The organism is Chloroflexota bacterium, from assembly GCA_013152435.1.
In the GTDB taxonomy this organism is placed as follows: Bacteria; Chloroflexota; Anaerolineae; order DUEN01; family DUEN01; genus DUEN01.
On sequence record JAADGJ010000013.1, the window covers coordinates 1 to 51,985 of the forward strand.

43 protein-coding genes, 2 tRNA genes, 1 other RNA gene and 3 pseudogenes are annotated in these 51,985 nt (G+C 64.5%); 38 read left to right on the forward strand and 11 right to left on the reverse strand.

All coding sequences use genetic code 11. From position 1 onward, the window contains the following. Positions 1-291: 291 nt before the first annotated feature. The 3 genes from GXP39_01760 to GXP39_01770 all read right to left on the reverse strand — a co-directional run bounded on the left by GXP39_01760 (position 292) and on the right by GXP39_01770 (position 2,962). Positions 292-1,287, reverse strand: coding sequence for an aminoglycoside phosphotransferase family protein (locus tag GXP39_01760; GenBank protein ID NOZ26766.1), 996 nt, complete (start codon positions 1,285-1,287; stop codon positions 292-294). Between the two features lie 62 nt (positions 1,288-1,349). After that, positions 1,350-1,964, reverse strand: a complete 615-nt coding sequence (locus GXP39_01765; GenBank protein ID NOZ26767.1) for a DNA-3-methyladenine glycosylase — start codon at positions 1,962-1,964, stop codon at positions 1,350-1,352. Positions 1,965-1,972: 8 nt separating this feature from the next. After that, the gene (locus tag GXP39_01770; protein ID NOZ26768.1) at positions 1,973-2,962 is read right to left on the reverse strand and encodes a cation transporter; all 990 of its coding nucleotides are present in this window, start codon (positions 2,960-2,962) and stop codon (positions 1,973-1,975) included. Between the two features lie 685 nt (positions 2,963-3,647). On the opposite strand from GXP39_01770, the gene GXP39_01775 reads away from it, so the two are divergent. From GXP39_01775 to GXP39_01860, 18 genes are all read left to right on the forward strand, one after another. After that, positions 3,648-5,138, forward strand: coding sequence for a M1 family metallopeptidase (locus GXP39_01775; protein ID NOZ26769.1), 1,491 nt, complete (start codon positions 3,648-3,650; stop codon positions 5,136-5,138). Between the two features lie 56 nt (positions 5,139-5,194). Next, the gene (locus tag GXP39_01780; protein ID NOZ26770.1) at positions 5,195-7,024 is read left to right on the forward strand and encodes a M1 family metallopeptidase; all 1,830 of its coding nucleotides are present in this window, start codon (positions 5,195-5,197) and stop codon (positions 7,022-7,024) included. Then, positions 6,900-8,651, forward strand: coding sequence for a DUF1565 domain-containing protein (locus GXP39_01785; GenBank protein NOZ26771.1), 1,752 nt, complete (start codon positions 6,900-6,902; stop codon positions 8,649-8,651). The genes GXP39_01780 and GXP39_01785 overlap by 125 nt, the downstream gene beginning before the upstream one ends. A gap of 118 nt (positions 8,652-8,769) precedes the next feature. Further along, positions 8,770-10,107 carry a Gfo/Idh/MocA family oxidoreductase gene (locus tag GXP39_01790; GenBank protein ID NOZ26772.1) on the forward strand — a complete coding sequence of 446 codons (1,338 nt, stop codon included), beginning with the start codon at positions 8,770-8,772 and terminating at the stop codon, positions 10,105-10,107. A gap of 9 nt (positions 10,108-10,116) precedes the next feature. After that, positions 10,117-10,905 (forward strand): hypothetical protein, encoded by a 789-nt coding sequence (locus GXP39_01795; GenBank protein NOZ26773.1) that lies wholly within the window; start codon positions 10,117-10,119, stop codon positions 10,903-10,905. Next, the gene (locus tag GXP39_01800) at positions 10,902-12,107 is read left to right on the forward strand and encodes a hypothetical protein (protein NOZ26774.1); all 1,206 of its coding nucleotides are present in this window, start codon (positions 10,902-10,904) and stop codon (positions 12,105-12,107) included. Before GXP39_01795 ends, GXP39_01800 begins: the two co-directional genes overlap by 4 nt. A gap of 1,309 nt (positions 12,108-13,416) precedes the next feature. Then, positions 13,417-14,613 (forward strand): homocitrate synthase, encoded by a 1,197-nt coding sequence (gene lysS / locus GXP39_01805; GenBank protein NOZ26775.1) that lies wholly within the window; start codon positions 13,417-13,419, stop codon positions 14,611-14,613. Next, entirely contained in the window at positions 14,613-15,905 is a 1,293-nt protein-coding gene (locus tag GXP39_01810) for a 3-isopropylmalate dehydratase large subunit (GenBank protein NOZ26776.1), read from the forward strand. The genes lysS and GXP39_01810 overlap by 1 nt, the downstream gene beginning before the upstream one ends. A 94-nt stretch (positions 15,906-15,999) precedes the next feature. Continuing rightward, positions 16,000-16,503 (forward strand): 3-isopropylmalate dehydratase small subunit, encoded by a 504-nt coding sequence (locus tag GXP39_01815; protein NOZ26777.1) that lies wholly within the window; start codon positions 16,000-16,002, stop codon positions 16,501-16,503. Between the two features lie 118 nt (positions 16,504-16,621). Then, a complete protein-coding gene (locus tag GXP39_01820; GenBank protein NOZ26778.1) occupies positions 16,622-16,918 on the forward strand; it encodes a nucleotide pyrophosphohydrolase in 297 nt (98 codons plus the stop codon). Between the two features lie 50 nt (positions 16,919-16,968). After that, the gene (locus tag GXP39_01825; GenBank protein NOZ26779.1) at positions 16,969-17,970 is read left to right on the forward strand and encodes an isocitrate/isopropylmalate dehydrogenase family protein; all 1,002 of its coding nucleotides are present in this window, start codon (positions 16,969-16,971) and stop codon (positions 17,968-17,970) included. Positions 17,971-18,062: 92 nt separating this feature from the next. Beyond that, complete coding sequence (gene lysW / locus GXP39_01830; GenBank protein ID NOZ26780.1) at positions 18,063-18,239, forward strand: lysine biosynthesis protein LysW; 177 nt, start codon at positions 18,063-18,065, stop codon at positions 18,237-18,239. 114 nt (positions 18,240-18,353) lie between these two features. Then, positions 18,354-19,247 carry a lysine biosynthesis protein LysX gene (lysX, locus tag GXP39_01835; GenBank protein NOZ26781.1) on the forward strand — a complete coding sequence of 298 codons (894 nt, stop codon included), beginning with the start codon at positions 18,354-18,356 and terminating at the stop codon, positions 19,245-19,247. Then, entirely contained in the window at positions 19,247-19,975 is a 729-nt protein-coding gene (locus GXP39_01840) for an HAD family hydrolase (GenBank protein NOZ26782.1), read from the forward strand. Before lysX ends, GXP39_01840 begins: the two co-directional genes overlap by 1 nt. Then, on the forward strand, positions 19,972-21,033 hold the full coding sequence (locus GXP39_01845) for an N-acetyl-gamma-glutamyl-phosphate reductase (protein NOZ26783.1): 1,062 nt from the start codon (positions 19,972-19,974) through the stop codon (positions 21,031-21,033). Before GXP39_01840 ends, GXP39_01845 begins: the two co-directional genes overlap by 4 nt. Before the next feature lie 153 nt (positions 21,034-21,186). Next, a complete protein-coding gene (locus tag GXP39_01850; protein ID NOZ26784.1) occupies positions 21,187-21,990 on the forward strand; it encodes a [LysW]-aminoadipate kinase in 804 nt (267 codons plus the stop codon). A gap of 51 nt (positions 21,991-22,041) precedes the next feature. Next, a complete protein-coding gene (locus GXP39_01855) occupies positions 22,042-22,920 on the forward strand; it encodes a rubrerythrin family protein (GenBank protein NOZ26785.1) in 879 nt (292 codons plus the stop codon). A 60-nt stretch (positions 22,921-22,980) separates the two neighbouring features. Beyond that, positions 22,981-24,288, forward strand: a complete 1,308-nt coding sequence (locus GXP39_01860) for an aspartate aminotransferase family protein (protein ID NOZ26786.1) — start codon at positions 22,981-22,983, stop codon at positions 24,286-24,288. Positions 24,289-24,572: 284 nt separating this feature from the next. On the opposite strand, the gene GXP39_01865 is transcribed toward GXP39_01860, so the two are convergent. Then, a complete protein-coding gene (locus GXP39_01865; protein NOZ26787.1) occupies positions 24,573-25,430 on the reverse strand; it encodes a 3'(2'),5'-bisphosphate nucleotidase CysQ in 858 nt (285 codons plus the stop codon). On the opposite strand from GXP39_01865, the gene GXP39_01870 reads away from it, so the two are divergent. Further along, a complete protein-coding gene (locus GXP39_01870; GenBank protein ID NOZ26788.1) occupies positions 25,424-25,900 on the forward strand; it encodes a GIY-YIG nuclease family protein in 477 nt (158 codons plus the stop codon). The genes GXP39_01865 and GXP39_01870 overlap by 7 nt on opposite strands. Before the next feature lie 426 nt (positions 25,901-26,326). Here the strand turns inward: GXP39_01870 and GXP39_01875 are convergent, their stop codons facing one another. After that, positions 26,327-28,273 (reverse strand): VCBS repeat-containing protein, encoded by a 1,947-nt coding sequence (locus tag GXP39_01875; protein ID NOZ26789.1) that lies wholly within the window; start codon positions 28,271-28,273, stop codon positions 26,327-26,329. Between the two features lie 227 nt (positions 28,274-28,500). On the opposite strand from GXP39_01875, the gene GXP39_01880 reads away from it, so the two are divergent. The 7 genes from GXP39_01880 to GXP39_01910 all read left to right on the forward strand — a co-directional run bounded on the left by GXP39_01880 (position 28,501) and on the right by GXP39_01910 (position 36,462). Next, entirely contained in the window at positions 28,501-29,628 is a 1,128-nt protein-coding gene (locus GXP39_01880; protein NOZ26790.1) for an aminotransferase class V-fold PLP-dependent enzyme, read from the forward strand. Beyond that, complete coding sequence (gene tgt, locus GXP39_01885) at positions 29,625-30,827, forward strand: tRNA guanosine(34) transglycosylase Tgt (GenBank protein NOZ26791.1); 1,203 nt, start codon at positions 29,625-29,627, stop codon at positions 30,825-30,827. Before GXP39_01880 ends, tgt begins: the two co-directional genes overlap by 4 nt. A 48-nt stretch (positions 30,828-30,875) precedes the next feature. Next, the gene (uppP, locus tag GXP39_01890) at positions 30,876-31,688 is read left to right on the forward strand and encodes an undecaprenyl-diphosphatase UppP (GenBank protein ID NOZ26792.1); all 813 of its coding nucleotides are present in this window, start codon (positions 30,876-30,878) and stop codon (positions 31,686-31,688) included. 6 nt (positions 31,689-31,694) lie between these two features. Then, entirely contained in the window at positions 31,695-32,561 is an 867-nt protein-coding gene (locus GXP39_01895) for a phosphate ABC transporter substrate-binding protein (GenBank protein ID NOZ26793.1), read from the forward strand. A gap of 70 nt (positions 32,562-32,631) precedes the next feature. Continuing rightward, positions 32,632-33,552 carry a sugar phosphate isomerase/epimerase gene (locus GXP39_01900; GenBank protein NOZ26794.1) on the forward strand — a complete coding sequence of 307 codons (921 nt, stop codon included), beginning with the start codon at positions 32,632-32,634 and terminating at the stop codon, positions 33,550-33,552. Beyond that, positions 33,549-34,580, forward strand: coding sequence for a hypothetical protein (locus tag GXP39_01905; protein ID NOZ26795.1), 1,032 nt, complete (start codon positions 33,549-33,551; stop codon positions 34,578-34,580). Before GXP39_01900 ends, GXP39_01905 begins: the two co-directional genes overlap by 4 nt. A gap of 325 nt (positions 34,581-34,905) precedes the next feature. After that, positions 34,906-36,462 carry a hypothetical protein gene (locus tag GXP39_01910; GenBank protein NOZ26796.1) on the forward strand — a complete coding sequence of 519 codons (1,557 nt, stop codon included), beginning with the start codon at positions 34,906-34,908 and terminating at the stop codon, positions 36,460-36,462. 43 nt (positions 36,463-36,505) lie between these two features. On the opposite strand, the gene ffs is transcribed toward GXP39_01910, so the two are convergent. The 4 genes from ffs to GXP39_01930 form a co-directional block, all read right to left on the reverse strand. Further along, an RNA gene (gene ffs / locus GXP39_01915) (signal recognition particle sRNA large type) lies at positions 36,506-36,768 on the reverse strand. A gap of 233 nt (positions 36,769-37,001) precedes the next feature. Further along, positions 37,002-37,274 (reverse strand): hypothetical protein, encoded by a 273-nt coding sequence (locus GXP39_01920; protein NOZ26797.1) that lies wholly within the window; start codon positions 37,272-37,274, stop codon positions 37,002-37,004. Positions 37,275-37,521: 247 nt separating this feature from the next. After that, positions 37,522-37,608 (reverse strand) — tRNA-Ser (locus GXP39_01925). 157 nt (positions 37,609-37,765) lie between these two features. Beyond that, positions 37,766-37,852 (reverse strand) — tRNA-Ser (locus GXP39_01930). A gap of 1,161 nt (positions 37,853-39,013) precedes the next feature. Between GXP39_01930 and GXP39_01935 the strand changes: the two genes are divergently transcribed. The 12 genes and pseudogenes from GXP39_01935 to GXP39_01990 all read left to right on the forward strand — a co-directional run bounded on the left by GXP39_01935 (position 39,014) and on the right by GXP39_01990 (position 50,823). Continuing rightward, complete coding sequence (locus tag GXP39_01935) at positions 39,014-40,003, forward strand: hypothetical protein (protein ID NOZ26798.1); 990 nt, start codon at positions 39,014-39,016, stop codon at positions 40,001-40,003. A 104-nt stretch (positions 40,004-40,107) separates the two neighbouring features. After that, on the forward strand, positions 40,108-40,401 hold the full coding sequence (locus tag GXP39_01940) for a hypothetical protein (protein NOZ26799.1): 294 nt from the start codon (positions 40,108-40,110) through the stop codon (positions 40,399-40,401). Positions 40,402-40,677: 276 nt separating this feature from the next. Further along, positions 40,678-40,827, forward strand: a pseudogene (locus tag GXP39_01945) (amidohydrolase family protein). Between the two features lie 993 nt (positions 40,828-41,820). Continuing rightward, positions 41,821-42,780, forward strand: a complete 960-nt coding sequence (gene pyrB / locus GXP39_01950; GenBank protein ID NOZ26800.1) for an aspartate carbamoyltransferase — start codon at positions 41,821-41,823, stop codon at positions 42,778-42,780. Positions 42,781-42,822: 42 nt separating this feature from the next. After that, complete coding sequence (locus tag GXP39_01955; protein ID NOZ26801.1) at positions 42,823-43,995, forward strand: ATP-dependent 6-phosphofructokinase; 1,173 nt, start codon at positions 42,823-42,825, stop codon at positions 43,993-43,995. A 213-nt stretch (positions 43,996-44,208) separates the two neighbouring features. Further along, positions 44,209-45,630 (forward strand): orotidine-5'-phosphate decarboxylase, encoded by a 1,422-nt coding sequence (gene pyrF / locus GXP39_01960; protein NOZ26802.1) that lies wholly within the window; start codon positions 44,209-44,211, stop codon positions 45,628-45,630. Continuing rightward, complete coding sequence (locus GXP39_01965) at positions 45,627-46,580, forward strand: dihydroorotate dehydrogenase (protein ID NOZ26803.1); 954 nt, start codon at positions 45,627-45,629, stop codon at positions 46,578-46,580. Before pyrF ends, GXP39_01965 begins: the two co-directional genes overlap by 4 nt. Before the next feature lie 17 nt (positions 46,581-46,597). After that, positions 46,598-47,105, forward strand: a pseudogene (locus GXP39_01970) (transposase). Positions 47,106-47,236: 131 nt separating this feature from the next. Next, positions 47,237-47,992 (forward strand): dihydroorotate dehydrogenase electron transfer subunit, encoded by a 756-nt coding sequence (locus GXP39_01975; protein NOZ26804.1) that lies wholly within the window; start codon positions 47,237-47,239, stop codon positions 47,990-47,992. 152 nt (positions 47,993-48,144) lie between these two features. After that, entirely contained in the window at positions 48,145-49,020 is an 876-nt protein-coding gene (locus GXP39_01980; GenBank protein ID NOZ26805.1) for a hypothetical protein, read from the forward strand. Continuing rightward, on the forward strand, positions 49,017-49,607 hold the full coding sequence (locus GXP39_01985; GenBank protein NOZ26806.1) for a nucleotidyltransferase family protein: 591 nt from the start codon (positions 49,017-49,019) through the stop codon (positions 49,605-49,607). The genes GXP39_01980 and GXP39_01985 overlap by 4 nt, the downstream gene beginning before the upstream one ends. Before the next feature lie 88 nt (positions 49,608-49,695). After that, positions 49,696-50,823, forward strand: coding sequence for an XdhC family protein (locus GXP39_01990; protein ID NOZ26807.1), 1,128 nt, complete (start codon positions 49,696-49,698; stop codon positions 50,821-50,823). A 93-nt stretch (positions 50,824-50,916) separates the two neighbouring features. On the opposite strand, the gene GXP39_01995 is transcribed toward GXP39_01990, so the two are convergent. After that, a complete protein-coding gene (locus tag GXP39_01995) occupies positions 50,917-51,306 on the reverse strand; it encodes a type II toxin-antitoxin system VapC family toxin (GenBank protein NOZ26808.1) in 390 nt (129 codons plus the stop codon). Continuing rightward, positions 51,303-51,647 (reverse strand): annotated as a pseudogene (locus tag GXP39_02000) (type II toxin-antitoxin system Phd/YefM family antitoxin). Before GXP39_02000 ends, GXP39_01995 begins: the two are co-directional and overlap by 4 nt. Positions 51,648-51,985 lie beyond the last annotated feature (338 nt).

The window sequence follows — 51,985 nt, forward strand, 5'->3', positions numbered from 1 at the left end:
GGCCTCCTGGAAGCCTCTTCAGAGCCCTCTCTGGACGTCAGAAAGCTCCCTGCATACGCAAGGAGCCGGTTCAAAACGCCAAAGTCCAGGGCAGGGGCGATTCATGAATCGCCCCTGCCTACAGGTAGGCGGCAGATAAATCCCCCGTTTGGGAAAAGGCCCTCAGCGCCATTCATGCAACGCTGCTCACGGAATGGCCTCCTGTGGGCTCACCAACACGAGACAGGGAAACCACCCACAGATGGCGGATAAGAAACCCGTCCTACATGCTCTATTCCTTGAGAGACCGCTTTATGAGATACCCGCGCGGCCGTCTGCGAGGAGAGGGGCAGCCAGGGCGAGGCACTGTTGCTTATATCGCTCCGCCCCCATCCGATCGTTTCGTCGCCAGACGCTGATCGGCATGTACTTCTGCACCTCATACAGGAGATAAAAGCGATGGCGGATCATCGCTGCAGAGGACTCATCCCGCCGGGCGCCATACCCGGACCAGAAAGGCGGCTCGCTGATCCCACAGTAATCGAGAACGGCGAACTCGATCTCCACGTCCCCCCACAACGCACGATCGAAATCCACCAGCCCGGTCACATTCCCAGCCTCGTCGATCAGGATGTTCTGACTCCACACGTCCATGTGCAACAGGCGAGAAGCCACCGGGCGATCGAAATAGTCGATGTACGCGTCGAGCAGGTCGCGCATCATCTTCGCTTCCGCCGGCGTGTAACTGCCACACGCTTCCACATCGTCTAGCAGCTTCCGCCACATGACGCGAAAGGCATCCACCCACGTGGGCTGAGGCTCCATAGGGCGATGAGCGCCCAGGTATCCATACGCCTGAACGCCCAGGCACTCCGGCGCCGTGAGCTCGTGGAGCTGACGCAGGTACACCCCCACCTGATGCAGGGCCCGCCGCCACTGCGCCCGCGTGAGATGAGGGATGTCGCTCATGGGGGTTCCCGGCAGAGCCCGCATCAGGATGTAATCCCGATCGATGCGCGTCCGGCTGAAGTCGTATCCCACGATCTCCGCCACCGGGATCGTCGTGCGCTCCCGGATCAGAGCGTGAAGCTCCGGCTCCTGGCGCATCATCAGCCGCTCGTAGAAGAGGAAACCGGCATCGTCCGGCGGGGCGATGCGCAATACGAACCGCTCGCCATCGCCCTCCACCCAATACGAGCGGTTATGCTTGCCCGTGCGAATGGGCCTGAAACGCAAAGAGCCCACGTCCGCCCCGACATGGGCCCTCACCAGCTCCTCCAGGATCTCAACAGGAAAAGATTCCGACAAGATGCGCTCCAGCTATGCGGGCATCGATGAATATCTGCCCCCCTCACGACCCGGGCGGCGCGTCACCGGGACACGTAGCGACTGGACCGAACCCAGAACCGCCAGGGAGCCTGCCGATCTCGCTCGTCGGCGTAATGGATCCCGATCCGGGGGCCACGCGCCACCTCCTCATCCGGAACCTCCCGCCCCCGCTCCAGCCACAGCTCATCCCCATGGACCAGGTCGGCGCCATTGAAACGCTTGTCGATGGCCATCGCCTGGGTCAGCCGGGCGGGGCCGCTGGTCAGGTCCCGGTCCCTCAGACGTCTCCGGTCGGCCCGGCGCAGCCTGCGCATCACCTCCAGGCCCTCAACCGGCTCCAAGGCCCGGATCAGGATCGCCGCCGGGAAACCCTCCTCCTCCGTGACCACGTTCAGCATCCAGTGCATGCCGTAGGTGAAGTAGACATAGGCACGGCCGGGCGGGCCAAACATCACCTCGTTCCTGGGGGTGCGCCCCCGGCTGGCGTGGCTGGCGGTATCCCCATGCCCCACGTAGGCCTCGCATTCGACGATGACGCCACTGAGGCGCTGGCCATCTAACAGACGGACCAGCCGCGCCCCCAACAGCTCCCGGGCGACGATCAGCGTATCGCGAGCGAAAAAGTCGTAAGAGAGGCGATCTGTCCCCGCTGTCATCTCGTCCCCTATGTGATGGGAGCGCTCTCCTCCCGATGATACGAGACCGTCATCGCCGGCCGTCCGGCGCCCGTCTCCCGGGCGCTCGGTTCAACCCCGGGCGACGATGGCTCCTGAACGGGATGATAATGCACATGGACCCGCCGCAAGAACTCGATGTTCTCGTACAGGACACGTTCCACATGGGATGCGATCTGATCCCCGGCAGCCACGCTCAGGGTGCCATCCACCCCGATGGTGAGATTGACCACCAGGTATGGCCCGAACCGATGGGCGTGGATCTCCTCGACCTCCCTCACCCCCGGCACCGTCGCCAACAGCTGGGTGATCTGCTCCGCCAGCGACCGCCCCGGCACCGTGTCCATCAGATCCTCGGAGGACTCCCGCAGGATCTCGACGCCCGTCCTCAGGATGACCAGCGCCACCAACGCGCCGGCCATGGGGTCCACCCACAGGTAACCATGGCGTCCCAGGAAGATGCCGACGGCCGCCGCGGAGGCCGAGAGCACGTCGTTGCGATGATCATAGGCCATGGCCAGCACGGCCGCGTTCTTCGTCTGATTGCCCACCCGATAGGTGAAGACGGTCAACCCCATCTTCATCCCGACGGTGAGCAACGCCACCCACAGCGCTGCCGCCGATGCGCCGCTAAAGTCGCCCTGCCCGGAGAGCAGGTTATACACCTCATTGACCGCGTTCCAGAAGACGGCGATGCCCGTGGTGATCACGAACGCCCCGACCACCAACGCCCCCACGCTCTCCAGCTGGCTATGCCCATACGGGTGCTCCTCGTCCGCCGGCTTGCCGGCCAGCCGCATGAACACGCTCACGATGATGTAATACGCCACATCGCTGGTGGAATTGATGCCATCAGCGAGCAACGCCGGGCTGTTCCCCAGAATACCGATGGCCGTCTTCAATGCGGCCAGGAAGATATTCGCCACCAAACCGATATTGGCGGCCTGGATGCTCTTTCGTTCCCTCTGCTCAGGACTCATCGCTCCCCCAGCTCATATCCCCAACCCCGATCGGCCATCGGTCACAGACCCGATGACGTCGCTCTCCCCTCGGGCGATCGGGCGTCCCCTATCATACATGATTTGTCCGCCGACGCCTATGTTCTCGGACAGTGTCCCGACTCGGAGGTCAAAGTAAACCGTGCCTCATCGTCGCTTTCGCATCCTCCCTATCATACTCAACAGGCCATCTCGGGCAAATCCCCCGGTCGTAAGGGTAATAGGCGGACCAGGCTGGGAAAGGGCTGGAGCAAGAGGGATTTTGGCGAAAGGAGTCCCTTAGGCACCCTATCGGTAAATTTCAGACACGCTGTGAAATGGGAACCACGAAGGCACTAAGACCCCAAGGTAGAGAAGGCGGAAGTGCGCTACCTCAGGGCTTCTTCGGCGTACACAGACACAACATCTTGCCGTGCCTCATGGGGCCAACTTCGCCTATACGGCTTCGTGTCTTGGCGCGGGTGGCGGAAGGCAGTGCCTTTCACCACTCAAAAGGCCAACCTTGAGGAGCGGGCCAGCCCTCGTCCCTGCAGATGTCACGTATGCCGATATGAACGCTGGGCTAATGAAAAGGCCCGGCTCCCCACCCTCAACGCGGCGTGACAAGGGGAACCAAATACGCTATAATGGTGACACTACGGGAACCACCGGCGTAGGAAGAAAACCCATGCACCTGGTCCGCTGCCTCATCCGACTGCTCGTCATCGCCCTCATGGTGAGCGCCTGCACCGGCGCCGAGACGCCCCCTCCGCCAGATCCGTACGCGCCATACCGCCCGGCCATGCTGGAGGACTTCCAGGGGGATCTGGACCAATTGCCGCCGGTCCCCCGCTACAAACTCATCCTGGACGTCGACATACCCACACGGCACCTCGACGGCAAGGGCATTGTGATCGTCCCCAACCGCCTCCCCGTCCCCCTCTCCGACCTGTACTTTCGCCTGTATCCCAACCTGCCCCAGTACCGAGGCAGGCTAAGCCTGGAGATGGTGACGGTGGGCGGAGCGCTCACCGCCTTTGACTACGCGCCGGACGGTAGCTCCCTGCACGTCATCCTGCCCGAGCCCCTTCCCCCCGGCCAGACGGTCGAAATCGGATACACCTGGAGCCTGGACGCCCCCACCAGCCCTACCGGGTACATGGTGTTTGGGGAGAGCCAGGGCATTCTCAGCCTCCCGCTGAGCTATCCCATCCTGGCCGTCTCGGAGATGGACGTCACGGGGCAGCGTCCCAACTGGCACCTGGAGGTCGCCCCGCCCCACGCCGACGTCGCATTCACGGAGAGCGCCTTGTATCAGGTGGAGCTGATCACGGCGCCCGAGGTCACGGTGGTCAGCTCGGGCATCGTGGTGAGCCAGACCACCACAGCCGAGGGGAAGCTCGTCCGCCAGTTCGTCACCGGGCCGGTGCGGGAGTTCACGCTCATCATGTCCCCCCAATTCCAGGAGGCCTCCGAAAAGATCGGCGATACGACCGTGCACTCCTATTTCCTGCCCGAAGATCGTCAGGCCGGGCAACAGGCGCTGGCATACGCCGCCGCGGCCACGCAGGTGTACAGCGATCGCTTTGGAACCTACCCCTTCACCGACCTTAGCGTGGTGGAGGCGCCGCTTCAGTACCGGGGCATGGAATACCCCGAAGTCAACCTCATCGGCATTGACACCTATCGGGAGCGGAGAGAGGACCAGGAGTTCCTGATCGCCCACGAGATCGCCCATCAATGGTGGTACAATCTGGTGGGCAACGATCCGGTCAATCGTCCCTGGCTGGACGAGGGCCTGGCCGAATATTCGACTTACATCTACTACGAGACGATCTACGGCAAGGAGCGGGCCGACCGGCTGCTTCGCAACCGCTGGGAGGTCCCGCTGGCGTACGCCAGGGAAAACGGGCTGGACACCATCGTCGGGCAGCCGGCCTCCGGATTCGGGCCCGTCAACTACGAGACGATGGTCTACGCCAAGTCCGCCCTCTTCTTCCACGCCCTGCGACAGGAGATGGGCGACATCGCCTTTTTCAAGCTCCTGCGCACGCTGGTGTCCAAGTACCGTTACCAGGTCTTGACGCCGGATGATCTGCTGGCGGAGGCACGGAGAGCCTCCGGGCGGGATGTGACGCCGGTCTATCGCCAGTGGATCCTGACGGCAGCGGAACCCTGAGAGCGCTGGGAGCGGATATCCGGCCTCGACGCGACGTCGCATCACGAGGAGCACCTGTGAAAACGAGATCCCTTTGGAGTCGGGCGAGGGTTTGCCTGACGATTCTGGCCTTCGTGCTGTGGGGAACCGCCTGCCAGCTACCCACACCTCCCATCGTCTACACCCCGATCCCCCCAGCCCCGACGCCGACTTCACCGCCCCCACCTCCGCAATCGCTCAGCCTGGACGACCTCACGCTCTTCGAGCAGGCGATGATCCCCATCGCTCGGGGCGACGTCGCCCAGGTCGCCACCGTGCTGCGCCCCACTCGTTACCGCATCGATGCCCGATTCGATCCCACGTCCCGCACCATCAGCGGCCAGGAGATCGTCCGATACACCAACAACGAGGCCGGGCCCCTGGATGCCGTCTATTTTCGCCTGTTCCCCAACCTGCCCAGGAGCGGCCGAGCGACGGTCTCCTCGCTGACGGTGGATGGCGCCTCCGTAACGCCTCAACGGGAGCTTGCGGGAAGCGCCCTGCGAGTACCGATGGATCCGCCGCTTCCTCCGGGCGCCTCCGTCACGTTCCAGCTGGACTTCACCGTCCAGGCCCCCGCCACGCCGGGAGGCAACTACGGGGCGTTTGCCTACACCAATGAGGTGGTGGCGCTGGCGGGATTCTACCCGCTGATCCCGGTGTTCGATGACGAGGGGTGGAACGTAGAGATCGCCCCGGCGTACGGCGACCCCGTATACTCCGATACCAGCTTCTATCTGGTGCGATTCACATTGCCAACCGGATGGGAAGTCGCCGCGTCCGGCTCCACTTTAGGCGTGGAGGACAACGGCGACGGCACGACCACCTGGACGATCGTCTCCGGCCCCATGCGAGACTTCAACCTCGCCGCCTCCCCCGCCTACCGTACGATGGAGATGCAGGTGGACGACACGGTGGTCCGATCCCATTTCAAGCCCGGGGATGAGGCAGGGGGACGGCGAGCGCTGGAGTACACGGCCCACGCCCTGCGCTACTTCAACGAGATCTTCGGCATCTACCCCTTCGCCGAGCTGGACGTGGCTGCCACCCCTACGACGGCCGGCGGGATCGAATATCCCGGGCTGATCGTGATCGCGGAGCGGCTGTACGGGGAGAAGGGGGGCTTCTTCGAGTGGGCCACGGTCCACGAGACCGCCCACCAGTGGTGGTACAGCCTGGTAGGGAACGATCAGGTGGACGATCCGTGGCTGGATGAGGCGCTGACGCAATATGTCACGTGGATGTACGTAGAGGCGACCTACGGGAAGGTGGCCGCAGCGATCGCCCGCCGGGCCTTCTTCGACGAGCCCTATCGGCGGTTGGTGGAGGAGGGAAAGGATCCGCCCATCGGGTTGCCGGTGCGGGCTTACAGCGAGGAGGACTACGGCCCCGTCGTCTACGCCAAAGGGCCGCTCTTCTTCCACGAGTTACGGCAGACGATGGGCGACGCGACGTTTCGGGCATTCCTGCGAACCTACTTCGAACGCTACCGATACCGCATCGCCACGCCCGAGGATCTGCTCACGGTCGCGCAGGAGACCTGCCGCTGCGATCTCACCCCGATCTACGCCAGGTGGGTTCTGGGCATCACCCTGGGCGAACCGCCCACCCGGGGACGGATATCCAGCCAGACGGTGAACGCCAGCCCCTCCCTGAGAACTCCGAGCCTTCCACCCCACGACCGGAGGGCTCGGACATCCCCATCGCCTCCAGGGCACGGTGAAGGCGATCAGGACGGGAACGATGAGGAGACTAGCAACAGCGTGCGCCATCACCATGGCTTTGCTGTGGCTGTTAGGCATCGCCTCCGGGAGGGCGTCCGCCCAGTCGGGCACGGGCGTCATCCGCGTGGCGACCACCGGCCGTGATACGATCGGCTGCGGCAGCCCGACCTACCCCTGCCGCACGATCCAGTACGCGGTCGATCAGGCTGAGACAGGCGATACCATCCTCATCGCAGCGGGGGTGTATACCGACATCCACGCCCGCTCCGGCGTCACCCAGGTGGTGTATATCGACAAATCGGTGACGCTCCGCGGCGGCTATCCTCCAACGGGATGGGAGGCCCCCTCGCCCGCTGACCACCCCACCATCCTGGACGCGCGGGGGCAGGGGCGAGTGCTCTTCCTCACGGGAAACATCACCCCCACGATCGAAGGGCTCCACATCACCGGTGGGGATGCCACGGGATTGGGCGGGGGCCCGGGAGGGTTCGACGCCGGAGGCGGGATCTACATCTACCGGGCGACGGCCACCGTCCGCAACAACGTGATCCAGAACAACGTGGCCAGCACGACCGGCCAGGGATACGGCGGCGGGATATGTATCTACCGCGGCAACGCCCTCGTCAGCGGCAACACGATACAGGGCAACACGGCCAGCACGACCGATCTGGGCGAGGGCGGCGGGCTGAGCCTCGCCTTCGGCCAGGCCACCATCGAGGGGAACACGGTACGAGAGAACACGGCCAGCTTTCTCAAACGAGGCTCCGGCGGCGGGGTCCATGTCTACTACGCCAGCGCCGCTTTGCAGAGGAATCGAATAGAAGGGAACACGGCCAGCCGGGTCTCCTTTGGCTACGGCGGCGGGATACGCGCCCTCTGGAGCGACGTCACCCTGGTCGGCAACACGATCCGGGGCAATGTAGCCAGCGTGTCCTCGGCCGGATTCGGAGGCGGGCTGGAACTGTGGTACGCCCACGCCACGATCGAGGGGAACGCCATCATCAGCAACACAGCCACCTCGAGATCTGGCCACCCCGGCCTGGGAGGCGGGATCGACATCTACCGCAGCGCCCCGATCACCGTGACCAACACGCTGATCGTCCAAAACCACGCCAACACCCGGGGAGGCGGGGTTCATATCGAAGGTGGGCCGGGCGAGCCCGCCTCCGCCCGCCTGCTCCACACCACCATCGCCGACAACAGGGGGGAGGGCCCCGGGATCCTCGTAGGTGAGGGGGCTACCCTGGCCCTCACCAACACGATCATCGCCGGCCACTACAAGGTGGGCCTCTCCGTGGCCCAGGGCAGCACGGCCACCCTGGAGGCCACGCTGTGGTGGGGCAATGGGTCGAACATGGACGGCGAAGGGACCATCTCCACGGGGGCGATCCACGTCACGGGCGATCCGGCCTTCTGGAACCCGATGCAACAGGACTATCACCTGACCCTCCGATCGGCGGCCATCGACCGGGGCGTGGACGCGGGCGTGCCCCAGGACGTGGACGGGGATCCTCGCCCAGCCAGGGCGGGCTATGACATCGGAGCGGATGAGTACATCGACGGCACGTATACTTACCAGTACTTGCCTCTGATGCTCAGAGCGCGTCTGGGAAATGCCGTTGCTTCTGCTATGGGGAGGCCCGGAAGGGTAGAGCCTCTCCGGGAAAAGCTATTCTCCCGCCTTCGACCTGCCCGGCCTCGGCCCGGGTCCTTCGGCAAGGGCCGAGAAAGGCAGGTGCAGGCCGGAAAAGCGGGGTTTCCGTGGAGGTGAGGTCCCCTCCACACCTCCCCCCGTGGAGCTGGTCGTTGAGGGAGACCCCTCAGACACCTTGTCGGTAAATTTCAGACACGCTCTCAGAATAATAGATTAGGGAATCAAGGAGAGCACGATGCCGAGACCGCTTACCGCCGTCCTCATCGGCGCCGGCAACCGGGGTTCCGAGGCGTACGGCTCCTACGCCCTGGCGCACCCCGAGCAAATCCGCTTCGTGGCCGTCGCCGAACCACACGAGGGGCGCCGCGCCCGCTTCGCCCAAGCGCACGGCATCCCCCCAGAGCACCAATTCACCACATGGGAGGATCTCCTGGCCCGGGGGAAGATCGCTGACGCCGCCCTCGTCTGCACGATGGATCGGATGCATGTAGAGCCGGCCGTGGCCGCGCTGGAAGCCGGGTACGATGTCCTGTTGGAAAAACCCATGGCGCCCACCCTGGCAGGGTGCGTGCAGCTCGTCCAGACGGCCGAGCGCACCGGGCACCTCCTGCAGATCGCCCACGTCCTGCGTTATGTCCCCTTCTTCTCCATGCTACACGATGTCGTCGCCTCCGGGCGCCTGGGCGATATCATCACCGTCGAGCACAGGGAGAACGTCTCCTACTGGCACATGGCTCATTCCTTCGTGCGCGGCCTCTGGCGCAACAGCGACATCGCCAGCCCGATGATCCTGACCAAATGCTGCCACGACCTGGACATCCTGTTCTGGCTGTTCGGACCGTGCCGCCGACTGAGCTCGTTCGGCTCGCTGATCCACTACCGGGCGGAGAACGCCCCGTCGGGAGCCCCGGAGCGATGCACGGATGGCTGCCCGGCCGCCGATGAGTGCCCCTGGTACGCGCCCCGCATTTATCTGGAACAGACGCCCCTCAAGCTCTCCATGCCGGGACTGGAGGCCATCGCCGACTACCAAGGATGGCCCGTATCCGTCCTCTCCGAGGATCCCAGCCCGGAGGCCAGACGACGCGCGCTGGAGGCCGGGCCCTATGGGCGCTGCGTATACCACTGCGACAACAACGTCGTCGACCACCAGGTGGTGAACATGGAGCTGGAGGGCGGCACCTCGGTCAGCATGATCATGCACGGTCACTCCCACAAGGAGGGCCGCACGATGCGCTACGATGGCACCCGCGCCACGCTTCTGGGCCGCTATTACCTCGACGAGCAGTGGATCGAGATCCACGACCACCTCACAGGCCGGGTGGAAAGGGTCGAGTTCCCGATGGCCTCGGCGGGAGCGGGAGCAACCGGGCATGCCAGCGGCGATCAGGGGCTGATGGCCGCCTTCGTCCGGGCGGTCAACGGCACGGAGCCGGCGCTCACCACCGCCAGAGATTCGCTCGAAAGCCACCTGATGGCCTTCGCCGCCGAGGAGGCCCGGCTGAACGGGAGCGTGATCGACATGAAGGAATTCCGTCAGCGGGCGGAAGCGAGCACGCCGCCTAAGGGTTAGGGGGCACACATGTACCCCTACATCGATCTGGGTCCCTGGCACATCAGCACATACACAGTGACCGCCACCCTGGCCCTGACGCTTGTAACCGGGCTGTATATCTATCCCCGGCTGCTCAAGCTCGGACGTCCACCCGGCCTGATCACCTGGTGCATCCTGATAGCCGCCATGGGCGGATTCGCCAGCGCCTACGCCGCCAGGATCGCGATCACCCTCTGGCATCGGCTACAAAGCGGCCCCCTCGCGCCAGCAGCGGGATTCAGCGTCATCTGGGCAGCCGTGGGGGTGTACGCCGCGGCGCTCTACTGCGCGTGGAGATATCGGCTGCCGCTAGGCCGCACCCTGGATCTGGCCGTCGTCCCCGTCCCCCTGGGACAGGCGATCGGGCGCCTGGGATGCTTTGCCAGGGGCTGCTGCGGGGGCAGGCCGACCGATTCATGGCTCAGCATCTACATGCCGAACACACAAGGCGTATGGGCGCATCGCTACCCCACCCAGCTCATGAGCCTGGCGGCGAACCTGCTGATCTTCCTCATCCTTCTGCTCGTGGAGCGCTACGGCCAGAAACGCCCGGATAAGCCGCCCGGGGCGCGCATCTGGCCGTTCGACGGATTCCTGGTCCTCCTCTACATGGAGCTGTTCGGCATCAAGCGGTTCTTCATCGCCTTCCTGCGAGAAGGCGCTACGCCCGTGCTCGGCCCGCTCAGCTGGATACAGTTGCACGCCATCCTCCTGATGGCCTTCGCGACGACGCTCATCCTCTGGAACCGAAACCGACGAAAGGAGGAAGCCTCATGAGCAACCGGTTCACATCCCGATGGCATCAGATCCTGCTGATCTTCGCCCTCCTCATGCTCTCTCTCGCTCTGATGGTTTCAGGGTGCTACGACGATGACGATGATGTCGAAAGGAGCAGGAGTGCCACCGAGATAAAAAAGAAGACCAACTCGACACAGCACATCGACGGGGTCTCCGCCGCCCCACAAGCGGATTACTACCTGTGGCAAACCACACAGTGGTTCTATCTGGAAAAGCAGGAGGTCACTCCGGATCTGTGCCAGGACTGGACGGACTTCTGGCAGAGCGGGAACGCCTTCATCGCCATACGCGCTCCGATCTCCGCCACCATCACGTACCAGACCTCCTACAGCCCCACGCTGAAGCTTGTGAACCGAAGCTGGCCCCCGAAGACCTTCACGACCATCCCCATGGAAAGCCAGCCCGAGCGTGTGGCCTACATGGAGCAGGCGATGCCGACAGGTCAGGACGAACACTGGCTGGCCATCAGCGGGGCCACCTCACCCCCCATCCACTGCTCGCTCACATCGAATCTCAGCGGAGGTGAATGGGATTTCCAACTGGACATCTTCTACGACTTCGGCGGCGCACAGGGAGCGGGCGAGGGGGCTAACCTGGTCCACTACTACTGCTATGAGGGCCAGGATCCGCCCTTCTTCTTCCCACAATCAAGTCAGGCCTCAGGCGAAGGGCGCGTGATCCGGTCATCGCTTGAAGGGGATGCGATCACCTGCATAGGACCGGATCCCTTCTCCCTTTCCAGCGATTTCCCGTCCTGGGGGCTAGAAGGGAGGCTCACCGACACCGTCGACGCATCCCAACCCATCACGCTCAGCTACCTTCTGTACAACTACGAGTTCACAACGCTCTCCGTGGACGTCACATATACGTCCACGCTGGGCACCATCTGGGGGATCTATGAGGGAACCGAACAAGGGCCAAAGATTCCCCTCACCAAGATCACATCCCCCATTCGCGTGGCCAGCATGCAGGAGTACTACCTGTGGCTGATCGCCGATATTCCATCCGATACGCCAGCCGGCCCCTACTACCTATCCGTCACCGCAAGCCTCACAAGCCCCCCCGAAATGACATCCCAGTCTGCCACAGCGACCACGGCCATCTGGGTCGGCCAATGGACCGCTCCACAGCCGTCCAAACGATACATCTACATGCCGCTGGTGCGGCGCACCTCCCCTTGAGGGCGAGCATCGGGGTAGTCGAGGGCGATACCCTCGGCTACCCCGTCCCCGCCTTTAGATAAAGCAACATATGAACCCTGGGTAGTCTCCCTCATGGGTGTTGCCAGGGCAGGGGCGATTCGTGAATCGCCCCTGCCTACAGGTAGGTGGCGGTAGATATCCCCGTCTGGGAAAAGCCCACAGGAGGCGCCATTCATGCAGCGCTGCTCACAAAATGGTCTCCCGTGGTCTCACCAACACGAGACAGGGGGACCACCGAACCCTGGTTTTCAGGAAATAGCGGGGTTCTGAAAGGGGAGGTGCGGAGGGGCTTCCCCTTTGCAGAAAAACTCTTCCTCTCGCCTTCTACCTGCCTGGTTGGGGCTCTGGCCGATTATCCGAAACGAATGACGCGGCCCACATGTTTCTTTCACCACGCGAAGATCAATAGTGCGGGTGGCGGAGGCAGCGCCTTTCGCCACTCGAAAGGCCAGTCTTGGGAAGCGGGCCAATCCTCATCCCTGCAGGTGTCATGTATGCCGACATGAACGCTGGACTAAGGCCCTGTGTACCGAACCAGGGCTTTTCAAAGTTAAACACCTGCCCCTGAAATCCTGCCGTAGGGGCGCCCCTTATGGGCGCCTGAGGCAGCCCTTGTGGCTGCCTCTACAAGATCTAAAGTAACGCCCGAGCCCTTAGAGACGTATTTGGTAGGAGCGCAACACCGTTGCGTCCCTGCAACGCCCTTTCCCAAGTGAAGCGAGGCAGGTCTGAGGTGAGGCGCCCGGGGAGAGCCTCCGTTAGATTTTTGAAAAGCCCCGTACCGAACCGATCGGGTTTGACATGCCCGGCGGGATGTGCTAATATCGCCCCTGTGAAGGTGTACTCTCATCTCGGGGATGTGTGACGTGCTTTCCTGTATCACCCTCCGCAGCAAGAAGCAGAGCAAGGCCAAGAAGCCGGACCATTAGGTCTGGTTGACGGCGTTTGCTCCGCACGCGGAGGAGTTGCGACCAGCTCAGCCAGACCGGCCATATGAGCTGGTCTTTTTGTTACCAGGCACCCCTTCCGTTACGAGGATCCGTTCATGCAGGCTACCCGTGATGCCAACACCAAGCGCAGCAAGTGCAAGCGGCCAGACCGCGGGTCTGGTTAGCTGCGCTGCGCGCCAGAACATCCGCAGTCCAGCTTCCCAGGCTCGCCGGCCTCGGGGAGCTGGATCGCGTCAGCACGATCGTCAGCCGAGGACGGCTCCCCACAATGCCGGTGGGCTAGCAAGGAAGCTCCAAGGATCGACCATCTGAAGCCGACCCATTGGGAGGAGCCGACCATGTCTCTGCAAAACTTTGCGATCATCGAGTCGACCCTGCGCGAAGGCGAGCAATTCGCCGGCGCCTTCTTCACCCCTGATCAGAAGGTCCAGATCGCCGAGATGCTGGACGCCTTCGGCGTTGAGTACATCGAGCTGACGTCCCCCGCCGCATCCCCGCAATCCTTTGAAGACTGCCGCCGCATCACCCGGCTGGGCCTCAAGGCCAAGATCCTGACCCACATCCGATGCCACATGAACGACGCCAAACTGGCCCTGGAAACCGGCGTGGACGGCATCGACGTCCTCTTCGGCACATCCTCCATTCTGCGACAGTTCAGCCACGGCAAGTCCATCGCGGAGATCATCGACGCCGCCATCGAGGTCATCACGTACATCAAGTCCCAGGGAGTCGAGGTCCGCTTCTCCAGCGAGGACTCCTTCCGCAGCGATCTGGTGGACCTGCTGATGGTCTACCGTACTGTGGATGAGATCGGCGTCAACCGGGTGGGTATCGCGGACACGGTGGGCGTCGCCACGCCGCGTCAGGTGTACGACCTGGTGAGCACGTTACGCGGCGTCGTTCACTGCGACATCGAGTTCCACGGGCACAACGACACGGGGTGCGCCATCGCTAACTCCTTTGCCGCGCTGGAGGCGGGGGCCACCCACATCGATACCAGCGTGCTCGGCATCGGCGAGCGCGTCGGCATCACCCCGCTGGGAGGATTCATCGCCCGCATGTATGCCGTCGACCCGGAGCGGGTCAAGAGCAAGTACAACCTGCCGCTCCTGCGAGACATCGAGAACCTGGTGGCCGACATCGTAGGCATCCAGGTGCCCTTCAACAATTATATCACCGGCTACACGGCCTTCACCCACAAGGCAGGCATCCACGCTAAGGCCATCCTGAACAACCCGGACACGTATGAGATCCTCCGTCCGGAGGACTTCGGCCTGACCCGCTACGTCCACATCGCCCACAGGCTGACGGGATGGAACGCGGTGAAGAACCGGGCCGAGCAGCTTGGATTGAACCTCACCGACGAGGAGATCAAGGAGGCCACGGCGCACATCAAGGCGCTGGCCGACATCAAGCCGCTGGCCATGGAGGACGTGGACGCCATCCTGCGCCACTGGCGATCGATCCCTAAGGAGACGCTGGAGGAGCAACTGCGGACCGGGCTGATCGACCTGGCCAGGAGCGGGGCGTCCTGATGGGCAAGACGTTCGCCGAGAAGGCGCTGGCGCGCGCCGCTGGGGTTTCCGAGGTCACCGCTGGGCAGGTGATCGACGCCCGACCGGATGTGATCCTATCCCACGACAACACGGCTGCCATCGCCCGGACGTTTTCCTCCCTGGGCGTCGACCGGGTTCGACACCCGGAGCGGGTGGCCATCGTGCTGGATCACGCCGTCCCGGCTCCCACCACGCGCCACGCGCAGAACCACGCCGAGATCCGGCGGTTCGTGGCGGAACAGGGGATCACGCATTTCTTCGACGTGGGACGCGGCATCTGCCATCAGGTGCTGAGCGAGGAGGCCATCGTCCTGCCCGGCCAGCTCATCCTGGGGGCAGACTCCCACACGACCCATTACGGCTGGATGGGCGCGTTCGGCGCTGGCGTGGGCCGCAGCGAGGTGGCCGCGCTGTGGGCCACCGGCGAGCTATGGCTGCGGGTGCCCGAGTCCATACGCATCGTGCTGGAGGGATCACTCCCCCTCGGCGTGACGGCCAAGGATTTCGCGCTGCGCGTCATCGGCGACCTGGGCGCCGACGGCGGGATCTATCTGTCCATCGAGTTCAGCGGCTCTGGCATCGAGGCCATGTCCGTGGAGTCCCGCATGGTGTTGCCCAACATGATGGCCGAGATGGGGGCCAAAAACGCGTACGTGCCCCCCGATGCGGTCGTGTTCGACTGGCTGGCACCCCGGCTGGCGCGCCGCACCGGGCGTCCCGTCGAGGAGTGCCGGGCACAGATCGAGGCCGGCGCGCTATATCCGGACCCGGATGCCGAATATGTCGCCGAATACCGGTACAACGCCGCGGAACTGGAGCCGTACGTCGCTTGCCCACACACAGTGGATAATGTGGTGCCGCTGTCGGAGGTGGCGGGCACGCGGGTGCAACAAGCGTTCCTGGGCACCTGCACCAACGGCCGGCTGGAGGACATCGCCCTTGCAGCCGAGGTGATCCGGGGGCGACGCGTGGCCCCGGACACCCGCCTTCTGGTGATCCCCGCTTCCAACCAGGTGCTGCAGGAGGCCATGGAGCGCGGCCATATCCAGACGCTGATCGAGGCGGGTGCGATCATCGGCGTGCCAGGGTGCGGGCCGTGCATGGGCAACCATATGGGCATCCCCGCCCCCGGCGAGGTCACCATCTCCACGGCCAATCGCAATTTCCGCGGGCGTATGGGCACGCGAGAGGCGGAGATCTATCTGGCAAATCCAGCAGTGGTGGCGGCGTCCGCCATCAAGGGAGTGATTGCCGACCCGAGGGAGTTGTAGGCGTGGAGCGGGGAGCGCAATACGCAACACGCAATACGTATTGCGTATTACGTGTTGCGTAATGAGGTAATGCATAAAGGATATGGGGTCCGCCATGACGATCCGAGGCCGAGTCTGGAAATACGGCGACAACGTGAACACCGACGTCATCTTCCCCGGCAAGTACACCTACACCATCACCGATCGCCGGGAGATGGCCCGGCACGCGCTGGAGGATCTGGACCCGAGCTTCGCGGGGAACGTGCAGCCCGGCGATGTGATCGTGGCCGGGCGCAACTGGGGATGCGGCTCCAGCCGGGAGCAGGCGACCATCTGCCTGAAAGAGGCGGGGGTGGGCGCCATCGTGGCCGAATCGTTCGCCCGCATCTTTTATCGCAACGCGCTCAACAACGGGCTCCCGGCCATCATCTGCCCGGAGGCGGCCGCCGCGTTGGAATCCGGCGATGCGGTGGAGATCGATTTAGAGGCTGGAACGATCCGGCGTGGAGACGATACATGGCACTTCCCGCCGCTGCCGGAGACGGCTTTACGTCTGATCCAGGCGGGAGGGTTGATCCCATATCTCAGACGGGAGCTAGGGACAACACGCAATACCTAACACGCAACACGTAACACGCAACACGTAATTGCGTACTGCGTATTGCGTGTGGGTGCGAGGGAACGAGATCGTGGACATACGGGAGCTTACAACGCAGGTGGAGGCGTTCATCGCCGACATGGGATGGGCGGGGCCGGAATCGCCCTGGCCGCGCACGCCGCGCAACCTGGCCACGTCCGTGATGATCGAGGCGGCCGAGCTACTTCAGCACTTCCAGTGGGGTGACGAGGTGACCGACCCGGACGCGCTGGGCGCGGAGATGGCCGACGTGCTCATTTACCTGCTGCAGCTGGCTGCGATCACCGACATCGATCTGGAAGCGGCCACCGTGGCCAAGCTGGCCCGCAACCGCCAGCGATTTTCGCCTTCGAAAATAGGAACCGCGAAGGGCGCAAAGAGCGCTAAGGATTTTTGAAAGCCTTTGCGTCCTTCGCGCCCTTTGCGGTTAGATTAAAGGGACCAGGCATGAGTCATCGCATCTGCGTCATCGAGGGAGACGGCATCGGACGGGAGGTGATCCCGGCGGCCGTGGCCGTGTTGCAAGCCACCGGCGTTGATCTGACGTTCGAGCACGCCGAAGGCGGCTTCGGCTGCTTCCAACGACGCGGCACGGCGCTGCCGCCGGAGACGCTGGCACTGGCCCGGGAGTGCGACGCCGTCTTCTTCGGCGCCACCCAATCGCCCTCGGGCAAAGTAGATGGGTATCGCAGCCCTATCCTGGAGCTACGCCGGGAGCTGGACCTCTACGCCAACCTGCGCCCCGTGCGCTCGCTGCCGATCCCCGACAGCCGCCCGGGGATCGACCTGCTCATCGTGCGGGAGAACACGGAGGGTCTGTACATGCGCCGTGAGCGCAGCGACGGCGAGACGGCCATCGCCGAGCGCGTCATCACCCGCCGGGCGTCGGCACGCATCATGCGCGTGGCCTGCGAGCAAGCCCAGGGCCGTCGCGGCCACGTGACGCTGGTGCACAAAGCCAACGTGCTAACCGAGACCGATGGCCTGTTCCGCCGGACGGCGCTGGAGGTGGCCGAGGCGTACCCGGGCGTTCGGGTGGATGAGCTGCTGGTGGACACGGCGGCCATGCGCCTGGTGCAGGCGCCCGAATCGTTCGATGTGCTGGTGACCACGAACCTGTTCGGCGACATCCTGAGCGACGAGGCGGCCGGGCTGGTGGGGGGCCTGGGGCTGGCCGCCTCGGCCAACATCGGCGATCGACACGGGCTGTTCGAGCCCGTCCACGGATCGGCCCCGGACATCGCCGGGCGAGGCATCGCCAACCCCATCGCCGCCATCCTGGCCGGCGCGCTGATGCTGGACTTCCTGGGCGAATCGGAGGCAGCCGACCGCGTCCGGTCGGCTGCACTGGACGTCTTGAAACACGGCCCCCGCACGCCCGACCTGGGTGGGGACGCCCGCACCGCCGACGTGACGCAGGCGGTCGTGAGGAGGATGAGTGATAGGTAGCTTTCCGTATTACGCAATACGCAATACGTTTCATGGGTTTCGTATTTCGTATTGCGTATTGCGTAATAACGTAAGGTTAAGGAGGAACTACCATGGCCGAAGTCCGAACCGCCGAATGCCCTGAGTGCGCTGCCGAGATCGAGCTGAGCGATGTGATCGTCGGCGAGATCATCGAATGTCCCGATTGCGGCGTGGAACTGGAGGTGCGAAACCTGGACCCGTTGGAACTTGACCTGGCCCCACAGGAAGAGGAGGACTGGGGAGAGTAAAGGGATGAGGCAATGAGGCACAAAGGTATGAGGGAAGACGCGGGGTTCAGGATGTAGGCGCCCTCGTTACCTCGTCGCCTCGTTGCCTCACCACTCGCATACCGGAGATGAACCATGAAAGTTGGTGTCCTTTGCTCGCGCATTCGCGTCGAGGAGAAGCTGCTTTTCCAGAAGATGGAAGAGCGCGGGATCCCCTTCGAGCGCATCGACGATCGACAGGTGATCTTCGACTTCCACAGCGACGGTTGGACGCAATACGACGTCGTCCTGGAGCGTTGCATCAACCACTCCCGGGCGTTATACTCCCTGCGCATCCTGGACGATCGCGGCATCCCTACCGTCAACACGTTCGAGGTAGCCGACACGTGCGGCAATAAGCTGCTGACCACCTCGGCGTTGGTGCGGGCGGGCGTGCCCACGCCCAAGACCTTCATCGCCTACACGCCGGAGTCGGCGCTGGAGGCCATCGAGCGCATGGGCTATCCCGTGGTGCTCAAGCCGGCCGTGGGCTCGTGGGGTCGCCTGCTCTCCAAGATCAACGATCGCGATGCCGCTGAGGCCGTGCTGGAACACAAACAGATCCTGGGGACCTATCATCACTCCATCTTCTACATCCAGGAGTATATCCACAAGCCCGAACGGGACATCCGGGCGTTCGTGGTGGGCGACGAGACCATCTGCGCCATCTATCGCATCTCGCCTCACTGGATCACCAACACGGCGCGTGGTGGCACCGCAACCAACTGCCCGATCACGCCCGAGCTGAACGATCTCTGCGTCCGGGCTGCCCGGGCCGTCGGCGGGGGCGTCGTCGCCGTCGACGTGCTGGAAGATCCCGAGCGCGGCCTCCTGGTCAACGAGGTGAACTACACCATGGAGTTCCGGAACTCCATCGAGCCCACCGGCGTGGACATCCCGGGCCGCATCATCGATTTCGTCGTGCGCGTGGCAAAGGAGGGATGGGCCGCCGCCAATGGCTGGGAGCAACCCGCGGAGGTGACGGCCTGATGCCTCTGCGTGCGATCACGTTCGACTTTTGGGGAACGCTGTACTGGGTCCCCACGGACGGCACCAGCCGAGAGCGACGCACTGAGCTGCTATATCGCTACCTGACCAAACACGGATACGCCATCTCACGAGAACGGCTGCGCGCGGCGTTGGACGACAGCTTTCGACGCGCTTACGAGGTGTGGATACGGGAGATGCGCACGGCGAATGCGGCCGAGCGGCTGCGATGGATCCTGAGCGACGTGGGAGCCACGCTCCCCTCCCAGGTTCGCGATGCCCTGAGACGAGAGATGGAGGAGACGCTGCTGTCCGAGCCGGTGACGCCAATTCCGGGGGCCATCGAGACGGTGCGCGCACTGGCCGGGCGCTATCGCCTGGGGCTGATCTCCGACACGGGCATGAGTCCCGGCCGTGTCCTCCGCCACTTCATGGCCCGCGATGGGATCCTCGGGCTGTTCCAGTACTGCGCGTTCTCCGACGAAACCGGACGGGCCAAGCCCCATGAACGGCAGTTCCTGGATACGCTGAAGCGGCTGGAGGCGCGGCCGGAGGAGGCCGCTCATATCGGCGACCTGGCAGCCACCGACATCGCGGGCGCCCGCCGTGTGGGCATGAAGGCCGTGCTCTTCACCGGCATCACCGAAGGGCAGGATCCCTCGCAGGCCCATGCCATCATCTCCTCCTACGAGGAACTGCTTCCCATCCTGCACGCGTGGAGCGACTCATGAGCACAGATCGGCTGAGCGTGAGCATCGTAGGGGCCTCCGGATACACCGGCGGCGAACTGTTACGCCTGCTGTTAAGCCATCCCGACGTCGAGATCGGACAGGTCACCTCGGAGCGCCACGCGGGACGTTATGTCCACTTCGTGCATCCCAATCTCCGCGGCCACACCCGGCTGAAGTTCACCAGCGCCAGCGAGCTCCAGCCATGCGATCTACTCTTCCTTTGCCTGCCCCATGGCCAGGCGCAAGCACGTATCGATGACTTCGCCGCGCTGGCGCCTCGCATCATCGACCTGAGCGCCGATTTCCGGCTGCGCGACCCGGTGCTATACGAACGGTGGTACGGTCAGCCTCATGCCGCGCCCGAATGGCTGGGCCGATTCGTCTACGGGCTGCCGGAGCTCCATCGCGAGGAGATCCGGGGCGCCTCGTACGTCTCCGGCGTGGGCTGTAACGCTACGGCGACCACGCTGGCGCTGTGGCCGCTCTTCCAGGCCGATCTGGCCGACCGGAGCCGCGACGTCGTCGTCGAGGTGAAGGTGGGATCATCGGAGGGAGGCAACAGCCCATCGGAGGCCTCGCATCACCCGGAGCGGAGCGGGGTCGTACGATCGTTCGCCCCCACCGGCCATCGCCATACCGCCGAGGTCGTCCAGGCGCTTTCCTCGACCGGCCAGACGCCGCCCATCCACCTCTCGGCGACGGCCATCGAGCTGGTGCGCGGCGTGCTGGCCACCGGACACGTGTTCCTGAAGGACCGGAGCCTGACCGAGCGAGACCTGTGGAAGGCTTATCGGGCGGCCTATCGGGATGAGCCGTTCGTCCGCATCGTCAAGGAGCGCCAGGGAATCTACCGCTATCCGGAGCCGAAGATCGTGGCCGGGTCGAACCATGCGGATGTGGGCTTCGAGCTGGACCCGGAGACCGGTCGGGTGGTCGCGCTGTGCGCCATCGACAACCTGATGAAGGGCGCCGCGGGCACAGCCGTGCAGTGTATGAACCTGATGTGCGGCTTCCCGGAGACGAGGGGGCTGGAGTTTACGGGATTACATCCGGTGTGAGCACCGGATACGGATACAGGATTCATGATGCACGATGCGGGGTTCGGGACATAGGATGCAGAGCACCCTATCCGGATCCCGGGCCCTGCCTCCCTGCATCCTGCATCTTGCACCCTGTATCCTGCACCTTGCATCCTGACCGAAGAGGTGACCATGATCGTCGTCAAAATCGGTGGCAGTGAGGGGATCAACCTGGACCTGATCGCGGATGATATCGCCGCGTTGGTGAAAGAGGGCCAACGGATGATCGTCGTCCACGGCGGCTCGGCGGAAACCAACCGGGTGGCCGAGGCGCTGGGGCACCCTCCCCGTTTCGTCACGTCCGTGTCGGGCTACACCAGCCGCTACACCGACCGCAAGACGCTGGAGATCTTCGAGATGGTGTACTGCGGCAAGGTCAACAAGGGGCTGGTGGAACGGCTCCAGCGGCGCGGCGTGAACGCGGTGGGGCTCTCCGGGCTGGACGGCCGCATCTTTGAGGGGCCGCGCAAGGCGGTCATCAAGGTGATCCAAAACGGGCGGCGCATGGTGCTGCGGGATGACTACACGGGCAAAGTGGAGCGGGTAAACGCGGATCTGCTGCGCCTGCTGCTGGACAACGGCTATCTGCCGGTGCTCACCCCGCCGGCCGCCTCCTACGATGGCGAGGCCATCAACGTGGACGGGGATCGGGCGGCCGCGGCGGTGGCCAAGGCGATGGGGGCCGAGCAGCTCATCATCCTGTCCAACGTGCCGGGCCTGCTACGCAACTACCCGGACGAATCCAGCCTGATCCCGCATATCCCGCGCGGCCGGGTAGAATCGGCCATGGACTTCGCCCAGGACCGGATGAAGAAGAAGGTGCTGGGGGCCACCGAAGCGCTGGAATCGGGCGTGCGCCGGGTGGTCTTCGCCGACGGCCGGATGGAACAGCCGATCCGCCGGGCGTTGGCCGGCCAGGGAACCGTCATCGAGTGAACAGGATGCCCCACACGGACGAGGTGCATTGTGAATGAGACGAAGGCCACCATTGACATCTCTCCGGAGATCAAGGAGAAGCTCCTGTCCTTCCAGCGAAACGAGATCACCGAGCATCTGATCTATCAGCGGCTGGCTCAGAGTGTGAAAGAGCCGGAGAATCGGAAGATCCTGGAGCAGATCGCAGCCGATGAGTTGAGGCATTACAACACCTGGCGCGGCTACAGTCAAGAGGATGTGCCACCGGACAGGCGTCAGGTATGGTTCTACACCACGCTGAGCCGGATATTCGGGCTGACCTTTGGGCTGAAGCTGATGGAAAGCGGCGAAGAGGCGGCTCACGAGGACTACGCATCGCTGATCGGCGTGCTGCCAGATGCAGAACAGCTGGCAGAGGAGGAGAAGGTCCACGAATCCCGGCTCATCGACCTCCTCGACGAAGATCTACTGCGGTATGTGGGGTCCATCGTCTTGGGATTGAACGACGCGCTGGTCGAGTTGACCGGCGCACTGGCGGGCCTGACCCTTGCGCTGCAAAATACACAGCTCATCGCCATGACGGGCGCCATTACGGGCATCGCGGCGGCGCTGTCCATGGCCACGTCCGAGTACCTGTCCGTGCGGGAGGAGCAGGACATCACCGATCGAACGCCCGGCAAGGCCGCGGTGTACACCGGCCTGGCGTACATCGCGACCGTGCTCGTCCTGATCGCGCCCTATCTCTGGTTCGAAAACTACTTCGTGTGCCTGATCGCCACGCTGATCATCGCCGTGGCGATCATCGCCCTGTTCAACTATTACGTGGCCGTCGCCAGAGAGCTCTCCTTCCGCAAACGTTTCCTGGAGATGGCCGCGCTGAGCTTAGGCGTCGCTGCCTTCAGCTTTTTGGTGGGCTACGCGCTCCGCACCCTCTTCGGGGTCGAGGTCTAGCCTCCGCGCCACGGCCGCCCGGCCTGAGACGAGGGTCCCCTTCTTCCGGGAGGAAGCACTATGTCGTCCAACATGTCCATCATCGAGCTTGAATCTCGCTACACCTCCGGCGCGTACCCCAAGCGGGAGGTCGCCATCGTGCGCGGCCGGGGAGCCCGGCTATGGGACGCCGACGGTCGCGAGTACATCGATTGCGCCTCCGGCCATGGCGTGGCGCTCATCGGCCACGGCCGCCCCGAGGTGGCCGACGCCATCGCCGAGCAGGCCCAGCGACTCATCACCTGTCCGGAGGTCTTCTACAACGACCAGCGCGCCCGCCTGCTGGAGCGGCTGATCGGCCTGGCACCCGAGGGGCTGACCCGGGCCTTCCTCTGCAACTCCGGCGCAGAGGCCATCGAGGGCGCCATCAAGTTCGCCCGTCTGGCCACCGGCCGCCCCGGCATCGTGGCGACCATGCGCGGCTTCCACGGCCGCACCCTGGGCGCGCTCTCCGCCACCTGGGAGAAGAAGTACCGACGGCCGTTCGAGCCGCTGGTCCCCGGGTTCACCCATGTGCCCTACAATAACCTGGACCGGCTGGCCCAGGCCGTCACCGAGGACACCGCGGCCGTCCTCCTGGAGGTCGTCCAGGGCGAGGGGGGCGTCCGGCCCGGCTCCCGGGAGTTCTTGCAGGGCGCCCGGGAGGTCTGCGACAAGGCTGGGGCCCTGTTGATCGTGGACGAGGTGCAGACGGGATTTGGCCGCACAGGGCGATGGTTCGCGGTAGAGCACCATGACCTCCGGCCTGACCTGATGGCGCTGGCTAAGGGGATGGCAGGCGGCGTCCCCATGGGCGCCGTCCTCATGACCGACGCCGTAGCCAGCCAGATCAAGCCGGGCGCACATGGCTCCACCTTCGGCGGCAATCCGCTGGCCTGCGCGGCCGCCCTGGCGACCATCGATGTGCTGGAGCGGGAGGATCTGCCCCGCCAGGCGGCGGAGAAGGGGAGCTATCTCATCGAGCGCCTGCGCCGCATCGAGTCGCCGAAGATACGTGAGGTCCGAGGGGTGGGGCTGATGGTGGGCGTGGAGCTGAGGGAGCGCAGCACGCCATATCTGCGCAGGCTGATGGACCGGGGCGTGTTGGCTCTGCCGGCAGGGCCTACGGTCGTCCGCTTCCTGCCACCGCTGGTCATCAGCCGGGAGGAACTGGATCGAGTCGTGGACGAGCTCGCCATCGTGCTGGCTAAACACGTTAACGGTAGGGGCAGGGCTGAGACCTGCCCCATGCGCATCAACTTAACGACGCAGGCAAGGACCTTCGATTGCTGCTCTGCACTATCTGGACAATGTCACATTCGAGGCGACAGGGAAATCAGCCGCCTGTGACGATCTGTCACCCTGAGCGGAGCAGGGCGGAGCGAAGGGTCTCCCACCATGCGGGAGGGAGATTCTTCGCTTCGCTCAGAATGACGCATCAAATATGACATTGTTAAGCTATTCAGGGGCCAGCATGCCTCAAGAGTGTAAGGGCGAGGCATCCTTGGAAGTACCATCGACATGAGCGTCCGCGCATCTGATGTAGAGAGCGTGCATTATAGCATCGCCGCTGCAGGATGCCTCGCCCCTACGGGCTTAAATTGATGCCTATGGGGCAGGTCTGAGACCTGCCCCTACACAAATCCCACGCGGGGGTTCACGCCCGCCGACTCGCAAGCGGCCGCCACATGGCCGACGATCTTCGAATGGGCACGGCCGTTGCTGGCCACCACCCCCCAGCGAGCGTGCACGTCCGGCTGATTGTAACGGAAGGGACGGCCCCAACAATCGGTCATCCGGCCCCCGGCAGCCCGCAGGATGGCATCCGGCGCACACACATCCCACTCCTTGCACCCCAGGCTGGGATGGATATACAGGTCGGCTTCCCGGGTCGCCAGCAGGCTCACCTTCAACCCGACGCTCCCACAAGGCCGATCCTGTCGGATGCCCAAAGCCTGCCGAACGGCCTCGGTCAGCGGGCTGCGATGGGTACGGCTGACCACCAGACGCATCTGGGCGGGCTCAGAGACATCGGACACACGCAGGGGCTCACGCGAGCCATCCTGCTCCACCCAAGCCCCCACGCCCGACTGGCCGATGAACAGCCGCTCGGCGATGGGCTGATAGACCAATCCCAACACGGGCTCGCCGTCGATGACCAGCCCGATCATCACCACGAACTCGCCGGTGCGGTTCACAAAGTCCTGCGTGCCATCCAGCGGATCCACGATCCACACCCGCCGGTGACGCAACCGGGAGCCATCGTCCGCCGTCTCCTCGGACAGAAGCCCGTCGTGAGGAAAGGCCGACCGCAAGGCCTCCACGATAATATCGTTACTGGTCCGGTCGGCCGCCGTGATCGGCTCGTCCGGCGTCTTCCATTCCACGGTGGCGCCGCGAGCGTAGATGGCGGCCACCTGAGCACCAGCCCGGCGGATCACCTCCCGGGCGATCTCCAACTCCCGTGCTAGAGGCGGTAAAGTCGATGTCATATCACCTGATCCATAACGAAGATTGGACGGGAAGCCAGATCCCGAATGAGCCCGGCACATACGTGCTGTTCTTCCACCTCGCCGAGCCGCTCACGATCTCCCCGGGCCGTCTGGGAACGCACCACCTGGATAGCGGATGGTACGCCTACGTGGGCAGCGCCCGTGGGCCTGGCGGCCTGGCCGCCCGCGTGGCCCGCCATTTGCGGCCGGCGGCGGAAAAGCGCTGCCACTGGCACGTCGACCACCTGACCGCCCGGGCCCACGTAGAACGCATCGCATGGGCGGTGGGGGATGACCGCCAGGAGTGCCAGTGGGCCCGCCGGCTCCTGGCCCTGCCTGGCTCCTCCGTCCCGATCCCCCGCTTTGGGGCATCGGATTGCACCTGTCCTGCCCACCTGATCCGGGTGCCCAGCGCGGCGGCGGCATACCAGGCGCTGACGGCGGCCCCTCCCGGGTCCGCCCCCGGCTAGGGGGACACCGCCCTATTGGCATCAAGTTAAGCGACGCGGAAGCGTGGCCCCGCATCTCTGGGGTGGCTCGGAGGGGCGGTAGCCCCTCACCTGCCCCATGGGGCCGGAGGCCACCGGCCAAAGCCCCAACCAGGCAGGGAAAAGGCGAGAAAAAGAGTTTTCCTGCGGAGGGGCTTCCCCTCCGCACCTACCGCCCATGGAGGGAAAAAGCGACAGGCGGGAGCCTCGCCCATGCTGTTACGCTGGTGCGAATACGGCTAGGGGGACACCGCCCCCCATCTGGGCTCCCAATCCCGGAATAAGACACGCCCACGTGCGGCCTCTACTCTCGCCCACACGTGGGCGTATTCCTGCAACCGATCAGAAAGATGTTCGCATCCCTCGCGCGACGAGCCGTTCCTCGCTCACGCGAATCCCACCTTCGCGTTAGTGAGAGCCGTCCACGGCGGGGAGAAACACCTGACGCTGGGCGAACACGACGACCAGGTCCACGCCGTGAAGCCGCGGGGACACGGTCGGCCCGCCATCGATGACGATCGTCGCCCGGTTGAGGCCAGGCGTCATCTTGGTCTCGTCAACGGTCACGTAAATGGCGGAGGGCGCCGTGCCTTCGGACGGTTCCAGATTCACCCACGGAACTGTGGGGACCGTCACTACGCCGGATTCCCCTTCAACCCGCACGCCATCCTCCGTGATCTCCAGCTTCCCGGACCGATCCAGCGCGTCCGACAGCGTCACCCAACTGCCGGCGGGGATCACGCCCGCCACCCAGTCGATGCCGGACCCCGTAATCAGGATTCGCGGCAGCGGGTACGTGCGGCCGGTCATCACCGTGAGCACGATCTTATCGGGCTGGACGTCAAAGGGCGGCGCCGTCAGCGTCAGATTCACCACCACTTCCTTGGGGCTTCCCGAGATGCCCGCGGCGGTCACCTGCACACGACCCTCGTACGTTCCCGGCGGCATGCCGGTGGTATCGATCAGCAACGTGATCGTCGCCGGGGTGGTACCGCTGGAGGGGCTGATGGTGAGCCACTTGGAGCCCGCCGTCACCGTCGCCGACCAAGCGAAGGATCCGCCCGCCCCCACATTCGTCACATCCACGAAGCGATTGGTCTTGTCGCCGCTCTGCAATTGCAGGCTCAGGCTGGTGGGGGTCACACCTAATTGCGGCTCCGCTACGATCCCCTCCCCGTCCAGGTTGCCCAGAGCGATGGGGTTGCGCCCAAAGGTTCGATACGAACCGGCGATGTTGGTGTATGAGGTGTCCACATCCGGGCTCTGATAGATGCGGATCTGGGTGGACGAGAGGATGACCGCCTCAGCACGGCTATCGCCATCCACATCTCCGGCCACCACGGCTTTCCAGTTCCGCCCGATCCTCACCTCAAATGAGGGGACCGCATCGGTGCCATAATTGCGCATGATGAAGGAGACCCCGTCATCCGTCCGGGGATCTCGCAGCAGGAAGACCTCGTCATCCCCGCTGTTGTTCACGTCGCCCAAAGCGATATCGGTGAAATAGGGATAGAACTTCTCCCCATGAACCGTATCCAAAGAGCTGCTCCCGCTCTTCCAACGCATGACCAGATACGAGTTCAGCGCCGCGATCACGTCCTGCCGTGTGAGGACGATCTCATCCTTGAGGTTGGACACGGCGTCGGTGTCGCCGATCGCGATGTCCAGCCACGGGAAGTCGTAGGATTTGTCGTGCAGCGCCGACCACGTGACGGGATTGAGGATGGTCAGCCGGCGGTCATGGAGGCTCTCCCAGTAGCGGATCATCCCGATGTCATCCCGACCATCCGCGTTGACATCCCCCAGGGCGATGGCATCCCACGGCCAGCCGTAGCCGTTGTCTCGGACCTTCGTCCAGCTCGTGCCATCAGCGCCCCCATCCCACACGGTCAGATGCTCGCGGATCCCACCCGCGTTATCCGAGTGGGTCAGGACGATCTCGTCCCGGCCATCGGCGTCGATATCGCCCGTGGCCACCAGCTCCCACACATTGGGCGAAGCGCTACGGTTGAAGACGACCTTGGCCTGCCCCTTTTGGACGACCGGATCGAAGACCTTGGCCGTGGCCCCGCGCAACGCGATGATCTCATCATCGCCGTCGCCGTTGAAGTCCCCTGTCGCCACCGCGGACCACCCGCTATCTGGGGACTGCCAGACCACCGCCTCCTTCCCGGGCGGCACGTACGGATCATGCACCTTGATCCGCCCCGTGGAGTCCAGATAGACGATCTCCTGATCTACAGTTGGGGCTGCAGCGACGGTGGGTATCCCTGACGGGCCCCATAGGCCAGCCCACGGTACGGCCAATACGGCCAACACGATCAGGGCCACACCCCACGCTCTGTGTCTCTTCATCTATACCTCCTCACAAGAGGGAATCGCCGAAAATCTCCAGCGCCTTTCGGCGGGCATTATAACATAGTACCTGAGCCCTCCCAAACAGATCAAAGTGCGCCCTCATCACGATCTCTCCATGCTCTTTGTGCTTGACACTCCCATGGGCACATGCTAATCTACGCCCGGGTTGCCCGGATATCAGTCCTCGCCGGGCACGCACCGACATCCCATGGAGGGCCGTCATCGTGAACATTCAGGCCATACGAGCGCTGTTTCCGGTCACCCAAAAGAAGGCGTACCTCAACCACGCGGCCGTGTCCCCCATGCCCAAGCCCGTCTACGACGCGATGCGTTCCTATCTGGACCAGCGGCTGCAGCAGGGCACGGCCTCATATGACGAGGAACACAACCCCCTGACGCAAGCGCGGGAACGTGCGGCGCAGCTCATCGGCGCCCGGCCGGAGGAGATCGCCATCACCCGCAACACATCCCATGGCATCATGCTGGTCGCTGAGGGGCTGGACTGGCGACCGGGCGATAATGTGGTGTGCGCGGAGACGGAGTTCCCCGCCACCGTGTATCCGTGGCGCAACCTGGAGGACCGCGGGGTGGAGATCCGCATCGTCCCGGCCCAGGGCCATCGCGTCCCCCTGGACGGGCTGCACGCCGCCATGGACCGGCGCACTCGCGTCGTGTCCATCAGCTTCGTCGAGTTCTTGACCGGATACCGCAACGATCTGGCGGCCATCGCCCAGATGTGCCGTGAGGTGGGAGCCTACCTGTGCGTTGATGCCATCCAGGGGCTTGGCGCTATCGATCTGAACGTGGAGGAGGCGGGCGTCGACTTTCTGTCCGCCGGGGGGTTCAAATGGCTGCTGGGCCCCACCGGAGCGGGCATCTTCTACTGCCGGCAGGAGCGCCTCAACGACCTGAGCCAGGCCATACTGGGCTTCGGCGGCGTGGATGCGGAGCCGGGGGACTACTTCCACTTCGATCTGCCGTGGAAGCAGGATGCCTCACGCTTTGAGGAGGGCGTCCTGGCCTTCAACAGCGTTACGGGCCTCGCCGCCAGCCTGAAGTTTATCCTCGACGTGGGGATCCCCCAGATCCAGGCTCGCGTGCTGGACCTGACCGGCTACCTGCTGGAGCAGCTTCAAGGGCGCCAGGTGGAGATCATCACCCCGCACGCACGACCGGGGGAGCGCTCCGGCATCGTCTCGTTCATCCCCAGGGGAGAGGACCCGGCCCTGCTGGTCGAGCGCATGGAGGAGGAGGACATCGTCGTCTCCCAGCGCGGCCCCGCCATCCGGGTGTCACCCCATTTCTACAACACCACCGAGGAGATCGATCGGGTTCTCGAGTTCATCCCATGACGTTCCCAAATCCCCAATCTTCATCCCAACACCCGCCTTCATTCCATTTCTCCATAGAGGCCACGGACGGCTCGGCCCGTGTCGGCGTCTTCCATACCCCTCACGGTCCTATCCACATGCCCTGCTTCGCGCCGGTGGGCACCCAGGCCACCGTGAAGACGGTCACCCCGCACGAGCTGGAGGCGCTCGGCGCCGAGCTGATCCTGGCCAATACGTATCATCTCTATCTGCGTCCCGGGGCCGAGCTCATCGCCCGTCTGGGTGGGCTGCACCGCTTCATGGCCTGGGACCATCCTATCCTCACCGACTCCGGTGGGTTTCAGATCTTCAGCCTGGCCCACATGCGACGGGTGGACGAGGACGGCGTCACGTTCCGGTCGCACATCGACGGCTCGGAACATCGCTTCACACCCGAACTGGCGATCCAGACCCAGGAGCTGCTGGGCGCCGACATCATCATGTGCCTGGACGAATGCCCCGACCCCAGGGATCGGGCCTATAATGAGGAGGCGCTGCGCCGCACCCACGCCTGGGCGGAGCGGTGCAAGGCCGCCCAGCGACGGAAGGACCAGGCGCTGTTCGGCATCGTCCAGGGCGGCATCTTCCCCGATCTGCGGGCGGAGAGCGCCCGATTCCTGAGCGCCCTGGACTTCCCCGGTTACGCCATCGGCGGGCTGTCCGTCGGCGAGACGAAGGAGGAGATGTACGCCACGCTGGACGCGCTGATGCCGCTTATGCCGACCGACCGGCCGCGCTATCTCATGGGCGTGGGCACGCCGGAGGACATCCTGGAGGCCGTGGCCCGGGGCATCGACCTGTTCGATTGCGTGCTGCCCACCCGGGTGGCCCGCAACGGGGGGCTGCTCACCCGACGGGGTCGGATCAACCTGCGCAGCGCCCGGTTCGCCGAGGACCCCGATCCCGTGGAGCCGGGCTGCACCTGTTACACCTGCCAACACTTCAGCCGGGCCTACCTGCGCCACCTGTTCAAGGCGGGCGAGGTCCTGGCCCTGCGGCTGGCCACCCTCCACAACCTGCACTTTATGCTCCGCCTGATGGACGACGTGCGTGCACACATCCGGGCGGGCACGTATTTGCAGTTCAAGGCGGAGTTCCTGGCTCACTACACCCTGCCCGATCAGGAGGCCCGACACGCGCAGTTGGAGCGTCGTCGGAAGGCCCTCAACCGGAGGACCTGAGGCCCTCTCCACCTCAGAAGCCACGAAAAGCCACGACAGGAGGCACGTTTGAACCCTTTTCAGGCATTGGTGCTCGGCATTCTGCAAGGTGCCACCGAATTCCTGCCCATCTCCAGCTCTGGACATCTGGTGCTCATCCCCTGGCTGCTGAACTGGCAACCATCCAGCCTGCTGTTCGATACGATGGTCCATTGGGGGACGCTGACAGCCGTCATCATCTACTTCTGGCATGACCTGCTGCGGCTGGTCATCGCTGGGGCCCGTGGCCTGTTCCGGAGATCCCTGGACGATCCCGACGCCCGCCTGGCGTGGGGGATCGTGGTCGGCACCATCCCGGCCGTGATCCTGGGCTACCTGTTTAAGGACCAGTTCGAGGCGCTGTTCCTGAACCCCCGGGCGGTCAGCGGGTTCCTACTGCTCACCGCCCTCGTGCTGTTCATATCCGAGCGGTGGAGCCGGCAACGCCGCCCGCTCCGGGAGGTGGGCCTGGCGGACGCGCTGCTCATCGGCCTAGCGCAGGCCACGGCCATCACCCCCGGGATCTCCCGCTCCGGCGCCACCATCGCGGCCGGGCTGGGCCGCGGGCTGCGCCGGGAGACGGCTGCCCATTACAGCTTCCTGCTCGCCACCCCGGCCCTGCTGGGCGCCGGCCTGCTCCAACTCGTCGAGGCCACCACCGCCGGCGAGCTAGGCGCGCAGGTAGGCACCCTGATCATCGGGTTCCTGACAGCCGCCATCACCGGCTACCTCTGCATCCGCTTCCTGCTGCGCTACTTACAACATGGGAAGCTCTACATATTCGCGGCCTACTGCGCCCTGGCCGGTTTGGGCGGCCTGACGCTTTCCTTCATCCGGGGCTGACCGCATATGTCCATCGGGCATAACCCAGGGAGGCAGACCACAGGAAAAGCCGGCGGCCGCTGGCTTACAGGCGGGATCATCTGGCTTGTCATCACGCTGATGACGGCGTGCAGCCCCGCGGCGGTCACGCCCACGCCTTCCACGCTGCACATCGCCGGGTCGGCCAGCATGGGACCACTGCTCCGAGACCTGGAGCAGGCCTTTTACGCGCAACACCCGGAGATCTACCTGGATATCCAGGAGGACAACACATCCCTGGGGCTGGCCCTGCTGGCCGATGGCGAAATCGACATGGCAGCGGCCTCATGGCTACCCGAAGAGCTACCGGAGACATGGATGGCGACCCCGATCGCCTGGGATGGGATCGCCGTCATCGTGTATCCGGACAATCCACTGGAGGAGCTGACTATGCTCCAGCTACGTCAGCTGTTCGCCGGGTGGGCCTTCCGTTGGGAGGACGTGGGAGCGCCGATGGGCACGCCGGATACGGAGGCGACGATCCATATCCTCAGCCGGGAGGACGGCTCCGGGACGAGAGCCATCTTCGAGGAGCGTGTGATGGGGGAGGAGCGGGTGACCCTGACGGCGCTGGTGATGCCCGGGGGCGACGCCGTCGTGGACTACGTCGCCGAGCATCCCCAGGCCATCGGATACGTCTCCATGGGACAGGTGGACGAGCGGGTCAAGATGTTGCGGATCGAGGGAATACGGCCGACCCCGGAGACGGTGAGCGATGGCAGTTACCACCTGGCCCGGCCGTTCTACCTCGTCACACGGGGGGAGCCCACCGGCCCCGGCAAACGCTTCATCGATTTCGTTTTGAGCCCGGCAGGGCAGACGATCGTAAGCAAACGCTACGGGCGCATTCGGTAGTATTGCGTGGTGCGTATTGCGTATTACGTGGTGCGTATTGCGTGGTGCGTTGATGGAGGAGCGATCACCGATGTCATTCGCCTTATCATCCATGTGGTCACAGCACAGGTTCGAAGATCTGCGGTCCCTGGCGCAGGCCGCCATGGCGCTGGGGTTCCCTTCATTGGAGATCAGCCACATCGTCACCCCGGACCAGGTGGCCGACCTCCGGCCGGGGGACATCCCCATCCTGTCCGTGCACTACCCGGCCCCCACCCGGCCATCACCCTATGGCCGCCCGGCCGACACCTTCCTCTCCTCCCCCGATGAGGAGAGGCGACAATGGGCCGTGGCTCAGGGCGAACGCTGTCTGCAATTTGCGGCCGAGATGGGCGCCCAGGCCGTGTGCGTACACCTGGGCACGGTCGACATGCCCACCCACTGGGAGTGGGCGCTGGAACAGCGCTATCTGGGAGGGCAAAGCCAATCCCCTCTCTACACGAAACTCCGTGATCACATCATCGCTGAGCGCGCCGAGCGCGCCCCCGCCTATCTGGACGCGACCCGTCGCAGCCTGGATGCGCTGGCGAAGATCGCACAGCGCCTGGGGGTGCGCATCGGGATCGAGTCTCGCCGTCACTATCGGGAGATCCCTATCCTGGACGACCTGGCTATTTTGCTACGCGAACACGACCCCGACCTCGTGGGATTGTGGTATGATATGGGCCACGTACAGGTGCTGGCCAACCTGGGCTTCCACCGACACCAGGACTGGCTGGACGTCTTCGCCGACCGGATCGTGGGGGTACACCTGCACGACGTGATCGGCCTGCGAGATCACCTGCTGCCCGGGCTGGGCGAGCTGGATTTCGCCCACATCGCCCGCCATCTGCCCAACACAGCCGTACGCACTCTGGAGCTGGACTGGTACTATGAAGGCGAGGAATTGCAGGAAGGCCTGATGCACGTCCGGGCGGCCGGCTGCATTCCGGAGGAGTCCATCACCTCATGAGCGACGATTCGCCGCGCCTGGCGTGCCTGCTGGCGCCGCAACGCAATCCGCAATACGCCGACCTGGTCGCACAGCTGGCGCTGCCGGAGCTGGAGATGAGCCCTCTGGGCCCGCTGATCGAGCGGGCGGAGCGCCGGGAGATCGCCGGGGTGCCGTTCCTGGTGCTCTCCCTACGCGATACCCCAGATCCTGATCGATTATCCTGCCTGGGCGAGATGTCCATGACCCAGGGGTTCTTCTGGCTGGAGGAGGAGCTCGGCGGGCTGAGCGGGCCATGGCTCCAGCCCATCGACGTGCCCACGCCCGTTGGCCTCCCCCCCACCCTGCTCTACGCCCGTCGCTATCGGGGCAAGACCAACGAGGATCTCACCCGCTTCCTGCTCAACGCGGCCCGCTTCGCGTCGGATTTCGCCCAGGCCCCGGGCCCGTTGGACGTACTGGATCCCCTGTGCGGCGGCGGCACGACGCTCTTCGCCGCTCTGGTCGCCGGCCACAACGCGTACGGCGTCGACCACACCCGCAACGACGTCGCCTCCACCGCCAGCTTTCTGCGCAACTTCCTGACCGAGGCCAGGATCCGCCATGAGATCCGAGAGGAGCGGCTGCGCAACCTAGGACGCCGCTGGACCTTCACCGTCGAGGGCCCCGCGGGCCCGCGGACCTGCGTGTTGGCCCACGGGGATACCACCGACGCGTCGGCGCTGCTGCCCGGTCTGCATCCACACCTGATCGTGGGCGACCTGCCCTACGGCATTCAGCACAAAGGGAGGGTGCTGGATCTGCTGAGCTCCGGGCTGCCCGTCTGGACGCGAATGCTCCGCCCGGGCGGCGGGCTGGCGTTGGCATGGGACGCCACGCGGCTCCCGAGGGAGGAGATGCTGGCGGCGGCGAGCCAGGCGGCGCCGGACATGGAGTTCCTAGACACGGCCCCATGGAACGGCCTGACGCACGCGGTGGATCGCGTGATCAAGCGGCGCGATGTACTGACAGGCCGTCGCCGCGGTCTACAGGCGGATGACAAGCATTGATATGCGAAAGCTCACTCTCGTGAGAGCGTGTCTGAAAATTTACCGGCAAGGTGCCTGAAGGTCTCCCTCAACGACCGGCTCCACAGGGGGAGGTGTGGAGGGGAAGTCCCCTCCACGGAAATCTCTCTTTTCCGGCCTGCACCTGCCTCTCTCGGCCCCTCCCGAAGGACCCAGGCCGAGGCCAGGCAGGTCGAAGGCAGGAGAGGGACTTTTTCCGGAGGGCCTCCTCATAGCGGAAGCAATGGCATGCCTCAGACACACTCTGAGACATTCGGCGCCGGAGATCGTTCCAGACGAAGCAGAACATTGATTCGGAGGGACAGCGGTGGAGATTGAGCGACTGTTCGGACGAACACGACGGGAGGTTGGCCAACAGCGCGAGCCGGCGGGGCAGACCTGGCTGCGTCGGGCTGGATATCTGCGCACGGGCCCAGGCGGCACGCTCACGTGGCTTCCTCTGGGCATGATCGCCCTGGACCGGCTACGTCGCCTGTGCGTGGACATCGTGTCCGACGCGCAACCCCTGGCGCGGCACGCCTCCGGCGCCGGAATCGCATCCTGGCTATGCGATCTGGCCGGCTCCGAGATACGCTCCTACCGCCAACTCCCCCAGCGGCTGCACTGGGATAAACAGCCCGATCTGGGGGTGCTGGCCTGGCTGGAGGCCACGGCGGAGGACCTGGAGGCGAGCACAACCGTCACATGGGAGGACTGGCGCGCCGTCTGGTCCCGCCTCAAACTCAACGCCGGGGAGATAAAGTCGACGCCCCGCGAGGGCGGCACGGCAAAAGCCTGGGCCATGCCCTGCGCCGATGGCCCCGACCGATGGCTCGCCTGCCCCGCGTGCGGACACGCCGGAGAGCCCGGCGCGCTGCGTCCCAAGATCGCTCCCCCGCCGCCGGAGCCGCCGCAGGAGGCCGAAGAGGTCGCCACCCCCGGCTGCGAGACCATCCAGGAGGTGGCCGACTTCCTGCATGTCCCCACATCCCACACGCTCAAGGCCGTCTTCTACGCCACCGCCGAGGGGCATATCATCTTCGCGGTGATCCGAGGCGACCTGGAGGTGGACCCGGGCAAGCTGGAGCGCGCCATCGGACGGCCGCTGCACCCGGCCACGCCGGAGGAGCTGGAGACAGCCGGAATCGTAGCGGGCTACGCATCCCCTGTCGAGCTGAGCCGGCGAGAGCACATCACCGTGATAGGCGATCCATCCATTCAGGCCGACGTGAACTTCGTGGCGGGGGCCAACCGCCCGGGATATCACCTGCGCGGCGTGCGCTACCCCAGGGACTTTCAGGTGGACATCCTGGCCGATCTGGTGCTGACGGAGCCGGGGGACGCCTGCCCCGCCTGTGATACGCCCCTGGAATCGACGGAGGGAGTGATCCTCGTCCATCTGGAGACCCTCTCCACCACACCGCAGGGGCCCACCTATCTGGACTCCGAGGGGCGCCCCCATCCGCTGCACATCGCGATCGCCCAGGTCGATCTGGGGCGGATCCTGATCGCCATAGCGGAGACGCACCACGACGACCACGGACTGATCCTGCCTGCGATCATCGCCCCGTACGACGTACACGTGGTCGTCCTGAACCCGGGACAGCCGGCGGTGGCGGCCGCCGCGGACGAGGTCGCGCAGGAGCTCGAGGAGAACGGGTGGCAGCCCTTGTGGGACCGCCGGGCGGAGAGCGCCGGCGTCAAGTTCACCGACGCCGACCTGATCGGGCTGCCCTGGCGTGTGACCGTCAGCCCTCGCAGCTTGAAGCAGGGCGGCGTGGAGATCAAAGCGCGCGCCAAGGCCGCTCGCGTGGTCGTCGCCATCGATGGGCTCGTAGACGCCCTATCCGAGATACCGGATGAGCCGCCATCTGACGGGCAATAGAAAAGGCGGACGACCCAAAGGCCGTCCGCCCGATCATTCCTGGTCGTGCACCCCCTGTCGAGCCGCGCACACCGGCTTGCAGGACTAGCCAGCTCTGGCCAGGCGCCCCCGCGGCACCCAGGGGTGACCGCTTACCGTTGCTTCCTTCCGGACCTGGCGGGGTTCGCGGGCCCCTGCTGCGCAGGACCCAGCCTTCAACACCGCTTGGCCCTGCAGTCCCGGCGCACGCTAGCCCTCGAGGGGGAATTCGACCCCGCTATAGCGGATTGCGGGTACAGGGCACCGCTAGCTCCCCGTCTAGCACGACCAGCCATATGGTAAATGAACCCATCTGCTTTGTCAAATAGGACTCCCCGTCCTAAAACGAGCCGGGCCCCAACAGCTGCCTCCACCGAACAGCATGAAAGGGACCCAATGACCTTTCATTCCTGGAAGTGGCAAGCACAGGATGGGGAGCCCTCCATAAGATCGGCTTCCACCTCCTCGGTCATACCGCCCGGCCGGAGCTTCAACGGCGGTCTGCGTCCCATCCGAGCCGTCTACAGGCGCTCAAGCCCGGCGATCTTCTCCGCCGCGTGGATCAGATCGTTGATGTTGTCGTGCAGCGGATGCTGGCGATCGAAATAATTCAATAGCTCCGTCGCCTCCTGGATGATCTCACGAGCCCGCTCCGGGGTGGGACCCGAGCGGATCTCCTCCCACAGGGCCACCCGCTTGGCCCTCGCCTCCTCGGCTGTCATCGAGGGCTTCGTGGCCTCAGCCGTCTCCGCCTGGTCCTGACCACGCCGGAGCAGCTTATCTAGGATCGACATATGCCACCTCCTCCCCACGGGGAGCCCGGCTCGTCTTGCCGTAACTAGTATAGCACAAAAAAAGGGGACGAGATATATCAATCTACCGAATTCGCCAGATATTCCATATTTAGATACGCGGCATGGGAACGGTGAGCGATCCTTCCCAGCGTCATCCGTGCGCAGAGGGGCATGTCCACACACGTGCGAGGGACAACAAAAAAGCCGCCGTCTCGGCGGCATCCAGGGGGAACCTATGGAGAACAGGCGGAGAGGGCGGGATTTGAACCCGCGAGGGCTTTCGCCCTACGCGCTCTCCAGGCGCGCGCACTAGGCCAGACTATGCGACCTCTCCACGGGCTCCATTATATCATCGAGCGAGGAATTGACCAAATCATACGCCCACGATGGGCCGGCTTCACGATTCCTCGCGACGATATTCCCTCCGCCCCGTCTATACACTTTGAACAAACAAAAAAAGACCCCAATCGGGGTCCCAGCTCAAACACAGGCGGAGAGGGCGGGATTTGAACCCGCGAGGGCTTTCGCCCTACGCGTTTTCGAGACGCGCGCACTCGGCCAGACTATGCGACCTCTCCACGGACACGAAAATTATAGCACATGACGCACGAGGAGGCAAAGCACCGCGCTGCGGATGCGAGTCCTCGATCCCGATTTCGGAGAGTCAGCTCAAGTCTGTGCCCGGCGCGTCATTCCCAAATATCCGCATATAATTTCGACCGTTACCGGCGCGACTCCTGCCCATCGATGGTGTTGTGTCGAATGGTGAGGTGTGATATCCTGGTGGATGGGCACAGAAGGCCCGTCATGACCACGGCGGAGAAACGCTCGCCAATTCGCTCGTTCTCTCGACAAGGCCACCCGGCCGAAGAAGGCGGAAAACGACCCGATCTCTTTAAAAGTGGGACTTCCCGAATCAAAAAGTTGTGGTATAATAGGCTTAGCGCTACCTTCCTCATCTAGCGTTCTAAGCACAACGATTCATCCTGCAGGTTGATAACTGACGCCCTTTGCGTATATCGTCTCGCCGTTACAGGAGGAGATCGTTTTGCGACACCCGCCCGATTACAGGAATGACACAAGCAGGACACATAGCAGCCACAGGATGACGGCGGGACATTTCGGTTACACGAACATCTCTTCAGTGTTCCATTGGCTCGGTCACCCGCCCCGGTGTGTCCTTTCCGAGTTCATTGAGATCTTGTTGCTCTCGTCTTGAGCCGTTCGTCACCCGGTTCGCGTTTGCCCTCGCCAGGCAAAGCGACAGACAGAAGGCAGTTCATCACTTAAAGCTAATAGCGCTCAACGGTGAGGACTTCCGGGGTTGAAAGCGCATTGCCGCCCCAGGCGGCGCGCCGTTCTTTTCTCTATGGCCCAGCTCACACGCATCACGGTGTGAGACGCATGGGACTTGATCGCTCGGCATGCCGATCAACCACAAACACAGAGGAGGCGAGTTCCGGCGCACACAGAACAGTCAGATCCGTGATTCGCTCCAACCACCCTGGAAGAGCCCACGCGGATTGGTGATCCCCAAAGGGAAGTCACGCGACGGACGCGTCTCGGATCATAGAGAGCAGGTCTCGCGGCGTGATCATGCGTGAGCTCATGAGCGCTTAGTTATCCAAAGTAACGCCTTATCGTTCCATACAGACCCAAGTACACCCTTATCACGTCAGGTGGCCAAGTTCCCTTGTCCGCCCAAGGAACCGGCTAATCATCACAAAGGAGGTGGCTAAATGCGGTTCCCTAAGTCGCTCATCGTCTTCAGCGTAGGTCTCGTCGTGGCATTAATTGTCACGAGCTGCGGTCCCGCGGTACCGCCGACGACGGAGGAGGAGGCCTTCCTGCTCGCTCTCCCCAGGCTGACGCTGACCTTTGACGCCGATGGCTATCCCAGCCTGGCGGGGTTGAATCTGGATGAGCTGAACCCGATACTCAAGCAGTATGCGGGCGTTGATCTGGAAGCTTCCCTCGCCACCATGCGGATCGATCCCTTCTGGGTCTCCTGGATGACGAACGCCAACGTCCAGCACATCGAGATCCAGTATGGCGCCGGCGGTGTCCTGCTCTTCGTGAACGGGAAGCTGCTCCCCCATCTGGCCTGGAGCGAGGAGAGCTTCGAGAACCTGGGCACCGTGGCGGAGACCTTCATGGGGCAGGTGCCGTGGACGGGTATGCTCAAGGCGTTCCTGCCGTTCGTGCGCCGCACGGGCATCGGCCTGGTGCTGATGTTCCCCAAGCAGGAAGGCGTCGCGGCGATCCCCGTGCGTGATCCGGGTGCTGTGCCCCAGGTGGCCGCGACCGAGATCACACCCTCCGTCATCGCCCGGGCCGAGATCGCCTACGACAACGACGGTGTGCCTTCCCTGCTGGGCATCTCCTCCCGTGACCTGAGCAACATGACGGGCATGGACCTGCGCATGGTGGAGCTGCCCCCGGCCCTGATCGCGCAGATGAAGGCGCTCAACATCCAGCACATCGAGCTGCGGACCCGCAGCAACGGTATCTGGGTGTACATCAACGGCATGGAGCTGCCGCACCTCGCCTGGGATGATGTGCTGCTGACCGATACGGCCAGCCTGTACGCTCAGATGAACCCGGGTAGCCCGTTCATCGAGCTGGTGAACTTCCTGCTGCCGGCCCTGGCCCAGGCGGATGTGGATCTGCTGATCCGCTTCCCGGTGGCCGAGGGTGCCAAGGTCATTCCGGCGGAGATGCACATCTAATGCGCACAAGCCTTAGGGCTCCGGCCACGCGGCCGGAGCCCTGGCTTTGCCGCCGACATGCCATCCGTCCGCCTTCAGCCCCAGCTTAGAAAGGAGCACGGCTAGTGGAGAGGAGTTCTTCGGGACTGCGCGTGATAGCCACTATCTTCAAGGTTCTTGCGTGGGTGCTCTTGGCGGTCGGGATCATCGCTACCGTCGTATTATACGGGGTCATCGGGCGGTTCACCGCCTATGCCCCGGACGCGCTGGCCAGCGCGGGTAGGCTGGTAGCCTTCTTGCCCATCATCACGGGCATCTTGTACTTCCTCTTCTTCTTCATCACCAGCAACGTCATCACCCTGTTGCTGCAAATCGAAGAGAACGTACGCACCGCCTCTCAGCACTTGACGCAACGCTGAAATCAAGGCAGTTCCCGATCGCGGCATACCCTGTGCGTGCCGAGCGCAACAAACCCCGACCTTCAGGTGACGGAGGTCGGGGTTTGACTTTCCCCGGGCACGAGGGACGGCCCGGCCCCCAAGAGAACAGCCGACGATGCCCATCGCAAGCCCCCAAAGCTTCCCCACCTGAATCGTTTGTCAAATCATGACGCCGGTGGTAAAATCAGCCGACCGTGATACCAGGGACGCGCCCGCAGGCCACCACCGCCGCGGGCCTTCATTTGAGAGGGACGATTGACTCGTATCCGTTTGCCAGGGTTGATCGACGTACACGTCCACCTGCGAGAGCCCGGATTCACGCACAAGGAGGACTTCCTCAGCGGCACCCAGGCCGCTCTCGCCGGGGGCATTGTGACCGTTCTAGACATGCCCAACACATCGCCCCCCACGATCACCCCAGAGGCCCTGCTGGCCAAGGCCCGACTCGCCGCCGCCAAAGCGGTCAGCGACGTCGGGCTTTTTGTGGGGGCCACGGATACGGATGGATACGTCCCCTGTGCCCCACGAGCGGCAGGACTGAAGGTGTACGTGAACGAGACCTTCGGCTCGCTGCGCATCGACTCGCTGCCGACCCTCATGCGCATCTTCCGCCAGTGGCCAGGCCCCGGCCCCATCACCGTCCATGCAGAGGGGATCGCCCTGGCAGCGTGTCTGACGTTGACCCGGTTATACGACCAGCGCCTGCACGTCTGCCACGTCGCCCACGCGGCGGACATTCGCCTGATCGCACAGGCCAAAGCCAAGGGCGCCCAGGTCACCTGCGAGGTCACCCCACATCACCTGTTCCTGACTCAGGAGGATCTGCCGCGCCTGGGCCCCCTGGGCGATATGCGGCCCCGACTGGGCACATCGGCCGACCGGGACGCGCTGTGGGAACACCTGGACATCATCGACTGCTTTGCCACCGATCACGCGCCGCACACGCTGGAGGAGAAGCGAGGGGAGTCGCCGCCCCCCGGCGTCCCGGGGCTGGAGACGATGCTGCCGCTCCTGCTCACCGCCGCCCACGAGGGGCGCCTGACCCTCGACGGGATCGTCGAGCGCCTGCACCACAACCCGGCACGGATCTTCGGCATCCCCCTGGACCCGGAGACGTGGACGGAGGTCGACCTGGACGCCCGGTACACCCTCGGCGATTCTCCCCTACACACGCGCTGCGGATGGACCCCCTTCGCGGGCATGTCCGTCACGGGCCGGGTGACCCGGGTCGCCCTGCGCAACGAGATCGTCTTCCAGGATGGTGTCGTGTTGGCCCAGCCGGGCACCGGGCGCGTGCTGTTCGGGGCCACGGAGGCGACCGCCAATCCGACGGGTTAGCAGAGGAGGCTTGTTATGAACGCACATGCTGACGTTCCCCAGTCCGACCTGAGCTACGCCATGGCGAAGGCTCGTCCTGCGGATTATACTGAGAACGGTTTCTACGGGCGGGACATCCTCTCCGTCCGCCAGTTCAACCGGGAAAACCTGAAATACATCTTTCGCGTCGCCGAGGAGATGCGCTCCATGGTCGAGCGCTTCGGATCGGCCGACCTGCTGCAGGGCAAGGTGCTGGCCAACCTCTTCTACGAGCCCAGCACCCGTACCTCATCCTCGTTCAGCGCGGCCATGCAGCGATTGGGCGGACGGGTCATCGCCATCAACGAGGTGGTCTACTCATCGGTCAGCAAAGGGGAATCCCTGCCCGACACGGTTCGCACCCTGGAGTGCTACGCCGACGTGATCGTGCTGCGGCACCCGGAGGTAGGCGCCGCCGCCACCGCAGCCCGTTACACGCGCAAGCCCATCATCAACGCGGGCGACGGCGTGGGAGAGCACCCCACACAGGCCCTGCTCGATCTGTTCACCATCCAGGAGGAGCTGGGACGGATCGACGGACTGAAGGTGGCCATGGTGGGCGACCTGAAATACGGTCGTACGGTGCACTCCCTAACCCGGCTGCTCTGCCTGTACGACGTGGATCTGTACTTCGTCTCCCCGGACATCCTTGCGATGCCACAGGAGATCCTGCAGGAGGTGCAGGAGGTCGGACTGGATTACATGGAGACCCAGGATATCCACGATGTGATCCAGGACGTGGATGTACTGTACGTCACCCGGGTGCAAAGGGAGCGATTCACCGATCTCTCCCAGTACGAGGCGGTGAAGGACTACTACATCGTCGATCCGGAGCTGATGGCCCTGGCCAAGGAGGAGATGATCATCATGCACCCGTTCCCCCGCGTGGGGGAGATCAGTTACGCGGTGGACAGCGATCCACGCGCCGCGTACTTCCGACAGATGGTCAACGGCATGTATATCCGCATGGCGCTATTGGCCGCCGTGCTGGGTAAGGCTTAAATCATCACTACCTAACAACCCTTTTCGGACGAGGTGGAACCGATGAGCAAGAAGACACTGGGTATCTTAACCGGCGGGGGTGACGTCCCCGGGCTCAATCCGTGTATGAAGGCTGTGGTTCTGCGAGCGCTGGAAGCGGATTATCGAGTCCTCGGCATTCGCCGTGGCTGGGCGGGACTGCTTTATTACAACCTGGACGAGCCTTCCACACATGACTACTATGTGCGGGAGCTCCACCGCCACGACGTGCGCACCATCGATCGCACGGGCGGCACCTTCCTCCACACATCCCGAACCAATCCGCAGAAGGTCAAGCCCAAGGCCACCCCGGGCTTCCTGCGGAACTCCTCCTGGGGCAAGCCGGTGGACGACGAAGGGACCATGGATTACACCGACTACGTGCTCAAGGTCATCGAACACCTGGGCATCGATGTGCTGATCACCATCGGCGGCGACGATACGCTCAGCTACACGGCGCGCCTGGATAAGGAGGGCGTGCCGGCTGTGGCCATCCCCAAGACGATGGATAACGACGTCTTCGGCACCGACTACTGCATCGGGTTCTCCACCGCGGTCACCCGCAGCGTGGAGATGATCACGAACATGCGCACGTCCGTGGGATCCCACGAGCGCATCGGCGTCGTGGAGCTGTTCGGGCGCAATTCCGGGGAGACCAGCCTGATCAGCGCCTACCTGGCCGACGTGGATCGCGCCATCATCTCCGAGGTGCCCTTCGACATCGAGAAGCTCTGTGACTTCCTGCTGGAGGACAAGCGCAACAACCCGTCCAACTACGCCATCATGACCATCTCCGAGGGCGCCGTGATGGAGGGCGGCGAGGTCATCGAGCGCGGCGAGGAGGATGCCTACGGCCATCGCAAGCTGGGCGGCATCGGCCTGGTCGTCGCCGAGGAGATCAAGCGCCGAACCGGCCAGAACATCATGTATCAGCAGCTCGGCTACCTGATGCGCTCCGGCGCGCCGGACTCTCTGGACCGCATGGTGGCGCTGTCCTTCGGCAACCTGGCCATGCAGCTGGTCCTGCAGGGAGAGACCGGCAAGATGGTGGCGCTGCAGGGCGGCAAATACACCACCGTGCCCATCGAGTACATCATGTCGGGCGTCAAGCGCGTGGATGTAGAGAACCTGTACGATGTCGAGAATTACCGGCCCAGGATCCACAACGTCCTGGGGATGCCCATGTTCCTGTATTAAAGGCGAGCGAGGGGGACATCCCTTTGTCACCTTCCAGGAAAGGCTATCCTTACAATTGACAAGGGGCCGGGGAGATCGATTTCCCCGGCCCTTCGCACAACAGCTTGACGTATCTCTGAATGCTCATCTTCATGCTCTTCTTGGTGTCTTAGCGACTTCGTGGTGTGTTTTTCAGACATATTCTCAGACACGTCCTTGGACACAGGGGGGCTCGTGTCACAGACATTCTTCGATAAACTAGCAGAGGTGGCCCGACGCAGGCAATCCCTGCTTTGCGTCGGGTTGGATCCCAACCCGGCCTATCTCCCCAGCCGCTTCCGGGATGCGGTCGATCCGATCCTGGCGTGGAACTGGGAGATCATCAGCGTCACGGCGGACATCGCCTGCTGCTACAAGCCCAATATCGCCTTCTACGAGGCACTGGACGACGGGATGGAGACGCTGCGCAAGACGCTGGCCGCGATCCCCGAGGAGGTCCCGGTGCTCCTGGACGCCAAGCGGGGGGACATCGGGTCCACCGCCGAGGCCTACGCCCGGGCCGCCTTCGAGCGCCTGGGCGTCGACGCGATCACCGTCAACCCGTATCTGGGCGAGGACGGCGTGCGCCCCTTCTCCCGCTACGCCGATCGAGGCGTGTTCGTCCTCTGCCATACCTCCAACCCCGGAGCGGCCGACCTGCAGACGCTGCCGGTGGACGGCCGCCCCCTCTACCTGCACGTGGCCGAGCGCGCGCCGCACTGGACCGATCACGACAACATCGGGCTGGTGGTGGGAGCCACATATCCACAGGCGCTGGCGGCCGTGCGCGCGGTCGCCCCGGAGACGTGGCTGCTGGTACCCGGCGTGGGCGCCCAAGGCGGCGATCTGGAGGCTGCCCTGCGCGCCGCCCTGCGGCCGGATGGGCTCGGCGTGATCATCAACGTGTCCCGCGGCATCGCCCGGGCGGACAACCCACGAGAGGCCGCGCTGGACCTCTACGATGCCATCAACGCCGCCCGAAAGGCGGTATCCGCATCGCCTTCAGGCCGGACGCAGGCCGCCCTACGCCCGCTGATCCTGCGCCTGCACGATCTGGGAGCGATCCGGTTCGGCCAGTTCACGCTGGCCTCCGGGCGGACTTCCCCCATCTACATCGATCTGCGGCTGCTGGTGAGCGATGCCGGCGCGCTGCGCATGGCCGCGCAGGCCTACGCCGATCGACTGCGGGGCCTCCGCTTCGATCGACTGGCGGGCGTGCCCTACGGAGCGCTCCCCATCGCCACCGTCGTCGGCCAGCTGCTCGGCCGCCCCCTCATCTACCCACGCAAGGAGGCCAAGCAGCACGGGCTGGGCCGCCGGATCGAGGGGACCTACGGGGCCGACGAGCGGGTCGTGATCATCGAGGATCTGATCACCAGCGGGGGCAGTGTGCTGGATGCGGTGAGGGCGCTGCGCGATGCGGGGCTTCAGGTCACCGACGCGGTGGTGCTCATCGATCGAGAGCAGGGCGGCGTGGAGAACCTGGCCGCGGCGGGAATCACCGCCCACGCGGTGATGCGTCTGAGCGACATGCTGACCGTGCTGGTGGAGGCCGGCCGCATCACCGCCGAGCAGGCGCAGGCGGTCCGGACCTATCTGGCGGAGAACCGGGGATGAGCGTAGACCTCAGCGTCGATCTGTGCGGCGTCCGGCTCCCGAACCCGATGATCCTGGCCTCCGGCATCCTGGGGACCAGCGCGGCGCTGATGGAGCGGGTGGGACGCGGCGGCGCGGGCGCCGTGACCAGCAAGTCGTGCAGCCCGCAGCCCCGAGAAGGGCACCCCAACCCGACGGTGATCAAATGGGGGCCGGGGTTCCTGAACGCGGTGGGGCTGGCCAACCCCGGCATGGAGGCCCAGGTCGAGATCCTGCGGGAGACGCGCTGTCGGCTGGCGGACACGGGCGTGGCCATCATCGGCAGCATCTTCGCCGAGACGGTGGAGGGCTTCGCCCGGGTGGCGGAGGCACTGAGCGCGGCGGAGCCCGACCTGCTGGAGGTGAATATCTCCTGCCCGAACGTGGCCCACGAGTTCGGGGCGCCCTTCGCGTCGGCGCCGGAGACGGCGGCCGCGGTCACCCGGGCGGTGAAGTCGGCCACGGACATCCCCATCATCGTCAAGCTCTCCCCCAATGTGACGGACATCGCCGTCATCGCCCGGGCGGTGGAGGAGGCGGGCGCCGACGCCATCGCCGCCATCAACACGGTATCCGGCATGGCCATCGATATCGAGGCCGCCCGGCCCATCCTGGCCAACCGGGAGGGCGGGGTGTCCGGCCCGGCCATCAAGCCCATCGCCGTCCGCTGCGTGTATCAGTGCTATCAGGCGGTCTCCATCCCCATCATCGGCATCGGCGGGGTGAGCAGCGGCGCCGATGCCATCGAGATGATCATGGCGGGCGCCCGTGCGGTGGGCGTGGGATCGGCCGTATTCTGGGGCGGCGTGGACACGCTGGGGCGGATCGCCCGGGAGGTGGCGGAGTTCATGGCTGGGCATGGCTACGCCCGGGTCAGCGACATGGAAGGGCTGGCCCATCGGCCATCGGCCCCAGCCCCCAACGCCGAGTAGCCTGCAGGGGTGCGGAAGTGAAGGGTCCAACCCAAAAGCCGGGGCGCCGGTCGATCCGATTGCGTGATTACGATTATGCCCAGCCCGGCGCGTATTTCATCACCGTCTGCGCCTATCAACGCCAATGCCTGTTTGGAGAGATTGTGGACGGGGAGATGCAATTGAACGAATGGGGACGCGTGATTCAGGCATGTTGGGAGGCGATTCCCGATCATTTCCCCAACGTGGAATTGGATGCCTTTGTGATCATGCCGAATCACATCCATGGCATCATCACCATCGTAGGGGCGACGCATGCGTCGATCACCGCCACGCGGGCCCAAACCGAGATCCATTGGTGCCATCATCGGGTCATTCAAATCCGCCGTCACCCGGCGGATCAACGCGCTGCGGGGGACGCCGGGCGCGCCCGTCTGGCAGCGCAACTATTACGAACACGTCATCCGGGATGAGCCGGCCCTCCACCACATCCGGGAATACATCGCCACCAATCCGGCACGATGGGCCATGGACCGGGAAAACCCCAACCGCCGAGGGCAGGACCCCTTCGATCGCTGGCTGGCAGGGCAAGGCAGGCTCTCCCCGGGCCACTGCCCAGCCCCACCCCACAGAGGGACGAATCGACTCCCACTTCCATACCCTGGCGGAGGCGAACGATGACGCTGCACCTGGATCGCTGCGCGCCGGACCTGCCCCGGGCGGCCCGGGTCACGGACACGTGGGAGGAAAACTACCGCACCCGTACCTTCGTGCTGGACTTGCGGTTGGAGGCCCGACCGGGCCAGTTCGTGATGGTCTGGCTGCCCGGCATCGAGGAACGCCCGCTGAGCCTCATCTCGGGCGATCCGGTGTCGTTCACCGTGGCCCGGGTGGGGCCGTTCACGACCGCGCTGCACCAACTCCGGACGGGCGATCGCCTGTGGGTGCGGGGGCCGTATGGCAACGGTTTTGAGATGCGTGGCCAACACCTGCTATGCGTGGGCGGCGGCTATGGCGTGGCGCCCATGCTCTTCGTGGCGCGAGAGGCGCTGGCCGCCAAGCGCCGGGTGACGGCCATCATCGGTGCCCGCACCGCCGACGATCTGCTGTTCCTCGACCGGTTCGCCGAACTGGGCTGTCCCGTGATCACGACCACGGACGACGGGTCGGCCGGGATCCATGGGCTGGCCACCGACGGCATCCGCCACGTGCTGGAACGGGAGCCGGTGGACGAGATCTACGCCTGCGGGCCGCGCCCCATGTTGGAAGCCATCCTGCAGCTGTGTCAGGCGAAGCGGCTGCCCTGTCAGTTGAGCTGGGAGAATAAGATGCGCTGCGCCATCGGCATCTGCGGCACGTGCGAGCTGGACGGCTGGCTGGTGTGCCGCGAGGGACCAGTGCAGCGCTGGGCGCCGGGAGTAGAGGCCGACTGAGCCGAGGACAGGACGATCGATAGGGCCTTCGTAACAGAAGGCGAATGACGAAGGACGGAGGATGAGCGAGCACCCCCGTGCCCCTAGTGCTTTTGGGACTTCGTGATGCCAGCCAATGGTGAGATGCCCTCACCGTAAGGAGAAAAGATCCAATGAACACGAAGACAGTAGCCGTTCTGGGGCTGAAATTGTTGATCCTGACCGCCCTGCTCTTCGTCCTCTTCTCGGTCAGCTCGCTGGTGGTCGGGCTGGAGGACACCGATCAAGCCGTCGACCAGACGAGCGCGGCGGCGGCCCTGCTGGTCGTCTGCGCGCTGCACACCGCTATCCTCAGCTACCTCATCCTCCGCTCCCGCTGGACCGGCTGGCGGCTGGTCGCGACGATCTTTGTCATCTACTACGGCGTGATGACGTTCCTGTCGCAGATCGAGACGGTGGTCTTCCTGAAGTATCTGGTGAGCATCATCCCGGCGGAGATGATCCCCAGGCTGTTCGCACAGGGGATCCTCATCGCGGCGCCGTTCTCGCCGTTGGCCGTCCTGATCCTCGGGAAGATGAAGGGCACCGAGATCCCGGAGGAGCCCGATCGACGCCTGGACATGCCCTGGACCGGATGGGGCTGGCGGCTGCTCCTGATCGGGGTCATCTACCTGGTGATCTACATCTCGTTCGGCATGTTCGTCTTCCGGCCGCTGGCGGGTGAGGCGTTCGACGAATACTACGCCAACCTCCAGATGCCCGCCTGGATCCTCCCGTTCCAGATCGTGCGCGGGATGGTCTGGGGCCTGCTGGCGCTGCTGATCGTCCGGATGCTGAGAGGCCCCTGGCGGCAGGCCGAGCTGGTCGTGGCGCTGTCGTTCTCGATCCTCATGGGCTCCCTCCTGCTGATCCCGTCGGGGATCATGCCGGACGTGATCCGACACGCCCATCTCGTCGAGGTCACCACCTCTAACTTCGCCTTCGGCTGGATCGCCGCCTGGCTGCTCCACATCCGCCAGAGGCCGCGCGCACAGGAGGAGATGGCGTGATCTCGGCCATCGTATTGGCCGCGGGGATGTCTCGCCGCATGGGGCGGCCCAAGCTGCTGCTCCCCCTCGGCGACGAGCTGGCAATCCAGCGCGTGGTGCGCACGGTGACGGGCTCCACCGTGGACGAGACCATCGTGGTCGTCGGGCATCGGCGGGCGGAGATGGAGGATGCACTCAAGCAGTTCCCCGCTCGCGTGGTGTATAATCCCGATTACGCGCAGGGCGAGATGTTGTCCTCCATCCAGACGGGACTGCGGGCCGCGTCCGCCCAGGCCACAGCCGCCCTCATCGTCCTGGGCGATCAGCCGGGGATCTCCACGGCGGTCATCGACCGGATCGTCACCGCGCTGCGGGCGCACGGTGACCAGATCTGTCTGCCCACCTATGGCGGTCGACGCGGCCATCCCATCGGCCTGCCGCGCCGGTTCTGGTCGGAGGTGCTGGCGCTGGGGTGGGACGCCAGCCTGCGCGATGTGATCCGGCGCCACCGGGAGGACATCATGGAAGTGGCCGTCCCCGACGAGGCCGTGCTCATAGATATGGACACGCCGGAGGACTACGAACGGGCTCTTGGACGACTGGAGTAGCAAGGAGAGCGGCGTCAGTAACAGATTCCGTCTTTCGTCCGTCGTTTTTGGTCTGTCGTCGTATTTTCTGAACCAGAGAACGGAGATTATGGAGACGCTCTATCGCAAGCTGGCGGAATTCCTGGAGCGTGGTGAGACAGTAGCCGTAGCCACCATCATCGAGGTGAAGGGCTCCGTGCCTCGCGAGGTGGGGGCCAAGATGATCATCCACCCGCTGGGGCAGCACGTGGGCACCGTGGGCGGCGGCTGCGGAGAGGCGGACGTCATCCGGACCGCGCTAGACGTGATCCGCACCGGCCAACCGACCACCGTGACGGTCGACCTCACCGAGGACATCTCACTGCAGAGCACGGGCGTGTGCGGCGGCATCATGCAGGTATACGTCGAGCGGTGGCGATCCGACGAGCCCCCCGCCGCCCGCCAGATCATCGACGCCATCCTGCACTCCATCGAGGAGCGGGAATCCGTGGCGCTGGTCACCGTGACGCAGGCGCCGCCGGAGCTGGCCGCAGTACACGGCCGCCATGCCGTCGTGTGGCTGGACCGCCCCCCATTGGGCGATCTGGGCCTGGGTGATCGAGAGGCACAGGCCTTGTCCGACGCACGAGAAGCGCTGAGCCAGCGCCAACACCGGATCCTGCGCTATCCGTCCCCGGACGGCGCATTGGAGCTGTTCGTCGAGGTGCAGCACCGCCCGCCGCGCCTTATCATCGTCGGCGCGGGACACATCGCTCAGCCGCTGGCACAACTGGGAAGCATGTGCGACTTCCGGGTCACCGTGCTGGACGATCGGCCGCAGTTCGCCCGGCCGGATCGCTTCCCCACGGCCGACGAGGTGATGGCCGCGCCGCTGCAGGAGACGATGCGGCGATGGGCCCAGGAGGGCCGCCTGGACCCGGACACCTACATCGTCCTGGTCACCCGGGGACATCAACACGACGTCGATTGCCTGTTGGAGGTGCTGGACGCCCCCGTCGCCTACCTGGGGATGATCGGCAGCCGCCGCCGTGTGCGCGCCGTGTTCCAACTGCTAAGCGAGGAGAAGGGGATCCCAGAGGAGAAGTTCGACCGGGTGTACGCCCCCATCGGGCTGGACATCAGCGCCCATACCCCGGCCGAGATCGCCGTGTCCATCATGGCGGAGATCATCAAAGTCCGACGTGGCGGTGGTACAGGGGCTTCTCTGTCCGAGCGCCGCCGCTCCTCCCAACAGTGAGCCTGGCCATTCGCTCATACTGGCATACGCGACGCTGTCGAGCGGCGAAAGGCGCTGCCTTCCGCCATCCACATCAAGATACAATCCCGTCCCTCAGCCCAGCCAATCCTCGATGGCCAACCCCGGTATTCGCTCAAAGTGGTGACGGTTGTGGGTGACCAACGGGATCCCATGCGCCAGAGCGATGCTGGCGATCCGAAGGTCCAGGTCGTTCAACCGCTTCCCGGTCCGCTCCAGTTCGGCCCTCAACAAGCCAAACCGACGGGCGGCCCCCTCATCGTAGGGGAGGATCGTGACGGCGGCAAGCAGCACATCTAAACGAGCCAGATTCTCCAGAGCTCGTGCCGACTTATGAGCTCCGTGGGTTAGCTCTCCCACACTGATCGCCGTCACCGCCAATTCCTCATCCGGCGTGATGTGGTCCCGTAAGTCCAATCGGCCGCGCAGCAGGGCCACACAGTGATCGCTGTCCAGGATCCTCACAGCGCGACCTCAGCCTGTGAACCTTGACGCTCCCGGTCGGCGTTGATCTCCTCAGCCAGGGCGGCCAGTTCTTCCTCATCGCGCCACAAACCAAATGCGGCCATGGCCGGGTGGGCTTCCCCGGCCTCGATCTGAGATAGAAGCTCCTTATCCTGGCCGAGGGCCAGAGCCAGTTGCCGGGCGGCTTGCGCAGAACGCTCCAGACGCTCCCACTCCGCTGCGCTGACCAAGACGGCCATCGGGCGCTTCCGCCGCTGGATCAAGAAGCGCTCCCCCGCCGCCGCCCGTGAGATCAAATCCGAAAAACGGCTCTTCGCCTCGGCGATACTGACGACTTTCATACCTCACCTCATCTCTCAAATTGGACAAAATGACCTGTTGGTGGCATCGTAACATAAAGCAGGCGAGCACGCAAGGCTTTGCATCCGAGATTCACCGGCACAGAAGCCTTACTTTTCAGCCTGGATGGTCTCCATAAATACGCGACCGTCACCTCAGCGCCCACCAAATGTCAGGTAAGATCCCGCCCGATAATGGAACATGAGCAGGGGAGGGGACGTCTCCAACTATGATGAAACGCCTTGGCACGTTCCACTATCTGCTCCTGTTGATCGGCGGGCTCGTAGTGGGTGCAGGGCTCCTCGTCGCCAGCATCCTGGCCGGGCTGCCCTCACCCGAA

What these genes read in the sequence shown, in the direction of transcription:
- GXP39_01765 (NOZ26767.1), bottom strand. Translation starts at nt 1,964, where the DNA reads ATGACAGCGGGGACAGATCGCCTCTCTTACGACTTTTTCGCTCGCGAT.
- GXP39_01770 (NOZ26768.1), bottom strand. Translation starts at nt 2,962, where the DNA reads ATGAGTCCTGAGCAGAGGGAACGAAAGAGCATCCAGGCCGCCAATATC.
- GXP39_01775 (NOZ26769.1), top strand. Translation starts at nt 3,648, where the DNA reads ATGCACCTGGTCCGCTGCCTCATCCGACTGCTCGTCATCGCCCTCATG.
- GXP39_01785 (NOZ26771.1), top strand. Translation starts at nt 6,900, where the DNA reads ATGAGGAGACTAGCAACAGCGTGCGCCATCACCATGGCTTTGCTGTGG.
- GXP39_01790 (NOZ26772.1), top strand. Translation starts at nt 8,770, where the DNA reads ATGCCGAGACCGCTTACCGCCGTCCTCATCGGCGCCGGCAACCGGGGT.
- GXP39_01795 (NOZ26773.1), top strand. Translation starts at nt 10,117, where the DNA reads ATGTACCCCTACATCGATCTGGGTCCCTGGCACATCAGCACATACACA.
- GXP39_01800 (NOZ26774.1), top strand. Translation starts at nt 10,902, where the DNA reads ATGAGCAACCGGTTCACATCCCGATGGCATCAGATCCTGCTGATCTTC.
- lysS (NOZ26775.1), top strand. Translation starts at nt 13,417, where the DNA reads ATGTCTCTGCAAAACTTTGCGATCATCGAGTCGACCCTGCGCGAAGGC.
- GXP39_01810 (NOZ26776.1), top strand. Translation starts at nt 14,613, where the DNA reads ATGGGCAAGACGTTCGCCGAGAAGGCGCTGGCGCGCGCCGCTGGGGTT.
- GXP39_01815 (NOZ26777.1), top strand. Translation starts at nt 16,000, where the DNA reads ATGACGATCCGAGGCCGAGTCTGGAAATACGGCGACAACGTGAACACC.
- GXP39_01820 (NOZ26778.1), top strand. Translation starts at nt 16,622, where the DNA reads ATGGGATGGGCGGGGCCGGAATCGCCCTGGCCGCGCACGCCGCGCAAC.
- GXP39_01825 (NOZ26779.1), top strand. Translation starts at nt 16,969, where the DNA reads ATGAGTCATCGCATCTGCGTCATCGAGGGAGACGGCATCGGACGGGAG.
- lysW (NOZ26780.1), top strand. Translation starts at nt 18,063, where the DNA reads ATGGCCGAAGTCCGAACCGCCGAATGCCCTGAGTGCGCTGCCGAGATC.
- lysX (NOZ26781.1), top strand. Translation starts at nt 18,354, where the DNA reads ATGAAAGTTGGTGTCCTTTGCTCGCGCATTCGCGTCGAGGAGAAGCTG.
- GXP39_01840 (NOZ26782.1), top strand. Translation starts at nt 19,247, where the DNA reads ATGCCTCTGCGTGCGATCACGTTCGACTTTTGGGGAACGCTGTACTGG.
- GXP39_01845 (NOZ26783.1), top strand. Translation starts at nt 19,972, where the DNA reads ATGAGCACAGATCGGCTGAGCGTGAGCATCGTAGGGGCCTCCGGATAC.
- GXP39_01850 (NOZ26784.1), top strand. Translation starts at nt 21,187, where the DNA reads ATGATCGTCGTCAAAATCGGTGGCAGTGAGGGGATCAACCTGGACCTG.
- GXP39_01860 (NOZ26786.1), top strand. Translation starts at nt 22,981, where the DNA reads ATGTCGTCCAACATGTCCATCATCGAGCTTGAATCTCGCTACACCTCC.
- GXP39_01870 (NOZ26788.1), top strand. Translation starts at nt 25,424, where the DNA reads ATGTCATATCACCTGATCCATAACGAAGATTGGACGGGAAGCCAGATC.
- GXP39_01865 (NOZ26787.1), bottom strand. Translation starts at nt 25,430, where the DNA reads ATGACATCGACTTTACCGCCTCTAGCACGGGAGTTGGAGATCGCCCGG.
- GXP39_01875 (NOZ26789.1), bottom strand. Translation starts at nt 28,273, where the DNA reads ATGAAGAGACACAGAGCGTGGGGTGTGGCCCTGATCGTGTTGGCCGTA.
- tgt (NOZ26791.1), top strand. Translation starts at nt 29,625, where the DNA reads ATGACGTTCCCAAATCCCCAATCTTCATCCCAACACCCGCCTTCATTC.
- GXP39_01895 (NOZ26793.1), top strand. Translation starts at nt 31,695, where the DNA reads ATGTCCATCGGGCATAACCCAGGGAGGCAGACCACAGGAAAAGCCGGC.
- GXP39_01900 (NOZ26794.1), top strand. Translation starts at nt 32,632, where the DNA reads ATGTCATTCGCCTTATCATCCATGTGGTCACAGCACAGGTTCGAAGAT.
- GXP39_01905 (NOZ26795.1), top strand. Translation starts at nt 33,549, where the DNA reads ATGAGCGACGATTCGCCGCGCCTGGCGTGCCTGCTGGCGCCGCAACGC.
- GXP39_01920 (NOZ26797.1), bottom strand. Translation starts at nt 37,274, where the DNA reads ATGTCGATCCTAGATAAGCTGCTCCGGCGTGGTCAGGACCAGGCGGAG.
- GXP39_01935 (NOZ26798.1), top strand. Translation starts at nt 39,014, where the DNA reads ATGCGGTTCCCTAAGTCGCTCATCGTCTTCAGCGTAGGTCTCGTCGTG.
- pyrB (NOZ26800.1), top strand. Translation starts at nt 41,821, where the DNA reads ATGGCGAAGGCTCGTCCTGCGGATTATACTGAGAACGGTTTCTACGGG.
- GXP39_01955 (NOZ26801.1), top strand. Translation starts at nt 42,823, where the DNA reads ATGAGCAAGAAGACACTGGGTATCTTAACCGGCGGGGGTGACGTCCCC.
- GXP39_01965 (NOZ26803.1), top strand. Translation starts at nt 45,627, where the DNA reads ATGAGCGTAGACCTCAGCGTCGATCTGTGCGGCGTCCGGCTCCCGAAC.
- GXP39_01975 (NOZ26804.1), top strand. Translation starts at nt 47,237, where the DNA reads ATGACGCTGCACCTGGATCGCTGCGCGCCGGACCTGCCCCGGGCGGCC.
- GXP39_01980 (NOZ26805.1), top strand. Translation starts at nt 48,145, where the DNA reads ATGAACACGAAGACAGTAGCCGTTCTGGGGCTGAAATTGTTGATCCTG.
- GXP39_01990 (NOZ26807.1), top strand. Translation starts at nt 49,696, where the DNA reads ATGGAGACGCTCTATCGCAAGCTGGCGGAATTCCTGGAGCGTGGTGAG.